The sequence below is a fragment of the Micromonospora sp. BRA006-A genome (assembly GCF_033433935.1).
Classification (GTDB): domain Bacteria; phylum Actinomycetota; class Actinomycetes; order Mycobacteriales; family Micromonosporaceae; genus Micromonospora; species Micromonospora aurantiaca.
Genome location: NZ_JANCLW010000001.1, coordinates 1324564 through 1380147 on the forward strand (window position 1 = coordinate 1324564; position 55584 = coordinate 1380147).

Genomic DNA, 55584 nt, shown 5'->3' on the forward strand with positions numbered 1-55584 from the left:
GTGCGGTGGGCGGGTGGCGACGCGCGGGCGCGGTGACGGCCATCATGAGGTTGTTGCCAGATATTGGCAACAGTGCCTTCCTGGAAATACGCTGAGCGCGTGGACACCCTGGCGATGCACATCTCCAACGGGATCATCAACGGTCCGGTCGCCGCGATCTTCGCGGCTCTCGCCCTCGCCGCGCTCGCGTTCTGCGTGCTGCGGGGCCGAGCCGACCTCGACGACCGGCTGGCCCCGATGGCCGGGCTGGTGGCGGCGTTCATCTTCGCCGTGCAGATGCTCAACTTCCCGATCTTCACCGCCGGGGTCAGCGGTCACCTGCTCGGCGGCGCGCTGGCCGCGCTGCTCGTCGGCCCGTGGGTCGGCGCGCTCTGCGTCGCCGTGGTGCTCATCGTGCAGGCGCTGGTCTTCGGTGACGGCGGGGTGGCGATGCTCGGCCTCAACATCACCAACATGGCGCTGCTCGGCACCGCCGCCGCGTACCTGCTGATCGCGCTCCTGCTGCGAGTGCTGCCGCGTACCCCGGCCGGGCTGGCGGTCGCCGCGTTCGTGTCCGCGCTGGTCAGCGTGGTGGTCGCGTCCCAGGGCTTCGTCCTGCAGTACTGGCTGGGCGGCACCACCGACCTCGGCGGCAACCTCACCGGCCTGGCCGGCACCATGGCCTTCGCCCACCTGCTCATCGGCATCGGCGAGGGCCTGATCACCGCGACCACTGTGGTCACCGTCGCCAAGGTCCGGCCCGACCTGGTGTACGCGCTGCGCGCCCTCAAGCCGGCCATGCCGGCTCCCGCCGTCCCGGTCGCCGGAGGTGCCCGATGAGCAAGCGTCACTGGCCGTTCCTGCTCGGCGGCCTGCTGGTGGCCCTGCTGCTGGCCGGCGTGGTCAGCAACTACGCCTCCTCGCACCCGGACGGGCTCGACTCGTCGCTGCTCAAGGGCTGCACCGTCAACGCCGACGACGAGATCACCGGCGGCAGCTGCCCGGCCCAGCAGGCCAAGGACCACGAGCTGGCGGACAGCCCGCTGGCCGACTACGGCGTCCGCGGCATCGGCAACGACTTCCTCTCCACCGGCCTGTCCGGCGTGCTCGGTGTGCTGCTCACCTTCGCGCTCGGCGGCGGCCTGTTCTGGCTGGCCCGCCGCCGGGGCCCCGTCACGCCCGTCACGTCCGCCACACCTGACACGACCACCGCGAGCGCCGACCCCTCGGACGACGCCGCGACCCCGTCCACCGGCACCCGCTGACCATGGGCGCCGGGCACGCGCACGTCCTCTACCGCGAGTCCGGCTCGCCGGTGCACCGCCTCCCGCCCGAGGTGAAGATCACCGCGATGGTGCTGTTCACCATCGCGGTGGTGGCGACGCCCCGGGAGGCGTACTGGGCCTTCGGCGGCTACGCGCTCCTGGTCGCCGTGGTGGCCGCGCTGGCCCGGGTCGGCCCGCGCTGGCTGCTCAGCCGGGCGCTGATCGAGCTGCCGTTCGTGCTGTTCGCGTTCGCGCTGCCGTTCCTCGGGGCGGGGGAGCGGGTCGAGGTGGCAGGGCTCGCGCTGTCCGTCGACGGGCTGCACGGCGCGTTCAACATCCTCGCCAAGGGCACGCTCGGCGTACTCGCGTCGCTTCTGCTGGCGGCGACCACGACGACGCGTGACCTGCTGCTCGGCCTGGACCGGCTGCGGTGCCCGCAGATCCTCACCCAGATCGCCACGTTCATGCTGCGCTACCTGGAGGTGCTCGTCGGCGAGGCCCGCCGGATGCGCGTGGCGCGGGTGTCGCGCGGCGACGACCCGCGGTTCCTGTGGCAGTTGCGCGGCTTCGCGGCCGGCGTCGGTGCGCTGTTCCTGCGCGCGTTCGAGCGCGGCGAGCGGGTCTATCTGGCGATGCTCTCGCGCGGCTACAGCGGCCGGATGCCGGCGGTGTGGCAGGGGGCAGGCGCGGCCACCGCCGGCCAGTGGGCGGCCGCCGCGACCGTGCCGGCGATCGCGGCCACCATCGCCGCCGTCGCGCTCGTCCTGCAATGATCGGGTACGTGCAGCAGGCGCCCTCCCTCGACGTCAACGGCGTCCGGTACGCGTACCCGGACGGTCACGTCGCCCTGCACGGGGTGGACCTGACCGTGCCGCGCGGTGAGCGGGTGGCGCTGCTCGGACCCAACGGCGCCGGCAAGACCACGCTCGTGCTGCACCTCAACGGCATCCTCACCCCGACCGAGGGCACGGTGAGCGTCGGCGGCCTGGCGGTCAGCCGGGACCGGGACACGCTGGCCGAGGTACGCCGCCGCGTCGGCATCGTCTTCCAGGATCCGGACGACCAGCTGTTCCTGCCCACAGTCGCCGAGGACGTGGCGTTCGGCCCGGCCAACCTGGGTCTGCGCGGCGCCGAGCTGGCCGCCCGGGTTGACGAGGCGCTCGCGGCGGTCGGGATGAGCGAGCACCGGGACCGCGCGCCGCACCATCTGTCGTTCGGGCAGCGGCGCCGGGTGGCGGTGGCGACGGTGCTGGCGATGCGCCCGGAGATCCTGGTGCTGGACGAGCCGTCGTCGAACCTCGACCCGGCCGCCCGCCGGGAGCTGGCGGAGATCCTGCGCGGCCTGCCGGTGACGCTGCTGATGGTCACGCACGACCTGCCGTACGCGGCCGAGCTGTGCCCCCGCTCGGTCATCCTGGACGGCGGCCGCATCGTCGCCGACGCCCTCACCGCCGACCTCCTGTCCGACGAGGCACTGCTGACCGCCCACCGCCTGGAGCTCCCCTACGGCTTCGCCCCCCGCCCCACCTGACCCGGCCCTCCCGCCCTCCTCCGCCGCGATCTTGCACTTTCCGTCCGCGCATTCCGGGGCAAAAGCCGCACGCGCGGGGCGGCAACTGCAAGATCACGCCGCCCAGGGGTGAGTGCAGTGGGAGTGGAACGTGATGGGTGTGCCGGGGGCGTTTTGACACCCGTGGTGTTCCACCCGGGCGTGCCAGGCGCTCGCAGCGCTCGGTGATCTTGCCGGAGCGGGCCCGGAGATGTCGTGAACGCCGTGGATGCCGGGGTGGAAGGTGCGAGATCGCGGTGTCTGGGGTGGGGTGGGCGGAAGTTCCTCGTTCGGCTGCTGTGGCGAGCGCCTCCCGTTACGCGAGATTGGCGTTCCGCGTGGTGGGAGCGGTGGAGATCTTGGTAGGAAAGGGCCCTTACGGGGGCTGTCATGTCCCGGTAGGTGTGTCAAGGGTGTGTCCCGGGACGTGTGTCAGTGGTGGGTGTGAGGCGCGTGTAGGTGCTGTTGGTGATGGTGGCGTGGCCGATGGGGTGGCCTTCGGTGGTGTAGACGGTGATGTGTTGGTGGTCGCGGATGGCGGTGAGGGTGTGTCCGCGCCAGGTGCAGCCGACACCGATGCGACGCGGAGGCCATCTGCGACCAGTTCGAGAACAACCCGAAGTTCATCGACCCCCACCTCGTGCCGGTGTCGTGGGTGGTGGCGTAGACCAGGTGCTGCCCGTTGTACGGCACCACAGTGAAGTCCTTCAGCGACACCCAGCCCGAGCGCGGCTGCGCCAACGCACCGGTCGACGACCACCGGTACGACGACGGCAGGTTGCACGTGTTGCCCGGCGGCGGCGTCGTGGGCGGCGCGGTGGTGGGCGGCGCCGTGGTGGGCGGCGTGGTGGTCGGTGTGCCGGTCGGTCCGCCGGTCGGCGTGGTGCCGCCGGTGCAGGTCACGCCGTTGAGCGCGAAGCTCGTCGGTGCGGGGTTGCTGCCGGTCCAGGAGCCGTTGAAGCCGAACGACGTGTTGCCGTTCGTCGGGATCGACCCGTTGTAGTCGACGTTGCGCGCGGTGACAGCGGACCCGCTCTGGGTCAGGCTCGTGTTCCACGACTGGGTCACCGTCTGCCCGGCGCCGAACGACCACGTCAGCGTCCAGCTCGACACCGGGTCGCCGAGGTTCGTGATGGTGACGTTGGCGCCGAAGCCACCCTGCCACTGGGACGAGATCGCGTAGTTGACCGAGCAGCCGGCGGCTGCCGCACCGGCGGGCAGCGCCACGGCGACCGACGCCGACGCCAGCAGCGCGACGCCGGCCGATGCCCATATGGCATTGACTGACCTGGATCTAGACATGAATTGACCTCCTGCGGGGGCGGCGGCTCGGGCATTGGCGGTGGCGATTGTGTTGTGAGCGTTAACAGCCGCGTCAGGAATGTTACGGGAGCGCTCCCATGCACTCAACAACTCATTTCCGCACCCACCGAACAGCGCCCACTCGCCCCAGGCTGGGTCGATCATGAAGTTGACCGGGTTCAATGCGGACAAATCCGCGGTCTAACCTCATGATCGACGCGCTTCAAGGGCGCGGGCGGGAGGGGGAGAGGGAGGGTCAGACGGGGGTGCAGGGGGTGTTGTCGGCGGTGCAGGCGGCGGGGGAGTCGTGCTGGGGGTCCGGGTCACGGACGTCGAAGCGGATGGTGGCGGACTCGCCGCCCGGCAGCGCCCCACCGGTGAACGTGACCACGGTGCCGTCCTGGGTGGCCTCGGCGCCGCTCACACTGCCCACTGTGGCGCCGTCGTGCAGTGTCACGGTGACCGTCCAGCCCGGACGCGGGGACGGGCCGGGATTGCGCAGCACCACCTGGCCCCGGTAGCCGAAGACCCGATCGGTGACCGTCTCGTAGGTGGCGCTCAGCGGCGCCGCGGCCACCGTCGAGGGCGTCGCGCTCGGCGTACGGCTGGGGGTGGGCGACGGTGTCGGCGAGGGCGACGCGCTGCGGCGGCTGGCGCTGGGAGTGGGCCGCGCGGTAGTGGGCCGGGCCGAGGGCGTGGCGCTGGACGGCATGACCAGCGACCCCGTCGGGGCCGGCGCGGCCGGTGCGGGCGGCTCGCCGGCGGTGGCCCACACGGTTGCCCCGGCCGCGGCGGCGATCAGCGTCACCGCGCCGACCGCCAGGAGCACCCGGCGCCGCCCGGACCGGCGCTGGTCGTCGCCGAGCAGCCGGACCACAGGCAGTTCGGCGGTCAGGCCGCCCTCGGCGCGGCGCAGGTCGACGTTCTGGAACGCGAGCCAGTCGAGGATCGCGGGCAGCCGTCCGGTGACCGCCTGCTCGTGCTGCTCGGCGCGGGCGTCGGCGTCCCAGTCGCCCTCCTCGAGCACCTCGCGGACCGACAGCCGGGTGCCGTGCGCGGTGGGGGTGAGGTCGCAGGCGAGCCGGGTGGCCCGGCCGGCCTCCCGGCAGCGGACCACCAGCCGGTGCGGGGCGCGCAACTCGACGGTCTCCACCTCGGTGTCGCCGTCGTAGCCGGGCAGCGCGGCGGTGGCGAGGATCCACCTGTCGGACCCGGGCGCGCTGTTGGCGAACCACTTGGCCAGCAGCGCGCGTTCCGTGAGCGCCCGCCAGGTCCGGGCGGGCGGGTGGAACAGGTCGACCTCGGTGACGATCTCGATCACGCGGAGACTCTAGGGCCTGTGTCAAGGTCGGTGCGGGGCACTGTCGCCGTCGTCGCGCCAGCGAGCCCGCCAGGCGGCCTCGCTCTCCTCGGCGCTGGCCTTCTCCTCGTGTATCAGCCGGCGCAACGCGACCCGGGAATCGGCGAAGATCACCAGCTCGACCGCCACCAGTGCCACGCAGATGGCGGTGAGCAGACCCAGCGCCCCGAGCGCCGGCAGGTGCCCGCCGACCGGCAGCGCCACGGCGAGCAGCACCACGGTGCCGACCCGGGACCAGGACAGCGTCCGCAGCACGCGCCACTGGAACGCCATGTTGGCGGCGAGGTAGAGGAGCACGCCACCGAAGAGCAGCGGCACGGCCGGCCCGTGGCCGCGCTCCGTCGGGCCGCCCGCCGGGTTGGTGACGATGCGGACCAGTTCCTCGGCGCCGATCGCGAACAGGATCACCCCGGCGATCATGGGCAGGTAGAGATAGGCGTACGCGTCGCGGGCCAGCGCCACCCGCGCGGGGCCGTGGGCGGCGTGCAGCGCGATCCGGGCGGCCGGGCCGATCATGTCGAAGTGCGCCCACCAGAGCGCCGCGGTGAACAGGATGCCGGAGATCGCCGCCGGGATCGCCGGCCAGGTCACGGGCTGGCCGAGCAGGTTGCCGCCGACGCCGACCGAGATGACCGACTCGCCGAGCGCGATGATCAGGATGAGGTCGTACCGCTCGGTCCAGTGCTCGGCCGAGGTGATCTTCCAGCCGTCGGTGCCGGCCAGCAGGCCACTGCTGTACTGGATGGCCACCACCGCGATCCACAGCCCGTCGCGCAGCCACGGGCCGACCTCCGGGGACACACGCGGCGGCAGCAGCGCCGCCACCAGCAGCAGGCCGGCCGAGATCACCGCCTCCGGCAGGAACAGCCGCAGCTTGCGCCGGGCCGGCGGGTCGTCGCGCGTGGCGTACCAGTACAGGGCGGTGTGCACGAACCGGATCACCACGTAGCTGATCGTGACCAGGATCGGGCCGGCGCTGCCCTTGTCCAGGTCGCCGAAGGTCTGCGGCAGCGCGAGCGCGAACGTGAACAGCGCGATCATGCCGACCACCATGAGGATCGGCACGAAGCCCTCGCCGAGGCGCAGCCGGGCGGCGACCGCGCTGTGCACCACCCAGCACCACCAGAGCACGGCGAGCACCAGCAGCGCGTGCAGCAGTTGCTGCGGGGTCACGTTCGCGGCGGTGGCGCGCGTGATGATGAAGAAGGACACCACGAAGACGAGGTCGAAGAAGATCTCGAACCGGTCGACCCGGGTGGCGGGCGCGACGCCGGTCGCGGGCCCGAGCCCTTTGCGCCACCGGTCGCCACCCACCGGGCGAGTGTGTCAGCCCAGGTCAGGCCGGGTGCCGCTTTCGCCGGCCATTCCACCGGTCCGACGGGCAAGCCGCGCGCTCAGCCCGCCGCCGGGGCGGCCAGGGCGAGCACGTCGCGCAGCACGTCGCGCAACGACCGCCCCGGGTGCTCCAGCCACTCGTGGGCGGCGATCCGCAGGGACGCGAGGAACGTCGCGGCGACGATCCGGGCCCGCAACGCCGCGTCCGGTCCGGTCAGCCGGCGGGCCAGCTCCGCGGCCATCTCCCGCTCCAGGGCCGCGTACGCGCCGACCTGGTGGGCGGCCAGGCTCGGGTGGCCGTGCAGCCGGCGACGCCGGTTGAGCCACGGCTCGGCCGGGTCGTCGTAGCCGTCCTCGGCCTGGACCAGGGCCGCCCGGGTCAGCGCGGCCCACGGCGACAGCTCCGCCGGTTGGTCCGCGACGAGCCTGAGGAGCCGTCGCAACCGCAGCGTGTCGCCGTGGAAGAGGGCCTCCTCCTTGCCGCCGAAGTAGTTGGAGAATGTCCGCCGGGAGACGTTCGCGGCGTCGGCGATCGCCTCGACGGTGATCCGGTCGGGGCCGTGCTCGACGGCGAGGGACAGCGCCGCCTCGTGCAGCGCCAGGCGGGTGGCCGCCTTCTTCCGCTCCCGCAGCCCGGTGCACTCCTCCATCGGCCAAGCGTAGGTGACCCATTTCTCAATGGGCAAACTTGCCTGCCGGGCAAGGTTTAGTGTTGATTGCTTGAGGCAACGAAGCGGCCACCCCGTATCGACACACCTGGAGGACGCGCGCATGAGCGCACCCACCACGACGGCTGCGGCCGCCCCGATGAGCAAGCGGAAGACGCTGGAGGCGCTCAGCGGTCTGCTGCTGGTGCTCTTCGTGGCCATGCTGAGCAGCACCGTGGTCTCGACCGCCCTACCGAAGATCATCGGCGCGCTCAACGGCTCGCAGACGCAGTACACCTGGGTGGTCACCGCCACCCTGCTCACCGCCACCGCGACCACCCCGATCTGGGGCAAGCTGGCCGACCTGTTCAACAAGAAGCTGCTGATCCAGATCGCCATCGTGGTGTTCCTGGTCGGGTCGGTCGCGGCCGGCTTCGCGCAGAGCGCCGGGCAGCTCATCGCCGCCCGCGCGTTCCAGGGCATCGGCGTCGGCGGCCTCCAGGCGCTCGTGCAGGTCGCCATCGCGGCCATGATCCCGCCGCGTGAGCGCGGCCGCTACAACGGCTACCTGGGCGGCGTCATGGCGCTGGCCACGGTCGGCGGTCCGCTGCTGGGCGGCCTGATCGTGGACACCTCCTGGCTCGGCTGGCGCTGGTGCTTCTTCGTCGGCGTACCGGTCGCGGCCGCCGCGCTGTTCCTGCTGCAGATCACCCTGAACCTGCCCACCGTGCGCCGGGACAACGTCAAGATCGACTACCTGGGCGCGACGCTCATCGCCGCCGGCGTCAGCGTGCTGCTGATCTGGATCTCGTTCGTCGACGACTCCTTCGCCTGGGTCTCCTGGCAGACCGGCGCCATGGTCGGCGGCTCGGTGCTGCTGCTCGCGCTCGCCGTCTGGGTGGAGGCGCGGGCTGCCGAGCCGGTGGTGCCGCTGCACATCGTCCGCGAGCGCACCACCGCCCTGGCGATTCTCGGCAGCCTCGCGGTCGGCATGGCCATGTTCGGCGGCGCGGTCTTCCTCGGCCAGTACTTCCAGATCGGCCGCGGCTACAGCCCGACCGAGGCCGGCCTGCTCACCATCCCGATGATGGCCGGTGTGCTGATCTCCTCGATCGTGGCCGGCCGGATGATCACCGCCACCGGGAAGATCAAGCCGTACATCGTGTTCGGGGCGGTCGTGCTGGTCATCGGGTTCGCCATGCTCGGCACCATCGACCACGAGACCTCGCTGGTCTTCGTCGGCCTCGCGATGTTCATCGTCGGCGTCGGTGTCGGCATGACCATGCAGAACCTGGTGCTCGCGGTGCAGAACACCGTCGCGCTCAAGGACATCGGCGCGGCCAGCGCCAGCGTCGCCTTCTTCCGCTCGCTCGGCGGCACCATCGGCGTGTCCGTGCTCGGCGCGGTGCTCGCCCGCCGGGTCACCGACCGGATCACACACGACCTCGCCGCGGCCGGCATCCCCGCTTCCGGCGGCGGCAGCACCCTCAACCTCGACGCGCTGCCCGAGCCGGTACGGCAGATCGTGCGGGCCGCGTACGGGGACGCAACGGGGCACATCTTCCTGATCTCGGCCGCCATCGCAGTGGTCGGTATCGTTGCGGCGCTGCTGCTGCGCCCGGTCACCCTGCGTTCCAGCCTCGATCTGCCGGACACCGGCCGATCGGTGGCGGTGGGAGCGGACGCCGTCGACGGCGCGCCCGCCTTCGACGAGGTGAGCGTGGACTCGGCAGGCCGGGAGGAACGCACCCGCCGCTGAGCCCGTACCCCCAGGGCCGTCGCCGACCCCGGCGGCGGCCCTGGCCCATGCGGTGACGAACCGAAGGAGGAGCCGTGGACGTCACGCGGACCGCGCCCACCCGCCTCGCCGCATGGCAGCGGGCCGCGCGGGAGCTGGCGCTGGTCGCCGTGCTCTTCCTGGCCTACAAGGCGGGCCGGCAGGTGGTGGCCGGGCACGCCGAGGTGGCCCTGGCCAACGGCGAGTGGGTCTGGCGGCTGGAGCGGCTGCTGCGCCTGCCCGACGAGATGCTCGTGCAGGGGCCGCTGCTGTCGCACGAGCTGCTGGTACGTGTCGCCAACTCCTACTACGCCTATGTGCACTTCCCGGCCACAGTGCTCTGCCTGGTCTGGCTCTGGCTGCGCCGCCCGGCGCACTACCTGCGGTTGCGGCGCGCTCTGGCGTCGCTCACGGCGGTGGCGCTGGTGCTGCACGTCTGCGTCCCGCTCGCGCCGCCGCGGCTGACCGAGATCACCGGGCTGGTCGACACCGGCACCCGGTTCGGCCCGAGCGTCTACGGACCTCCCGACACCGACCAGCTCAGCAACCAGTACGCGGCCATGCCGTCGCTGCACGTGGGCTGGGCGCTGGCGATCGCGCTGGCGCTGATGGCGGTCACCACTGGACGCCGCCGCTGGCTCTGGCTGCTCCACCCGCTGGCGACAGCGCTCGTGGTGGTGATCACCGGCAACCACTACTGGCTCGACGGCGTCGTCGCGGTGGTGCTGCTCGTGGCGATCCTGGCCGTCCTGCCGACGGCCGTGCCGGAACCGCCCACGCTCCCGTCCGGACCGGTGCGCCCGCACGTGGTGCCGGCGCCGCGCCGGGCCGGCCGCCGCCGGAACCCGAAGATCCCGGCGGCGGCCGACGTGCGGCTGCGGCCACCCGGCCGCGGCTGAGGACTCCTCAGCGCAGCGTGCAGACCGTGCCGTTGAGGCGGAACGCCCCCGGCGGCACGTTCGGCCCGCTGTACGCGCCGACGAAGCCCACTGTCGTGCTCCCGCCGTCGGCGGCGAGCCGCCGGTTGTCGGCGGTCGGCGTCACCCGGACGTCGCGGCCCTGCTGGTCCCAGGTGGCGCTCCACCCGCTGCTCACCTGCTGCCAGGCCGTGGGCCAGGTCCAGGTCAGCGTCCAGCCGTCGACGGCCTTCGCGCCCGTGTTGATGACCTCGACGTTCGCCACGTACCCGTTGCCCCAGTCGTTGTCGTCGTTGAACCGCACCGCGCAGGAGCTCTCGGCGGGGCTGCCGGTGGCGAACGTCAGCGGCGGCGACGACCACGAGACCCGCCCGGCGGTGTCCCGGGCCAGCACGTTGACCGTGTAGCGGGCGCCCGGTTCGAGGTTGCCCACGGTGAGCGACGTGCCGGCGGTCTCGCCGAGCTGCTCGCTCACCGCGCCGTACTGCCTGTGCACCTCGTACTTGGCGATCGGGGATCCGCCCGGCGTGGCCGCCGGCCAGGAGATGGTCGCCGCGCGGTCGGTCACCGCGCTCGCCGCCGGTCGGCCCGGTGCGCCGGGCCGCCCGGCCGAGCTGCCGGCCGGTCGCAGCACGAGCGTGGTCAGCGAGTACGGCGGCAGCGTCCGCGCGGTCGCGCTGCCCGAGCGGGCGGTGCTGATCGCGGTCGCGCCGTTGGTGAACGTGTGCACCGTCGGCGCCTCGTCGGCCGGGGTGAACCCGGCGTAGTCGAGCGCCACCGGGTAGGCGGTGTCCGGGTCCTTGTTGAGCAGCAGGACCGCGACATTGCCGTCCGGCCGGCGGACCGCGTGCGCGGCGACCAGCGGCTGATCGGTCCCGGCGCGGACGAGCTGGTCCCCGGGCCGGACGAACAGGTTCATCATGGACAACGCGTGGTACGGCGCGAACGGCGTGTTGAACGCCGGCTGGCACACCTCGCCGTCACTGGTGCAGTTGCCGCTGGACAGCAGCCCGAAGTCGCCGTAGTCGGTCTGCCCGGCCACCTCGGAGACGGTGCCGATGCCGTTGTGCACGTTCCACCACTGCACCGTGAACACGCCCTGCTCCAGCAGGCCGCTGTAGGCGTCGGCCAGGAACAGCGCGCCCGGCGCGGTGGTGCGGCCGGCGTCCACGTTCAGCTCGGTGAAGCTGATCCCGATCCGGTCCGCGCCGGGGCCGGCGTACCGGGCGATCTGCTGGCGCAGCAGCCAGGCCGCGTCGGGCAGGTGGTTGGTGCGGGCCAGCGAGTCGGCGGCGCTGCCGCCCGGGTACCAGTGCACGTCCACGAAGTCGATCTTCGGGCCGGCGATGGACAGCACGGTCTGGTTCCACGGCCCCGGATCCGATCCGGCGGTGATGCCGTCCGGCCAGTTGCCGGGCATGGTGAGCACCGCGCCGACCTTGATGCTCGGGTCGACCGCCTTCATCGCGTCGGCGTACTCGACCACCAGCCGCGCGTACTGGGTGGCGCTCTTGTCCGGGTGGTCGTCGGCCTCCCAGGCCGAGCCGTAGTGGCCGTTGCCGTAGTTCTCGTTGCCGACGGTCCACCACTTGGCGCCGTAGTCCTTTGTGACGTTGGCGTAGCGGACCCACGCCGCCGCCTCGGCGGGCGTGCCGGTGCCGTAGTTCGCGATGATCATCGGCCCGGCGCCGACGCGGCGGGCGCCGGCCATGAACGTGTCGAAGTCGGTGTTCGGCGCGACGTAGCCGCCGGGCGCGGTGTGCGTCTCCCAGTGGTAGATGTCGGCGTACGAGCCGCCGGGGTAGCGCAGCATCTTCACGCCCGCGGCCTTCAGCAGGTCGGACGTCTCGGCGCTGCCGAGCTGCGCGTCCCAGATGGCGTGGTTGACGCCGAGCGCGGTGGCCGGGACGGTGGCCAGCCCGGCGCGGGTGTTCACGGTGACGGTGACCGGGTCGGTGGGTTCGGCGGCGGCCGGTCCGCCGGCGGTGCCGAGCGCGGTGGCGAAGAGCAGCAGGCCGGCCGCGAACGCAGTGGGTCTTCTCATCCGGGGATGTCCTTCGGGGAAGTGGGACGACGGGGAGATGCCCGGTTCTGCGTCGTCCTCCCGGAGCCGTGACGGCGGCGGGTGCCCACGAACGACGATCGGCTCCGCGCGACGAGCCATCGATGAGGATCATACGCCCGGCGCGGGGGAGTGCAGGGCATAATTTATAGACAGGAGTCTTTACTGTTAACAATGTTTAATTTATGTTCGGGGCACCTTCCGTTCCCCCCGAAGGAGTTGCCACCATGCGCCGAAGAATCACCCTCCCGCTGCTCACCGCCGGTGCCGTCACCGGGACGCTGGCGCTCGCCGCGCCCGCCCAGGCCCACGGCTACGTCTCCTCGCCGCCGAGCCGGCAGGCGCTCTGCGCGCAGAACCGGGTGCCCGACTGCGGTCAGATCAAGTACGAGCCGCAGAGCGTCGAAGGCCCCAAGGGTCTGCGCAGCTGCCACGCCGGCATCGCCCAGTTCGCGGTCCTCAACGACGACAGCCGCAACTGGCCGGCCACAGCGGTCGGCAGCAGCGTCACGTTCACCTGGGTCAACACCGCCCGCCACGCCACCGCCAACTGGGAGTACTGGATCGGCGGCACCCGGGTCGCCGTGGTCGACGGCGGCGGCCGCCAGCCCGGCGCGACCGTGTCGCACACGGTCAACCTCGGCGGCTTCTCCGGCCGGCAGAAGCTGCTCGCCATCTGGAACATCTCCGACACCGCCAACGCGTTCTACTCCTGCGTCGACCTCCAGATCGGCGGCGGAGGCGGCAACCCGACCCCGTCACCCACCCCGACCGCTGCGCCCACCACGCCCGCGCCCTCGCCCACGCCCACCCGGACCAGCAGCCCGGTGCCGGGCGGCACGTGGACCGCCGGGCGGGCGTACCAGGTCGGTGACACGGTCACCTACGACGGCCGCAGCTACCGCTGCCGCCAGGCGCACACCGCCATCGCCGGCTGGGAACCGCCGAACGTACCGGCGCTGTGGCAGCAGATCTGAGCCCGCGTACCCGCGCGGCGGAGCCGGCCGGTCCCCGGCTCCGCCGCGCGTCCGCCCGCCCCGCCACGGCGCTGCTCGCGGTGATGCTGGCCCTGACCGGGTGCGGCGCCCCGACCGCCGATCCGTCCCCGCCGGTCCCGTCCGCCACGGCCCCGGTCCCGGCCGGCGCGGACACCACGATCAGTGGGCTCGACGCGCTGTTCCTGGCCATGATGGTGGCGCACACCGAGCAGACGCTGGAGATCGTCCGGCTCGGCCTCGACCGCGCCGGCGACCCGCGCGTCCGCACGCTCATCGCCGCCGTCCGGGCCACCGAGACCGACGAACTGGCCACCATGCGCGGCTGGCTGCGCGAGGCCGGCCCGTCGGCCGCAGCCGCGGCCGCCCGGCACGACCACTCCGGGCACAGCGACGCCACCGCCGGACTGGCCCGGCTGCGCGCCGCCGCACCCGCCGACGCCGACCGGGTGCTGCTCGACGTGCTCACCCGGCACCAGCGCACCGCGGCCGACCTCGCCCGCGCCCAGGTCGCCGCCGGGACCAGCGAGCGGGTACGCGACCTCGCCCGCCGCATCGACCGCTCGCGTACGGCCGAGGTCGACCTGATGTCCGGCCTGGGCTGATCGGCGGGCCGGCGGAAGCGCCGGAGCCGCCTGGACGCGGCATGACCTTCGTCACGGTCGTCGCCGCCGGTGGCCGCCTCGACAAGAGCGGCGAATCGGCGCGCACCAGCCCTTTCCGCGATCCGCCCGCGCGGGTCGGGGCCGGCGGCGCGGCCGGTTCGCGTGCCGCCGCGGTTCTCCCGTCGGCAAAACCGGCCGCGTCTCGTCCCAGGTCATGGCTACGCTGTCGCCCGGACGCCGCCCCGCCGCGCGTTCCGCCCGCGCTCCGCAGACGGCGCGCGGCGCCGCCGCCGACACCCAGTGCCGGACCGGATCCAGGAGACCGTCAGTGACCCAGCAACCCGTAGCGACGTCGACGAAACTCGACGCCGCCGTACTCAAGGTGGCCGGCGTCGTCGTGCTCGGTGCGATCATGTCGATCCTCGACGTGACAGTCGTCAGCGTGGCGCTGCCGACGTTCCAGAGCGAGTTCGACGCCACGTACGCCCGCGTCGCGTGGACCATGACCGGCTACACGCTCGCGCTCGCCACGGTGATCCCGCTGAGCGGCTGGGCCGCCGACCGGTTCGGCACGAAACGCCTCTACATGGTGGCGCTGGCGCTGTTCACCATCGGCTCCGGGCTGTGCGCCACGGCCGACTCGATCGGCGAGCTGATCGCCTGGCGGGTCGTCCAGGGCCTCGGCGGCGGCATGCTCATGCCGCTCGGCATGACGATCATGACGCGGGCCGCCGGCCCGCACCGCATCGGCCGCCTGATGGCCGTGCTCGGCATCCCGATGCTGCTCGGCCCGATCACCGGCCCGATCCTCGGCGGCTGGCTGATCGACGTCGCGAGCTGGCACTGGATCTTCCTGATCAACCTGCCGATCGGCGTGGTCGCCCTGGTCTACGCCCAGCTCGCCCTGCCCAGGGACAACGCCGAGCCGTCCGAGTCGTTCGACTTCCTCGGCATGCTCATGCTCTCGCCGGGTCTCGCGCTGTTCCTCTACGGCATCTCCACGCTGCCCGAGACCGGCACCGTCGCCGACACCAAGGTCTGGCTGCCGATGCTCGCCGGCGGCGCGCTCGTGATCGCCTTCGTGCTCTACTCGTTCCGGCCCCGGCACCCGCTGCTCGACCTGCGGCTGTTCCGCAACCGCAACCTGACCATCGCCACCGTCACCATGTTCGTGTTCATCATCGCCTTCATGGGCGCGGGCCTGCTGTTCCCCAGCTACTTCCTCCAGGTGCGCGGCGAGACGACGCTGACCGCGGGCCTGCTGATCGCGCCGCAGGGCATCGGCGCGATGCTGACCATGCCGATCGCCGGTATGCTCGCCGACCGCGTGCCGGTCGGCCGGACGGTGCCGTTCGCGCTGGTGCTCATCGCGGCCGGGTTCTTCACCTTCACCCAGCTCGGCACCGACACGTCGTACTGGCTGCTCTGCGGCTCGCTGTTCGTGATGGGCCTCGGCATGGGCGGCACGATGATGCCGATCATGACCTCGGCGCTGAAGACGCTCAGCGCGGCGGAGGTGGCGCGCGGGTCCACGCTCGTCAACATCCTCCAGCAGATCGGCGGCTCGGTCGGCGCCGCGGTCATGTCGGTCATCCTCACCAGTGAGCTGAACGGCTCGCGGCCGATCCCCGGCGTCACCGACCCGGCCACCGGCACCCCGCTGACCGAGGCCCAGCTCGCCATCGCCTCCCAGCAGCGGCCCGAGCTGATCCAGCAGTTCCCGGTGCCGCCGTCGCTGATCGAGCGCGGGCTCGACTACGCGGCGAACTCCTTCTCCACCACGTTCTGGGTCGCCTTCGGCCTGGTGTTGCTGACCTTCATCCCGGCCGCGTTCCTGCCCCGCCGCCGCGAGCCCTCGCACCTGCTCGACGGCGAGCCGGGCGAGGACAAGCGTCCGGTGCCGGTCCCGATCCACTGACCGCCGCCGTGATCCAGGGCCGGACGCACATGCGTCCGGCCCTGGGCCGTCTCCGGCGCCGCGATCCGCCACCCCGGCCACGGCCGGCGCCTAGGATCGGAGACGGAACCGGAGGAAGGCGGCCAGCGTGAGCGCAGACGACGCGCAGCGGTCGGCGCGACGGCGTAACCGGCTGCTGCTCGCGGGCCTGCTCGCCGTCGTCGGGCTGATCCTGCTGCTGCTCGGCCTCACGGTCGCCACCGGCACCGTCGCCGGCGTCGAGGTGGTGCTCGCGTTGTTGCTGCTGGTCGCCAGCTACGCGATCCAGCGGGTGGCCCGCCGCGAGACCGTCTACCGCGACGAGCGGCGCTGACCGGTCCGGCGGTCCGGCCGGGCTAGGCTGCCGGTGTGGATCACGAAGACCGGATTGCGCTGTTCCTCGACTACGAGAACCTGGCCCTCGGCGTACGGGACCATCACGGCGGCCGGCCGTTCGACTTCCGGCCGATCGCCGACGCGCTCGCCGAGCGGGGACGCGTGGTGGTGCGCCGCGCGTACGCCGACTGGTCGTACTTCGACGAGGACCGGCGCATGCTCACCCGCTCACACGTCGAGCTGATCGAGATCCCGCAGCGGATGGGCGCCTCGCGCAAGAACGCCGCAGACATCAAGATGGCGGTGGACGCGGTCGAGCTGGCGTTCGAGCGTGGCTACATCTCCACGTTCGTGATCTGCACCGGGGACAGCGACTTCACCCCGCTCGTGCACAAGCTGCGCGAACTCAACAAGCGGGTGATCGGCGTCGGGGTGGAGAAGTCCACCTCCGCGCTGCTGCCGCCGGCCTGCGACGAGTTCCTCTACTACGACCGCCTCGAAGGCGTCGACGTACCGCCACCGGCCGCCCGCCGGTCGCGTCCGGCCCGGCCCTCACCGGCGGAGCCGGCACCCGAGCCCGCCGTCGAGACCGCCCCGGCCGAGGAGGAGTCGGCGCGCGACGTCGACACGCTCGCCGTGCAGCTCGTGCAGACGGTGGCCGGCATGCAGGGCAGCTCCAGCGGCGATGTGACCGCCTCCGCGCTCAAGCGCGCGCTGCTGCGCAAGGATCCCACGTTCAGCGAGTCCGACTACGGCTTCCGGACCTTCGGTGAGCTCCTGCGCCACCTCGCGGCGCACAACGTGGTCGAGCTGGCCGCCGGGCCCGCGAAGGGCGACCCGGAGGTGTCCCTACCCGAGCAGGGCGACCGGGAGGTCGCATTCGGGCTGCTGCGCTCCGTGGTGGTGGACCTCGCCGCGGACGGCGGCGCGGTGGCGCTGTCCGGCCTCAAGGACCAGCTCCGGCGGGCGCGGCCCGACTTCAGCGAGAAGAAGCTCGGCTACCGCAGCTTCCTCCAGTTCTGCAAGGCCGCGGCGACGGGCGGCGTGGTGGCGTTGCGCTGGAGCCCGGACGACGGCGACTACCTCCTGACTCCCCAGACCCCCTGACGAGTCCTCCCGGCCCTTCGCCTCCGCGATCTTGCACTTGCTGACCTTCGAAAGCGGGATGAATCGCCTATTCCGAGGGCACTAAGTGCAAGATCGACGGGCGCGGGGCGCGGGGCGCGGGGCGCGGGGCGCGGGGCGCGGGGCGCGGGGCGCGGGGCGCGGGGCTTGAGGGCTCGAGGGGATGGGATCGGGCGGCGAGGGGATGCGGCGGTGGGACGTGGCTGCGGGAAGGGCTGCGCCGGTGGGCCACGGCGCTGACCGATCTTCCCCGCCTGGGACACCCAGCTTGATCCACGCCAGCTCGCCGAGGTGGCGGGGTCCGAGCCGGCCGGATGCCGCCACCTCGGCGTAATGGTGTCGATCAAGCGGCCACCACGGGTGTCGATCAAGCAGTCGCCACGGCAACCGCCCGGACACAGCCGATCAGCAGCCCGGGCGCGGCCACCTCGTTCGCCGTCCTCGACCGGTACGCCGAGGACGGCGGCACCTTCATCCCCGGCTGGCACTCGACTCCGCGGGGTCAGGAGAGGGCCGCGTCCACCTGGGCTGTCGCGCCGAGCCTTACCGCCAGGCCGAGCCGTCGGCCCACCGGGTCCAGCAGGGCCGGCTCGGACGAGACGCTCGGGCTCGGGTCGCCGGTGGGGCCGGGCTCTCCGGTCGGACTCGGGTCGCCCGTCGGGCTCGCGGTCGGCGCCGGAGTCACCTGGTCGGCGGGAGGGCTGGGCGGTTCGACGGGCGTCGACGGGCGGTCGCCGACGCGGGCCGGCGGCGACCCGGCGACGGGCGGTGCGGTGGTGAGGATCCGCGCCCCGGATTGGGCGGTCGCATTCGGGCGCTTCGGCGGCGGCGCGGGCCGGGTCGGCCGGACCGCCGGCGACGACGGGTCGACCGGGGTCGCCACGGGCGGCATCCCAGGTGCGGGCGGTGCGGCCGTGGTGGCGGGCGCGGTCGCCTGTCCGTGCGCCGGATCGGTCTGCCCGGCTGTCGCCGTCCAGGTGCCGGCGGAGGTGACGCCCAGCAGCACGGCCACCGCCGCGACGCCCGCCGCGGCCAGCCGCTGGGGGAGTGCCCGGTCGGCCGGGGCGTCCCACGGGCCGAGCGGCCGGGGTGGCCGGGGCCGGGCCGCCCGGTGGGCGGACCGCAGCGCCTCGACGTCCTCGACGCACGCCTCCCGCGTACCGGTGGCGTCGGCGTGGGCCAGCGTGAGGTAGAACCTGGCGTTCGCCGCGCCCGGGGCCGGCATCCGCAGGCCCGCCGGGGCGCCGCCGTCGGCGTCGTGCAGCAGGGTGACCGGTCGGTCCGGGTGGTGCCCGAGGCCGCGTACGTCCCGCAGGGGCCAGTCCCGCCGGGCGTCGGGCCCGGCGAAGGCCACCCGCCGGTCGGTCACCACGGCTGCGCCGCTGCCCACCACGCGCAGTCCCGCCGGCAGCGGGCCGTCGGCCGGGTCGAGACAACCGGCGAGCGCGCGGCCCGGCACCGGCAGCCCGGGCAGGTGCCGAGCCGTCGCCTCGACCAGGTCGACCGTGGGCAGGATGCGGTAGACGACCTCGCCGTCGTCCAGCGGCACCGGCAGCGCGGTACCGGGCAGCGGGCAGCCGCGGAAGCCCGCCGCCTCCATCGACAGCCGGTCGAGGTGGTCGGCGCGGCGGCGCCAGGTCCGGGCCGCCGTCTCGTACGCCTGGCGCCGGCGCTCGTTCTCGCGCCGCGCCCAGGCCAGTCGCCGCTGCGGATGAGCCCCGATCGCGTCGGGTCGCCTCGCCGTCACACCTGGTACAACGCCCTGCGGAGAACCCGGATACGTGAGCGCGGCTATCGTCCGGTTTGGCGGTGTTATGCCCGCGATTAGACTTCGGGGCATGCCGCGGATCGTCCAGTTGCTGGCCTCGCCCGTGCACCGGTACGTGGGCCGCCCGGCGGACGGACCCGCCCCCGCGCCACCTGGTGAACTGGTCGACCGGGTGGAGCTACGCGCCGGGCTCGGCATCGTCGGTGACCGCTACTTCGGCCGCCCCGCGCACCGGCAGGCGAGCGTCACGCTGATCGCGCGGGAGTCGCTGCCGCCCGGCGCGGACCTCACCCAGCTGCGGCGCAACGTGCTCACCGAGGGCATCCCGGTGGACGATCTGGTGGGCCGCGTGCTCACGCTCGACTCCGGCGACGGCCCGGTCCGGCTGCGCGTGCATCGGGCCGCGCCGCCCTGCGCCTGGCTCGACGTGGTGGTCGCCCCCGGCACGTGGAAGGCGATGCGCCGCCGCGGCGGCGTCCGGTGCGCCCCGCTCACCGACGGCGTGCTGCGGGTCGGACCGGTCACCGTGTCCGTCGACGACTGACAGCGAGGGAACTTTCCCCGCCCGCCGGCCGACCAACCGGAGGGCGAGCGGCACTGCGGCCCCGTCAGGAGGGACGCGGAATGAACCGAGCGGGGCGCGCATCCGTACCGTCCGGCATGAGCATGCCGGACCGGCGGGCCGGCCGCGGATGAGCCCGGACGCCGACGACGAGCAGGTGACCGGGTGGGCGCGCCGCGCCGCCCGGGGTGACCAGCTGGCCGCTGCCGCGTTCGTGCGGGCCCTCCAGACGCCGGTGTGGCGCTTCCTCGCCCACCTGGCCGGGCCGGCCGAGGCCGACGACCTGACCCAGGAGACGTTCCTGCGCGCGCTGCGCAGCCTGCCCGGCTTCGCGGGCCGGTCGTCGGCGCGTACCTGGATCTTCACCATCGCCCGCCGCGTCGCGGTGGATCATGTGCGGGCGGCGACCGCCCGGCCCCGGGTGGCCGCGCTGCCGGACTGGCAGGCCGCCGCCGAGGCGGCCGGCGCGGTGACCGGCGGCGGGGACGACGGCGTGGTGCTGCGCGGTCTCATCGCCACGCTGGCGCCGGAGCGGCGGGAGGCCTTCGTGGCGACCCAGGTGCTCGGCCTGTCCTACGCCGAGGCGGCCGAGGTGTGTGGGTGCCCGGTGGGCACCATCCGCTCCCGCGTGGCCCGCGCCCGGGAGGATCTGGTCGCCGCCTGGTCCGGCGACGTCCGCGACCGCCGGGCCCGCTGACACCACGACCACCGTGCCCCGCCGGACCGCGACCGGCCGGGGAGGCCGCGGCCCGGAGACCCGCGCGGCGGGCCGTCAGGCGGCGCGCCGGTCGCGGGCCTGTGCGGGGTACGGGCCGGGCGGCACCAGCCGCAGCGCCGGCGCGGCCGGTTCCTCGGCCGGCAGCGCCCACCGCGAGCCCTCCGACCGGCGCTGCCCGGGCGGGGTGTCGCCGGGGCGCCGGCCGAGGCGGGACAGCACCAGCATCACGGCCCAGCCGACCAGCAGGAAACCGTGGCTGACCAGCCGGGTCATCGCCACCTGCCCGGTGATGAGGTCGTTGACGGACAGCAGCACGAGCGTGGCGACGAACGCGCTGAGCATCGGCAGCAGGCCGGACGGGGCGGACCGGCGCGCGGCCACGTAGAGGAACCCGGCGCCGACGGCGACGTTCCAGGCCGCCGACTCGTGCCACAGGTGCTGGCCGGAGGCGTGCGCGTGCTCGACGACCGCCTCCCGGCCGATCTGGGCCAGGCCGAGCACGAGTTGCACCGCGCCGAGCAGGCCGAGCGCCCCGCGCAGGCCGAGCGTGATCCGGTGGCGGCGGCTGGGCCGGGGCGGGGGAGCGGCGGCCAGGACCGCGTCGACCAGGTCGGGCACCCGAGGGGCGAGCTGCGTACGGGCCCGCCGGGTCACCGACGCCGCCGAGTCGAACCAGCCGCGGCAGCCGGCGCAGCCGGTCAGGTGCGCCTCGGCCGCCTCGATCTCCGAGCCGGACGCCTCACCGTCCAGCTGTGCCGACAGGATCTCCCGCCACTGCTCACACACCATGTAGGGATAGTCGTCGCCAGAGCCGCGCTGGTTCCCGGCGGGGTGCGGGTCACGCCGCGTCACCCGGCGGCGACGGTCACGGCGCGTCGGACGTGCCGGCGACTACCCCCGGCGGGCACGGGTAAGCCCGCCCGGGAGGGACCGCTGTGACACGCGAATTCGTGAACTGGTCCGGCAGTCTCCGCTTCACGCCGGCGGACCGGGCCGAGCCGGCCGACGAGGCCGAGGTGTGCGCCCTGGTGCGCCGCGCCCGGGCTGCCGGCGCCACCGTCCGGCCGGTCGGCTCCGGGCACTCGTCCAGCCCGCTGGTGCGGACCGACGGGATCCTACTCAGCCTGGACCGGCTGTCCGGCGTGATCTGCGACGACGGGCGACTGGCGACCGCGTGGGCCGGCACCAAGCTCCGGGCGCTCGGCGAGGGGCTCTACGACGCCGGGCTGGCCATGGACAACCTGGGTGACGTCGACTACCAGTCGATCGCCGGGGCGACCGCCACCGGCACCCACGGCACCGGCATCGGATTCGGGAACCTGAGCACCCAGGTCACCGGCGTACGCCTGGTCACCGGCACCGGCGACGTGCTGGACGTGGACGCGCGCCGCAACCCGGACCTGCTGCCCGCCGTCCGTCTCTCCCTCGGTGCGCTGGGCGTGGTCACCCGGATCACGCTCGACGTGCAGCCGACCTACCAGCTGCACCGCCGTTCCTGGTGCGCGCACCTCGACTGGACCCTGGACCACCTCGCCGAACTCCAGCACACCAACCGCAACATGGACTTCTACTGGTACCCGCGCAGCGACCGGACGCAGATCCGGGTGATCAACCGCACCGACACGGACGCCGCGCCGGAACGGGCGCAGTCCCGGCTGCCGGACGGCGAGCCCCGGCAGAGCCAGGTCGGGCCGACCCACCGCACCATTCCCCGGGACCGGGAGCTGCGCTTCGAGGAGATCGAGTACATGCTGCCGTCGGAGGCGTTCCCGGCCTGCTTCGCCGAGGTACGCCGCCGGGTGCGCGACCGGCACCGCCGGGTGGCCGCCTGGCGGGTTCTCGTCCGCACCATCGCCGCCGACGACATCTGGCTCAGCAACGCCTACGGCCGGCCCACCACCACGATCGCCTGCCTGCAGAACACCTCACTGCCGTACGAGGAGTACTTCCGGGACGTGGAGGCGGTGTTCCGGCACTACGGCGGACGCCCGCACTGGGGCAAGAAGCACTGGCTCGGCGCGCGGGAACTGCGTCCCCTCTATCCCCGCTGGGACGACTTCCAGGCGGTGCGCCGCCGGCTCGACCCGGACGGGGTGTTCCTCACCCCGGACCTGGCCCGGCTGCTGGAGGAGTCGTGACCGCGCCGGTCGGCGCCCGGGTCTGGGTGGTGCCCGGCGGGCACGTGCCGTTCCCCGCGCACGGCCCGGAACCGGCGTTCACCGCCTTCGACCAGCTCTGCGTGCTCAACGCCGGTGACCGGGACGCCGCTGTGGAACTGGACTTCTACTACCAGGACACCGAGCCGGTGGGGCCGTACCGGCTGCTGGTCGGCGCGCGCCGCATCCGGCACGTACGGGTCAACGACCTGATCGATCCGGAGGCGGTGCGGCTGGACCGCCCGTACGGCTGCGTGCTGCGCTCCCCGGAGCCGGTGGTGGTGCAGTTCCTGCGCCAGGACACCCGGCTGCCCGGCGTGGTGGCGCTGACCGGCACGATGGCGTACCCCGGATGAGGTTCGAGCGGTTGGCCGCGGGTACCCCGGCGTATGCGGGCTGCCGTCGACCGGGTGCGTGACGCGGGCCGGATTGGCCACCGGAGGCTGCGCACGTACTTCCTCGTGGCGGTCCAGGCCGGTCTGGCGGCCGCACTGGCCTGGACGGTGGCCCGCGAGGTGCTCGGCAACCCCGACCCGACGTTCGCGCCGGCCGCGGCGGTGAGCGTCATCGCCGCCTCGCTCGGCAACCGCACCCGGCGGACGGTGGAGCTGGTGATCGGGGTGGTCCTCGGCATCGTCGTCGGCGACCTGCTGATCCGTCTCTTCGGCACCGGGCCGTGGCAGACCGGCGTGATCGTGTTCCTGGCCGTCTCCGCGGCGGTGCTCGTCCGCGGCACCGGCGCGCTCGTCACCCAGGCCGGCGGTACGGCGGTACTGGTCGCCACGCTGACCCCGGTGTCGCCCGACCTGGAGCTGCCCCGGACCGTCAACGCGCTCGTCGGCGGCGTCTCCGGCCTGCTCGTGGTGCTGGTGATCGCGCCGCTGAACCCGCTGCGCGCGGTCCGCCGCGTCGCGGACCCGGCGCTCGACACGTTCGCGTGCCAGATGACCGCGTCGGCGGAGGCGCTGGCGCGGGCCGACGTGCGCGCGGCCGACGAGGTGCTGGCCCGGATGCGCGCCGCCGAGACGGAGCTGGACCAGATCGACGAGATGGTCACCGCCGCCGACGAGGTGGTCCGGTTCTCCCCGGTGCGCTGGCGGCGACGACGGGCCCTGGCCGCGTACCGGCACGGCGCCGAGCACCTGGACCGGGCGTTCCGCAACAGCCGCGGCATGGTCCGCCGGATCGGCACCACATTGCGGGACCGGGAGCCGGTGCCGCCGCAGCTACCAGCCGCGCTCGAGCACTTCAGCGAGGCGATCCGGCTGCTGCACCGGGAGTTCCTGGCCGCCGAGGAGCCGGTCGCCGCCCGGGAGCGGGTGCTGTGCGCGGTCCGTGACGCGGGTGAGGCGTGCCGGCAGGACATCGGCTTCTCCGGCACCATCGTGGTGTCGCAGTTGCGGACCGTCGCCAACGACCTGCTGCGCGCCACTGGTGTGCCGCCGGACGAGGCCCGCCGGCTCGTCCGCCGCGCGGCTGCGGCCCGCTGAGAGGGCCGGTCACGCCTCGGTCAGGCGGGACTTCTGCACCTTGCCCATCGCGTTGCGGGGCAGCGCGCCGACCAGCCGTACCTGGCGGGGGCGCTTGTGCGCGGACAGGTGCCGCGCCACGAAGTCGATCAGCTCGGTCTCGGCCACGCCGTCGCCGACCACGTACGCGGTCACCTGCTGCCCCAGGTCGGGGTGGGGCGTGCCGACCACCGCCGCCTCCCGGACGCCCGGGTGTGCCAGGAGGGCGTCCTCCACCTCACCGGCCCCGATCCGGTAGCCGCCGCTCTTGATCAGGTCGCTGGCGGCCCGGCCGACGATCCGGTGCACGCCGTCCGGGTCGACCCTGGCGATGTCGCCGGTGCGGAACCAGCCGTCGGCGGTGCGGGTGGCCATGTCGGCGTCCGGCCGGTTCAGGTAGCCGTCGAACAGTGTGCCGCCGCGTACCTGCAGCTCACCCATGGCGGTGCCGTCGGCGGGCAGCGGGCCGCCGTGCTCGTCCACCACCCGCGTGTGCACGCCGGGCAGCGGCACGCCGACCGTGCCCGGCCGCCGGGGAGCGTCGGCGCGGGCGCTCACCGTGACGAGCGTCTCGGTCATCCCGTACCGCTCCAGCGCCCGGTGCCCGGTCAGCCCGGCCAGTGCCGCGAAGACCGGCTCGGGCAGCGCCGCGCTGCCGGACACGAGCAGCCGGGCGCCGCGCAGCGCCCGCGCCGCCGCGGGTTGCGCCGCGATCCGCGACCAGATCGTGGGTACGCCGAAGTACAGCGAGCCGCCGGCTGCCGCGTACCGCTCGGGGTGGGACCGGCCGACGTGGTGCAGCCGGCTGCCGACGCGCAGCGGGCCGAGCACGCCGAGCACCAGCCCGTGTACATGGAACAGCGGCAGACCGTGTGCCAGCACGTCGTCCGGGGTCCAGGACCACGCGTCGGCGAGCCCGTCCAGGCAGGCGGCGACCGCGCGGCGGGACAGCACCGCGCCCTTCGGCGCGCCGGTGGTGCCGGAGGTGTAGAGGATCAGCGCGGTGGCCGCCGGGTCCGGTTCGGGGTGTGTGGTGTCCGCGCGCCGGGCCAGGTCCAGCGGCACGACCGGCGGCGCGCCGGCGTCCGGCGTGCCCGGCGCGGCCAGCAGCAGTTCCGCGCCGGAGTCGCGCAGGATGTGGTCGCGTTCCATCGGGCCCGCGTCGGGCGGCACGGGCACCACCGCCGCGCCGGCGAGCAGCCCGCCGACCACGCCGACCACCGTCTCCAGGGTCGCGGTGGCGGGCACCGCCACCCGGGTGGCGCCGCGCAGGTCGTCGGCGACGGCGGCGGCCGCCCGGCGTAGTTCCACCCAGGACAGCGACCGGTCGCCCACCCGGACCGCGCCCGGACGGTCGTCGGTGGCCTCGGCGAGCCGGCTGAGCAGCAACACGGGCACCCCTTCCCGGTACGTCCCTGACGTGACCGTAGCCGGACGGGCAACCCCTGCCCGGCCCGTCGTCAGGAATGTGTCATCGTGGTCGGCGGCGAGGGAGGGGTGGCATGTCGGGTCCGTTGCGCGGGGTGCTCGTCGCCGACTTCTCCCGGATCCTCGCCGGCCCGTACGCGACGATGCTCCTGGCCGACCTCGGCGCGGACGTGGTCAAGGTGGAGGCGCCCGGTGGCGACGACACCCGCGGCTGGCGGCCCCCGGAGCGCGACGACGTCTCCACCTACTACCTGGCGGTCAACCGCAACAAGCGCTCGCTGGTGCTCGACCTGACCGATCCCGGCGACCTGACGCTGGCCCACCGGCTCGCCGATCGGGCGGACGTGCTGATCCAGAACTTCCGTCCGGGCGCGCTGCGCCGCTTCGGCCTCGACCACGACGCGGTCACCGCCCGCAACGCCCGCCTCGTGTACGCCTCGATCAGCGGCTTCGGCGACGCTGGGGGTGCCGACCTGCCCGGGTACGACCTGATGGTGCAGGCCGCGGCCGGGCTGATGAGCCTCACCGGGGACGCGGACGGCCCGCCCTACAAGGCCGGGGTGGCGGTGTTCGACGTGATCGCCGGGCTGCACGCGGCGGTCGGGATCCTGGCCGCGCTGCGGCATCGGGAGGAGACCGGGCGCGGGCAGCACGTCACAGTGGACCTGCTCTCCTCGGCGCTGTCCGGGCTGGTCAACCACTCCAGCGCGTACGTCGCCGGTGCGGCGGCACCGCACCGGATGGGCAATGCGCACCCGAGCATCGTGCCGTACGAGCCGCTGCCCACCGCCGACGGCGAACTGGTGGTGATCGCCGGGAACGACGGCCAGTTCCGTACCCTCTGCCGGGTGCTCGGCGTGCCGGAGCTGGCCGGCGACGCGCGGTTCGGCCGCAACGCCGACCGGGTCGCGCACCGCGACGAGCTGCGGCGGCTGCTGGTGGCGGCGCTGTCCCGGCGCGGCAGCGCGGAGTGGTTCGCCGACCTGCGCGCCGCCGGTGTGCCGTGCAGCCCGATCAACTCGGTGGCCGAGGGGGTGGCGCTGGCCGAAGGGCTCGGCCTGGAACCGGTGGTGACGACCGGCGGGGTGCCGGGGATCCGGAACCCGATCGGCCTGTCCGGGGCGCCGCCCCGCTACGACCTGCCGCCCCCGGAGCTGGACGAGCACGGCGCCGAACTGCGCGCCTGGCTCGAAGCGGAGTGACCAGCCCTGGCCGCCGTCAGAGCGTTGCGACCAGCCGGAAGCGTTCCAGCACGGCCGGAGTGTCGTCGTCCACTGTGAATCCGGGGTCGCCGAGCCAGCCGCGGTAGTCCTCGCCGTGCCAGAACCGCTCATGACCGGCCCGCCAGGCGGCGACCGTCTCGAACCCCTCGCCCTCGTCCCGGGCGTGGTCGAGGTCGACGTCGCCGAGGCGGGCGACGCGGACCTCGACCAGCTCGATCACCGCTACCGGCCGGCCGGCGGAGTCGATCACCGCGAAGCGGGTGCCGACGGCGGGCAGCGGCTCACCGTCGATCTCGTAGTCCTGGAGCAGGCCGGTGGTGGTGGTCTTGCTCCCGTCGAGCACGGCGGCGACGAGCTGGTCGCGCAGCGGGCCGGGGAACGCGAACTCGAACGTGGGCAGGTCGGCGTCCATGCCGGGCAGGGTAGCCGTCAGCGGCGGCGCAGCGCGGGGTCGAGCAGCGCGGGCGGGGTGTCGTTCTTCTCCTGCGGGGCCAGGTCGACGCCGGGGGCGACGATCGCGTCGATCGCGTCCAGGACGTCGGCGGTGAGCACGGTGTCGGCGGCGGCGAGCTGGCTGTGCAGGTGTTCCGGCGTACGCGGCCCGATGATCGCGCTGGTCACGCCGGGGTGCGCGGTGACGAAGCCGAGCGCGAGCTGGATCAGCGTGAGACCCGCGTCATCGGCGACGGCGGCCAGCCGTTCGACCGCGTCGAGCCGGGCCCGGTTGGCCGGGACCGTGGGGTCGAAGCGCTGCGGCATGAACGTGGACCGGTGGGTGGTGATCTCGCGGCCGGCCCGGATCGCCCCGGACAGCCAGCCCGACGCCAGCGGGCTCCACACCAGGACGCCGAGCCCGTACCGCTGCGTGACCGGCAGGACGTGCGCCTCGACGCCGCGTTGCAGGATCGAGTAGCTGGGCTGCTCGGTGACGTACCGGCCGAGGTGGTGCTCGCGGGCCGCCCACTGCGCCTCGACGAGGCGGTACGCCGGGTAGGTGGAGGTGCCGAAGTAGCGGATCTTGCCGGCCTGCCGCAGGTCGGTCAGCGCCGACAGCGTCTCCTCGTCGCTGGTGGCCGGATCCCAGCGGTGGATCTGGTAGAGGTCCACGTGGTCGACGCCGAGCCGGCGCAGGCTGTCCTCCAGCGCCGTGACCAGCCAGCGCCGGGAGCCGCCGCGGCGGTTGCGGTCCTCACCCATCGGCAGGGCGGCCTTCGTCGCCAGCACCACGTCGTCGCGCCGGCCGGCGATCGCCCGGCCGACCATCTCCTCGGAGATCCCGGTGCCGTAGGCGTCGGCGGTGTCGATGAGGTTGATCCCGGCGTCGAGGGCGGCGCCGACGAGCGCGGTGGCCTCGTCCTGGGTGGTGCGGCCGATCGGGCCGAGGTTCATGGCGCCCAGCGCGAGCGTGCTGACCTGTACGCCGGTGCGGCCCAGGGTGCGGTACTGCATGGGGTGTCCCTCCGGTGGCCGCGCGACGGCGCGGCCTGACTCGGTGATCTCTCGTCCCGCCTGGCATGATGGCTATGCGGAACATTGCTCCGCTAACGATACGGAACCTTGTTCCGGTTGACAACCGCAGTCCAGGAGAGGACGCCGAACGTGACCGACACCACCGGGCCGGACCGCCGCCGGGCCGACGCGCGGCGCAACCAGCGCTCGCTGCTCGACGCCGCCGCCGCGGTCTTCGTCGCCTCCGGCGTCGAGGCCCCGGTCCGCGACATCGCCGCCGCCGCCGGTGTCGGCGTGGGTACGGTCTACCGTCACTTCCCGACCCGGGCCGACCTCGTGGTGGCGGTGTACCGGCACCAGGTCGAGGCGTGCGCCGAAGCCGGCCCGGTCTGCCTGGCGCAGGCGCCCACCCCGTACGCGGCGCTCACCCGCTGGATCGACCAGTTCGTCGACCTGCTGGTCACCAAGCACGGGCTGGCCGCCGCGCTGCGCGCCGACAGCGGGCAGTTCGACGCGCTGCACGGCTACTTCGTCGACCGGCTGGTACCGGTCTGTGCCGAGCTGCTGGGCGCCGCGGCCGAGGCGGGCGAGATCCGCCGGGAGGTCGACGCGTACCAGCTGCTGCGCGGCGTCGGGAACCTCTGCATCGGCGCGGACAGCGATCCCCGCTACGACGCGCGCCGGCTGGTCGGCCTGCTGCTCGCCGGGCTGCGGTCCCGGGACTGACGGCCGGGGTCAGCCGTCACCCGGCAGCCGCCGGCCGAGCCAGTCCAGCAGCTCCCGCTCGTACTGCGGGCTGACGCTGTCCAGGTCCTCGCCCTCGCCGAGCGTGGGGGCGTGGTCGCAGCCGGCCAGCCGGGCCACCGTCAGCTCGGCGTCGCGTGCCGCCCGCCGCCACACCGCGAGGCTGTCCTCGATCGGGATCCACGCGTCCGTCTCGCCGTGGCAGAGCAGCACCGGGCAGGTCAGCCGCGCCAGCACCGGCGCCGGGTCGTAGTCCATGTCGGTCCAGGTGCCGGGCGTGGCGGGCAGCTGCTCGGGCAGGAAGGCCAGCGGGAACCACGGCCGCCGCGCCGCCGCGTCGATCGCCGCCTGCGCCACCGGGCGCGGCACCTCGCCGCGCTGGTACCCCTCGGCGACGCGGCGCAGATCGGCCAGCTCGGCCAGGTCGGCCTGCCCGTAGCCGTTGCGGCGGAGCTGCACGGCGGTGCCGTGGCGCATCTGGACCGCGGGGCTCACCGCGCTGCACCCGACGAGGACGAGGAAGTCGACCGGGTGCCGGACGGCGGTCAGCGCCGCCGCCCACGCGCCCTGGCTGAAACCCCAGAGCCCGACCGGCGCCGTCCCGACGTGCCGGCGCAGCTCGGTGAGCGCGGCGGACGCGTCCTCGGCCTGGTCGGCCAGCGGCACGTCGTGCCCGTCGACCCGGGGGCGGCGGTCGTAGCGCAGCACCGCGACCCCGGCCGGAGGCAACAGACGGGCCAGGTGTTCGTAGAGGAAGTAGGACCGCTGCTCGGCGTGCGAGCCGTGCAGCACCACCAGGCCGCCGCGTACCGGCCCGGCCGGCAGGTCGAGAACCGCGGGCAGCCCTGCCGCGCCGACCGTCGTCTCCATGCCGGGCAGTGAACCACGAACCGTCCCGCCCGGTGGTCCCGGCCGCCGTCCGGGACACCCGCGTGCGTACGCTGACCAGGTACGTCGCCGCGACCGTGGAGAACCGCCATGACCAGCCCCGCATCCCGTACCGTCCGGGTCGCCCGCCCCGAGGACGTGGCAGCCCTCGTCGACCTGATCGAGTCGGCGTACCGGGGTGAGCGCAGCCGGCAGGGCTGGACCCACGAGGCGGACCTGCTGGCCGGGCAGCGCACCGACCCGGAGATGGTGACCGCCGCCGTCACCGGCCCGGACGGCGTGGTGCTGATCGCCGAGCAGGGCGGCGACCTGGTGGCCTGCTGCCAGCTGGAACGCCGCGACGACCACGTCTACTTCGGCATGTTCGCCGTCGCGCCCGGCCGGCAGGGCGGCGGCATGGGCCGGGAACTGCTGGCCGAGGCCGAGCGCTACGCGGCCGAGCAGTGGCACGCCGGTGAGATGCGGATGACCGTGATCGTCCAGCGCGACGACCTGATCGCCTGGTACGAGCGGCGCGGCTACGTCCGTACCGGCGAGCTGAGCCCGTTCCCGTACGGCGACGAGCGGTTCGGTGTGCCGCTGCGGCCGGACCTGGCGTTCGAGACGCTGCGCAAGAAGCTCGGCTGACTCATCCCGCCAGGTCCCGGCGGTCGTAGGCCCAGCCGCCGACAGATGCCAGGGCGGCCGCCGCCGCGAGCAGCACGCCCTGAGCCGTCCAGTTCGGTGCCGCGTCGGGCACGGCGGCGAGATGCGTGTACGGCGACAGCGCGCCGATCCAGGCGGGCGCGCGCACGCTCTCGGCCACCACGGTCAGCAGGAAACCGCCGGCTGTGGGAAGCATCCCCAGCACGGCGACCAGCCGGGGCGCCGCCCCGACGGCGAGGGTGGCCGCCCCGGCGCCCAGCAACGCGAGCGGCAGCACGTTGAGCGTGCCCGCGAGGGCGGCGGCGAGGGGCAGGACGGCACCGACCAGGGCGGTGCCGAGCCACGTCGCGAGACCGGCGGCGAGCGCCAGCGCCACCGTTGCGGCGGACGCGCTGCCCACCTCGGCGGCGAGCAGCCGGGCCCGGCTGACCGGACCGGCCCGCAGCAGCGTGAGCCGGCCGGCGGCCTCCGCCCCGACGAAGGCGTTCAACCGCGCGGTGGCGAACGCGCCGATCGGCACCGCCAGCAGTGCGAACAGCGTGGCCACGTACCCCCGCACGTGGTCGAGCCCGCCGAAGCCCGCCTGCGCGGAAAGGTCGGCGAAGGCTGGGTTTTCTTCCAGGAAGCCGGTCAGCGACGTGGCGAGCACGCCGATCAGCAGGAAGTAGGCGGCGACGCCGGTGGTCCAGCCGGCGAGCGGGCGCAGGGTGCGTCGTACCGCGAAGGCCGGCACCGAGCCGAGCAGGCCGCGTCGCGGCGCCCGGCCGGCCGGCGGGCGCAGCAGTCCCGCTCCCACGTCGCGCCGGCGGCACAGGGCCAGCGCCGCCCCGGTCAGCAGGACGACGGCGGTCAGCGACACGAGCAGCGGCAGCCACCGGTTGTCGTGGTAGGGGCGGGTGAGCGCGAGCGGGCCGTACGGCGGCAGCCATCGCAGCCACGCCGACGCCGGCCCGGCGTCGCCGATCATGCGCGCCAGCAGGCCGGCCCCGAGCACGGCCAGGCCGGTGCCCGTCGCCCCCGCCCGGGTCGGCTGGACCTGCACGACGACGGCGCCCACCGCGGCCGCGAACGCGCCGGCCGAGGCGAGACCGGCGCCGTGCAGCAGCGCACCCTGCCACGGTGTGCCGGCGATCGTCAGCGTGGCCGCGAGCAGCGTTCCCGCCAGTGCCGACGTCGCCATCAACGGCGCCAGGTGACGCCGCAGCACCGCAGCGGGCGTCAGCCGGCCGGCGAGCAGCAGCCCCCACCGGCCGGCCTCCTCCTCGCCCCGGGTCGTCCGGACGGTCGCCAGCAGGCTCCACACGGTGAGCAGCACGGCCAGCACCAGGCCGGTTCGCCACACGGTGAATCCGCCGGCGGTGTCCAGAGCGACCGGCTCGCCGAACAACGTACGGATCGCGGGGTTGCGCGCCAGCGCCTCCAGAGCGGAGGCGTCCATGCCCTCGCCGACGGTGTGCGCGTAGGTGCCCACCACCAGTGCGGACATGCCGACTGTCACGCCGGTCACGACGAGGGCCGGCCGCCAGATCCCGCGGGCGGCGAGCAGACTGACCGCTGTGCCGGCCGGGCGCGTCACGCCTGCTCCCCGTAATAGTCGAGGAAGATCTCCTCCAGGCTGGGCTCGCGCACGGTCAGGGTGCTGATCTCCGCGCCGGATAGGGCTCGCAGCGCGGCGGCGGGTGGGCCGGCGAGGGTGAAGCGCAGCAGCCCTTCACCCTCCTCGACCGTTTCGACGCCGGGCACGCCGGCCAGATCCGGGGCCGAGCCGGTGAACCGTACCGTCACCTCGTTGCGGTGCAGTCGCCGCAGCTGCGGCACCGGGGCGATGTCCACGAGCCGGCCGGCCCGCAGGATCGCCACCCGGTCACAGACCGCCTCCACCTCGGCGAGCTGGTGCGAACAGAGCAGCACGCTCTGCCCGTTGTCGCGCGCCTCGCCCACCGCCCGGCGGAACTGCAGCTCCATCAGTGGATCCAGGCCGCTCGTCGGCTCGTCGAGCACGAGCAGCGGCGCCCGGGTGGCGAACGCGGCGACCAGGGCGACCTTCTGCCGGTTCCCGGTCGAGTAGGCACCGGCCGGGCGGGACGGGTCGAGGGCGAACCGCTCGACGAGTTCGGCCCGGTAGCCGGCGTCGACGCCGGGACCGGTCGCGGCGAGCAGGTCGAGGATCTCCGCGCCGGTGAGCTGCGGCCACAGCGCCACGTCAGCCGGCACGTACGCCAGCAGCCGGTGCGCCGCCCGCACATCCGCCGCGTCCACCTCGAAGATCCGGGCGAGACCCCGGGTCGGACGGGCGAGGCCGAGCAGCAGCCGGATGGTGGTGGACTTGCCGGCGCCGTTCGGGCCGAGGAGGCCGACCACCTCACCGGCGGCGACGGTCAGATCCAGGCCGTCGAGGGCCACCAGGCGGCCGTAGTGTTTGGTCAGGTCACGGGTGTGTACGGCGGGGTGGGCTCGCATCGCGTGGCTCCAGGGTCCGGCGGGGCAACGACCGCCGACCAGGCTTCCCGGCACACCACGCCCACCGTACTGCCGACGCAGCGGCCCTGGGAAGCCCCGGCCGGCGCCGTCACCGGCCCGGCGGCCCGTCGACGAGCACGACCAGCTTCTTCGGGGCCAGCACGCAGTAGCTCTCGGTGAGCAGCTCGGCGACCTCGGTCCAGTCCGTGTCCGCGTCCAGCCGCAGGCCCACCACGTCGGCGGCCCAGTCCGGCTTGAAGAAGTGCGGCCCGGCCGCGAGCAGCCCGGCGATCTCGTCGCCGGGGGAGCGGAACGTCATCACGCAGACCGGCTCGTCGGTCGCCGCAGCCCGCGCGTACGCCGCCTGGTGGCCCGGGTCGACGGTGAGCACGTGCGCGAACGTGCGGCCGCGGATCCGCCACCGCACGCCCACCCAGGCCGCTTCCTCGTAGGTCTCCGGCAGGCCGAGACAGATCGGCCGCAGGCGGTCGAGGTGCTCGGGTGGGACGTCTCCGGGGCCGGTCATGCGCGCAGGCTAGCCGCAGCCCCCGACATTCCGGCCGTACCGGCGTGGCGACCCCGCCACAGGCCGTCCGACCAGGAAATGTCGTAGCCGGGGAGTACGACAGCGATGAGTTTCGGCGAGCCGCACGGTCATTGCCGGGAGAACCCCCTCGGACGAGAGGACGAGACATGAGCGGCATACGAGTACTTGTCGGCACGCGCAAGGGCGCGTTCATCCTGACCTCGGACGGCAAGCGCGACGACTGGACCGTCGACGGTCCGCACTTCGGCGGCTGGGAGATCTACCACCTGACAGGTTCACCCGTCGAACCGGACCGGCTGTACGCGTCCCAGTCCGGCGGCTGGTTCGGGCAGCTGATCCAGCGCTCGGACGACGGCGGCCGGACGTGGACGACAGCCGGCAACGACTTCGCCTACAGCGGCGAGGTGGGGCAACACCTCTGGTACGACGGCACCCCACGGCCGTGGGAGTTCAAGCGGATCTGGCACCTGGAGCCGTCCCGCCACGACCCCGACACGGTGTACGCGGGCGGCGAGGACGCCGCCCTCTACCTGACCACCGACGGCGGCCAGAAGTGGTCCGAGCTGACCGCCCTGCGGCAGCACCCGACCGGCCCGTCCTGGCAGCCCGGCGCGGGCGGGATGTGCCTGCACACGATCCTGCTCGACCCGGCCGACCGGGACCGGATCTACGTGGCGATCTCGGCGGCGGGCGCGTTCCGCAGCGACGACGGCGGCGCGAGCTGGTTGCCGATCAACAAGGGGCTGCGCTCGGGCGAGATCCCGGACACCGACTCCGAGGTCGGGCACTGCGTGCACCGTCTCGCGCAGCACCCGTCCCGGCCGGACACGCTGTTCATGCAGAAGCACTGGGACGTCATGCGCACCGACGACGCGGGCGCGAACTGGCGGGAGGTCAGTGGCGACCTGCCGACGGACTTCGGCTTCCCGATCGCGGTGCACGCGCACGAACCGGAGACGGTCTACGTGGTGCCGATCACCAGCGACTCGCTGCACTACCCGCCGGAGGGCAAGCTGCGCGTCTACCGCAGCCGTACCGGCGGCGAGCACTGGGAGCCGCTGACCGAGGGGCTGCCGCAGTCGCACTGCTACGTCAACGTGCTGCGCGACGCGATGGCCGTGGACACACTCGACCCGTGCGGCGTCTACTTCGGCACCACCGGCGGTCAGGTCTACCACTCGGCCGACGGCGGCGACACCTGGGCGCCGATCGTGCGCGACCTGCCGGCCGTGCTCTCGGTCGAGGTCCAGGTGCTGCCGTGATCCGGGTGGTGCTGCCGGCGCACCTGAAGAACCTGGCGCACGTCGCCGGCGAGGTACGCGTCGAGGTGGCCGGGCCGCCCACCCAGCGGGAGGTGCTCGACGCGCTGGAGACCGCGTACCCGATGCTGCTCGGCACGATCCGCGACCGGCACAGCGGGAAGCGCCGGCCGTTCGTCCGCTTCTACGCCTGCGAACTGGACCTGTCCAACGAGTCCCCGGACGCGCCGCTGCCGGCGGAGGTGGTCGCCGGCAAGGAGCCGTTCATCGTGCTCGGCGCGATGGCCGGCGGCTGAGCGGCACGGCCGGCGGTCGCGCCGCGCGATCGGGGTTGCGCGGCACGGCCGGCGGTTGCGCGGCACGGCCGGGAACCGCGCCCGTCACCGCCACGTCTGACCGGCATGACAGGTCACGGACCCCGGACGCTTGGATGGACGATGGCCGCCGCGCTGGCCCTCGCCGGCTGCACCGCGTCACCCCCGGCCGCCGGCCCGCCGGCGGCCGGCCCGCCGGCGGCCGGCCCGCCGCCCGCCGGGCAGGTCGTTCCGGCCGGCGGGCTGCGGCTCGTGGCGTTCGACGGCTGCGACGAGGCGCTGCGGCAAGTCCGTACGGCCGCGAAGGCGGCGGTCGGCCCGTGGGGTCTCGGGCCGGCCGGCTACGTGCGGCAGCTCGACGCGAAACGGGCGGCGGTCGGTGGCGCCGCCGAAGGCGCGACGCAGGCGTCCGCGCCTGATTTCTCCGGCACCAACGTGCACGAGGCCGGTGTGGACGAACCGGACCTGGTCAAGACCGACGGGCGGCGGATCGTCACGGTGACCCGGGGCGTGCTGTCGGTGGTCGACGCGGCGAGCCGCCGCGTGACCGGCCGGCTCGCCCTCGATCCCGGCGCCGAGCGGTTCGGCGGCGACGAGGGGAGCCTGCTGCTGCACGGTGACCGGGCGCTCGTGCTGTTGCACGCGGGACGGACCGTCAAGGGCCCGGTGCCGGGCGGGCAGACCCGCCCGGGCCGGACCCCGCAGGCCCGGCTGGTCCTGCTGGACCTCGCCGGACCGCCCCGCGTGGTCGGGGAGTACCGGATCGACGGCCTCCTGGTCGACGCCCGGCAGTCCGGTACGACCGCCCGTGTGGTGATCCGGTCCGCGCCCCGGCTCGACTTCCCCTACCTGCCCGGCCGCCGCACCGACGCCCAGCGGATCGCCGCGAACCGCGCGGTCATCGACAAGGCCACGCTCGACGACTGGCTGCCCCGCTACGAGATCCGCGACGACGTGCGGACCGTCGGCACCGGACGGGTGGGCTGCGACCGGGTCAACCGGCCGGTCGGCTTCTCCGGCGCGTCGATGGTCACGGTGCTCAGCTTCGATCTGGGTGCGTCCGCGCTCGGCGCCGGTGACCCGGTCACCGTGTTCGCCGACGGCGACACCGTCTACAGCAACGGCGCACGCCTCTACGTCGCCAACGACGACCGCTGGCGGACGTGGCGTGGCGGACCGTCCGGGACACGTGACACCGGCACCGAGATCTACCAGTTCGACACCGAGGCGGGCACGCCACGCTTCGTCGCCGCCGGGTCCGTGCCCGGCTGGCTGATCAACCAGTACGCGCTGTCCGAGTGGGACGGTCACCTGCGGGTCGCCACCACCACCGGCGACACGTGGGTGCGGCAGAGGTCCTCCCAGTCCGGCGTCTACGTGCTGCGCGCCGACGGGGCCACGCTGAAGCGGGTCGGTGCGGTCACCGGCCTCGGCAAGGGCGAGCAGATCTTCGCGGTGCGGTTCGTCGGCGGCACCGGATACGTGGTCACGTTCCGGCAGACCGATCCGCTGTACGGCGTGGACCTGCGCGACCCGGCCGCACCCCGGGTCACCGGCGAGCTGAAGATCAACGGGTACTCGGCGTACCTGCACCCGGCCGGCGACGGCCGCCTGATCGGGGTCGGCCAGGACGCGACCGACAGGGGACGGGTGACCGGCACCCAGGTGTCGCTGTTCGACGTCGCCGACCCGGCCCGGCCGGCCCGGATCGCCCAGCACCACGTCCCCGGCGGCTGGTCCGAGGCGGAGCACGACCCGCACGCGTTCCTGTACTGGGAGCCCGAGCGCTTGGTGGTGCTCCCGGTGCGGCAGCCGGGCGTGGTCACCGACCGCGCCGACGGCACCGGACGCGCGCCGTCGGGCGGTGTGCTGGCGCTGCGCGTCGGCGACAGGGGCTTCACCGTGGCCGGCGCCGTCGACCACCCGGGCGCGCTGGCCGACGGCGGCGAGTGGGCGCCGATCCGCCGCTCACTGATGATCGACGGTGTGCTGTGGACGGTCTCCGACGCCGGTCTCAAGGCGACCGCCCTGGCCGGCATGACCACCCTGGCCTGGGTGCCGCTGACCTGACGCCGGCCGGACCTCGCCGCGCGGTGGGCGCGCGACGAGGGTCCGGCACGTCACTGTTCCAGCGCCGCCTCGGCCGCCGCGACCTGCGGTCCCACCCGCAGCGCGTACGCGACGACGCCGCCGAGGAGGAACGTCGTGGCGGTGACGGCGGCGATCCGGTTGCCCGGCTCCTGCGCCATCCACAGCGCCACCTGCCGCCACTCCGGCCCGCCCGGGGCGGCCAGGAACGCGCCCAGCGCGGCCCACGCGGTCGGCACCTGCCAGGCGGCCCGGGCACCGGCCAGCGCGGCGCCGAGTCCGACCAGCCCGGTCAGCCCGGCCGTGTCGCGGGCCAGCACGGACAGCGGCCCGAAGTCGGCGCCGAGCAGGCCGGCGGCGGCCAGCAGCCCGACCACCACCGCGCCGTACCCGAGCAGGTGCCCGGCCCGGCGCGGCGCCCACTGCCACGCGGCGGTCTTCTCCAGCGCCGGGTCGGTGCCGGCGAGCGTCGGCCCGAGCGGCGCCACCGCCAGCGCGGTGGTGAGCACGGCGAGCCCGGCCGGCACCTCGGGGCGGTCGGTGAAGGCGGACCAGGCGACGGCCATCACGGCGACCGCGACCGCTGATCCGGCCAGGGCGGCGGGTAGCCGGCGGGACCGCACGTACAGCGGCAGCCAGCGGATCACGGCGCGGCCCGTCCGGTGAGCGCCGGCATCAGGTCCGGCTCGCACCGGGCGGCCGCGTCCCGCAGCGCGGTGACCCGCCGCAACTGCTCCGGTTCGGGAAGCGCGCGCAGCTGCCGCACCCCGGCCCGGATCTCCTCCTGCTTCGTGTCGGCGTACCGGTAGCCGCTCCAGGAGTCCCACAGCCGTACCGTCTCGGTGTCCAGCAGCCAGGCCGCGGCGATCGCCGGGGCGATGTCGTCGCCGCTGCGCCCGCAGCCGTACCACGTGGTGCCGCCGCCCAGGGCGATGCGCTCGGCCACGTCCGCGGCCCGGCCGGTGTCCGGGTCGACCTCCAGGAGGAACTGCACGGTGCCCGGTGCCGGCTCGGGCCGGTGCCACTGCTCGCTGTCGTTGCTGCCGATGGTGTCCAGCCGCACTTCCACCACACGAGTCGGCGCGTCCGGCAGCTTCGCCAGCGCGCGCAGCCCTCGGCGGGCCTCGGGAGTGATCTGCGGCAGCAGGTGCGCGTTGACGGCGGTGACGCACACCTGCGGCAGGCCGTCGGCGCAGACGTAGCGGCGTGCTTCCGGATCGAGCTGCCAGATGCCGGCGGGGCCCGGCACGCCGATCAGGAGGAGGCCCGCGACGCCACCGGCGAGGCTCGCCGCCGCGCCGGCCCGGACCGGCCACGACCTGCCCGCCGCCAGCAGCAGGCCGGCGAGGACCAGGCCGGCCCCCAGGACGAGGCGGCTGAGCAGCAGCCGGTCGGACAGGGTCTCCCACGGGGTGTCCGGCGGCCAGGAGATCATCAGGGACGCGTTCGCCAGCCGGCTGTCCGACCCGCCGAGCATGGCGGTGCCCTCCTGCGCGACCAGTCCGGCGGCGGCCAGCAGCGGCGGCAGCAGCGGTGAGGACCACAGCCGGCCTACCGCCACGCCGACCCAGGCCGCGCCCACCAGCACCAGCACGTCGATCAGGGGCCCGGCGAGTCCGCGTACGCCGAGGTAGGCGCCGCCGGAGGCGACCACCGCCGCGCTGGCGGCGACCACGAGCAGGTGCGCGGCCGCGACGGCGACGCCGAGCGCCGTCATCGCGGGCAGCGCGCGCTGCCAGCGGGGGCGGCCGGTGCTGTTCATCAGCTCGTCGGCGCGGGTACGCCGGTCCCGGCGGCCCAGCACCGCGCCACCGGCGAGCGCGAGCGGCATCAGGAGGAACACGTCGGAGGCGTGCACGTAGCCCAGCCGCAGCCACTGTCCCTGCCAGAAGCGGTACATGCTGGCCGTGCCGAGGACGCCGACGGCGAGCAGCAGAACGGTCACGACCGGCGCGTTGGAGCGGCGCAGTTCGACGCGTACCTGTCGGATCATCACGCGCCCCGGTGCTGCTTGAGGAGGTACGAGTAGCCGCGCTCGGCGGCGCTGTCGCCGACGCCGCCGGTCTCGCCGTGGCGGACCAGATCGGCGGGCAGGCCCTGGAACACGCGGGTGCCCTGGTCCATCAGGATGACGTCGGAGCAGGCCGCCACCACGTCCTCCACCAGGTGGGTGGAGACCAGCACGCAGGCGTCCGCGCCGAGTTCCCGGATCAGCTCACGGAACTCGACCCGCTGTTCCGGGTCCAGGCCGACTGTCGGTTCGTCGAGCAGCAGCAGGTCCGGTTCGTTCACGATCGCCTGGGCGATGCCGGCCCGGCGCAGCATGCCGCCGGACAGCGACTTGAGCTTGGCGTCGGCCCGGTCGGTGAGGCGTACCCGGTCGATGGCCCGCTGGGCCGCGCCCGGCACCGCCGAGGCGGGCATCTCCCGCAGCCAGGCCACGTACTCGACGTACTCCCGGACGGTGAACCGGGGGTAGTAGCCGAACTGCTGCGGCAGGTAGCCGAGCCGGCGGCGCACCGGCCGCAGCTCACGGGACGAGGTGGCGTCCGCGCCGAGCAGCCGCAGCACACCGGCGTGCGGCTTGACCACAGTGGCGAGCGCACGCATCAGGGTGCTCTTGCCGGCGCCGTTCGGGCCGAGCAGCCCGTGCACGCCGGCGCCGAGTGTCAGGCCCAGGTTGTCGACTGCGAGGTGCCGTCCGGCCTTCACCGACAGTCCCACCGCCTCGATCCGCCAGGCGTGCCGGGTCGGCGCCACCTCGTCGGCGCTCACTGCGCGTACCAATGTCGTCTCCTTCTCGGGGCAGGGTGGTCCGCGGCGCCGGCGGGGCGCCGTGGCGTGGTTCCGGGGGGCCGGCGTCAGCCGGCGGGCCGCCGCAGGTGTTCGGCGCGGAGCGCGGTCAGCAGAGTGAGCACGACGGCGGCCGCCGCCCAGGCGGGCATGGTGGCGGGCCGGAGCAGGGCCTCGGTCGCGGCGGCGGCGCGGGCCGCGTCGGCGGTGCCGGTGTACGACACGGCCGCGACCGCGGTGAGCCAGCCGCCGCCGAGGACGGCGGCGGCCACCGGCACGCCGACGCGGCTGCCGAGCAGCAGCGTCGCCGCGGTGAACGTCAGGCAGGGCAGCAGCCACAGCGCGGGGTTGCGGCCGACTGCCAGCCCGGCCGCCGCGAGCACCGGCGCGACCAGGAGCAGAACCGCGAGGGTACGGCGAAGCAGCAGGTCCATCCCGGCGCGGGCGGTGCCGGCGACCACCTCCCAGTTCGGGTTCGCGCGACGGGACCAGGCCACCGCGAGCCCGGCGAGCGGCGCCACCGGCGCGAGCAGCAGCACCGCCGAGGGCTGCTCCGGGTAGTTGCGGTCCAGTAGTACCGCGGCGAGGATCGCCGTGCAGGTCATGGCCGCCCAGGCCAGGAGCGACCAGTCGGTCCAGCGCAGCCACCACCGTCGCAGCGGGCGCCGGCGCACCGGCTGCGGCCCGGTGCGGGCCTGTTCCAGGATCGTCTCCCGGGCGTCGCCGAGCAGCGCCCGCAGTGGCGGGGCGGCCAGCTCGCCGAGCCGGTCGCGGCACTCGGCGCAGCCCTCCAGGTGCACCTCGATCGTCCAGGTGGTGGCGTCGTCGGGGCCGCCCGCCGCGTACGCGGCCAGGGCCGGCGGGGGAACGTGAGCGGTCATGCCAGTGCCTCCCGTAGCGCGTTGCGGGCACGCCGCGCCCGGCTCTTCACGGTGCCCTCGGGCACCCCCAGCAGGACGGAGGTCTCCCGGACGGTCAGTCCGTCCAGGACCATCGCGGCGAGCACCGCCCGTAGTTCCGGTGCCAGCGCGTCCAGCGCGGCGCCCACCTCCGAGCCGAACGACCCGGCGAGCGCCTCGTCCTCGGCGGCCGGCGTGCTGCGGACCGGAAGGACGTCGGTCGGCACCTCCTGCACCCGGGCGCGGCGGCGCAGCGCGTCGACCAGGCGCCGGGCCGCGATGGTCCAGATCCAGCCGGCGGCCGAGCCACCCGGCGCGCCCGCGCCGTCGGAGCGCCGCAGCCCGCTGAACGAGCCGGCGGCCCGCCACACCGTGAGGTACGTGTCCTGGAGGACCTCGGCCACGATGCCGTCGTCGGCGCACCGCCGCCGCAGCCGGATCGCGAGCCACGGCGACGTACGCCGGTACAGCTCGTCGAACGCGTCCAGGTCGGCGCGCGCGACCCGCCGCAGCAGCCGCTCCTCGTCCTGTTGGCTTCCTCCCACGCCTAGATGGTCGTGCACGGCACCTCGGACGGATCACGGCACGGCGTGACCTGGGTCACACCGCGCCGTGGGCGGATGTCCGTCACTCCGCCGCGGCGAACGGTCCCTTCGGGCCGAACGCCAGCGCGGCGAACCGCTCGCCGATGCGCCGGTCGGCGGCCGGGCCGGGGTGCAGCTCGTCGGGCAGCGGAAGTTCGGTGTAGTCGGCCTCGCCGTACAGCTCCAGCCCGTCGAGGTAGCGCAGGTTCGGGTCCGCCCCGGCCCGGGACGCCACGATCCGGGCCAGCTCGGCGCGGATGACGCGCAGCGTGAGCCGGCCGGTGGCCCGCTCGGCGGGGTCGCCGGTGGCCCGGAACCGCACCCGGCCGTCGACGAGGTCGACCGCGCCGGGGCCGGGCGTGTCCTCCTGCACCGGGCACAGGATCGACGACACGACCAGCAGCGGGGTCTGCGGGTGCCCCTCGCGGATGGTGTCGAGGAAGCCGTGCACGGCGGGGCCGAACGCGCGCAGCCGCATCAGGTCGCTGTTCACCACGTTGATGCCGATCTTGACGCTGATCAGGTCGGCCGGGGTGTCGCGCATCGCGCGGGCGGTGAACGGGTCGAGCAGGGCGCTGCCGCTGAACCCGAGGTTGACCAGCTCCACGCCGGCGAGCGTGGCGGCCACCGCAGGCCAGGTGCCGGTGGGGCTCTCCGCGTCCGAGCCGTGGCTGATCGAGCTGCCGTGGTGCAGCCACACCCGCCGGCCACCCGTGTCGGCCGGCTCGACCGGCGCGTCGGTGCGCAGCGCCACCAGCTCGGTGATCTCCCGCTGCGGCAGCCAGATCACCACCTCCTTGTCGGTGGCGGGCAGGCCGGCGAAGCGCACCGTGGCGACCGGACCCGGCTCGACGCCGGCCGCGCCGGTGGCCAGGTCGACGGTGAGCACCCTGCCGCCGTCGGCGGTGGCCTGACCGGCGAGGTGTCCGTCGACGACCAGGTCGTAGCGGCCGTCGGGACGCGGCCCGGTGCCGCGGTAGACCATCTTCGTCGGCAGGACGTCCAGCTCGACTGTGGTGGCGCGGGTCCGGAACACCAGCCGTACGCCGGACGGCATCGCCTCGGCCATCGTCAGCTGCGGGTCGGTGTTCTGCGCCCGGGCCCACGCGGGCAGCCGGTGCGGCAGCACCCCGTCCGCTGTCTGTTCCAGGTCGAGCGCGCCGCGCAGCAGGTCGGTGGTGATCGGGGTGGTGAGGTGCGGGGATGCCATGATCCCGATCCTGCCCCCGGATCCGGGGGAGCGGCCACCCGATTCATCCGACAGGCCGGATTCGTGACGCTGGGGTCAGTCGGTGAGCACGCGCTCCGCGTACCGGGCGATCATGGTGGTGAGGACCAGGTCCGGTTCGGTGGCCCATACCTCGGCGTTGAAGATCTCCACCTCGACGTCGCCGGTGTATCCGGCGGCCTCCACCGCGCGGCGCAGCGGCGGGAAGTCGATGTGCCCGTCGCCCATCATGCCGCGCCCGAGCAGCACGTCGGCCGGCAGCGGGGTGAGGAAGTCGCAGACCTGGAAGCTCGCGATCCGTGCCCCGGCGCGGGCGATCTGCCGCCACACGTCCGGATCCCACCAGACGTGGAACGTGTCCACCACGACGCCGACCTGCTCGGCCGGGAACGCCTCGGCCAGGTCGAGCGCCTGCCCGAGCGTGGACAGCACCGCCCGGTCGGCGCAGTACATCGGGTGCAGCGGCTCCAGCGCGAGGCGTACCCCGCGCGCAGCGGCGTACGGCGCCAGCTCGGCCAGCGCGTCGGCGACCCGCTGCCGGGCACCCGCCAGGTCGCGGGAGCCGGGCGGCAGACCGCCGACGACCAGCACCAGACAGGCGGCACGCAGCTCGGCCGCCTCGTCGATCGCGCGCCGGTTGTCCGCGAGCGCCGCGGCCCGTCCGGCCTCGTCGGCGGCGGTGAGGAACCCACCCCGGCACAGCGACGACACCCGCAGCCCGGCGTCGGCGACGAGCCGCGCGGCGGCCGGTACGCCGATCTCGGCCACCGGCTCGCGCCACAGCCCGATCGCCGGGATGCCGGCGCGCACGCAGCCGTCGACCGCCTCGGCCACCGACCAGCGCTGCGTGGTGCGCTGGTTGAGCGACAGCCGCGCCAGCCGGTCATCGGCGGTCATCCGGGCACGCCCGCGACGTCCAGGTACGCGCGCATCCGCCGCGCCGCCAACTCCGGGTCACCGAGCAGCCCGGCGGCGTCGGCCAGCCGGAACGCCTCGACCAGGTGCGGGACGCCGCGCCCGCCGTGCAGGCCGCCGACCATGGTGAAGCCCGGTTGCCGTCCGTTGAGCCAGGACAGGAACGCGATGCCGGCTTTGTAGTACGGCGTGGGCGGGGCGAACAGGTGGCGGGACAGCGGCACCGTCGGGTCGAGGATCGCCCGGAACCCGGCCCGGTCGTCCGCGTCGAGCCGTCCCAGCGCGGCCGACGCGGCCGGGGCGATTGCCGCGAACGCGCCGAGCAGCGCGTGGCTGAACCGCTTCCCGTCGCCCTCGATCAGCTCCGGGTAGTGGTAGTCGTCGCCGGTGTAGACCCGCACGGCCGGCGGGAGCAGTTCCCGCAGCCGCACCTCCCGGCCGGCGTCCAGCAGCGACACCTTCACGCCGTCGACCAGGTCGGCGTGGGCGTGCACCAGCGCGGCGAACGTCGCGGTGGCCTCGTCCAGGTCGGTCGAGCCCCAGTAGCCGGACAGCGCCGGGTCGAACATGTCGCCGAGCCAGTGCAGCACCACCGGCGCGCCGGCCTCCCGCAGCACCCGCTCGTAGACGCGCAGGTAGTCGTCCGGGCCGGTGGCGAGCGCGGCGAGGTGCCGGCTGGCCATCAGCACCGGCGTGGCACCGCACTCCTGGACGACGGCGACCTGCTCGGCGTACGCGGCGACCACCTCGTCGAGCGTGCCGGGCACACCGGTGAGCTGGTCGGTGCCGGCCCCGGCGACGATGCGCCCGCCGCAGGCGGCGGCCTCGGCGGCGCTGCGCCGGATCAGCTCACGCGTGGCCGCCCAGTCCAGCCCCATCCCGCGCTGCGCGGTGTCCATCGCCTCGGCCACACCGAGGCCCCACGACCACAGGTCACGCCGCACCGCGAGCGTCGCGTCCCAGTCCAGCCGCGCCGGGCGGCCGGGGGAGTTGTCGGCGTACGGGTCGGCGACGACGTGCGCGGCCGCGTACGCGATCCGGCGCGCCGGCGGCGCGGAGGGCCGGTGCCAGGCGGGCGGTTCGCGCAGCGTCAGCTTCTCGGTACCGCCGCCCGGCGTCGGCAGCGTGATGCGTGTGCTCACCGGGGGATCTCCTCGATCGTCACCCGCCGCCCCTCGCGGGCCGAGCGCAGCCCGGCCTCGGCCAGTTGCACGCCGCGCGCGCCGGCGAGGAAGTCCCACGGGAACGGCTCGTCGTCGACGACATGCCGCAGGAACGCCTCCCACTGAACCTTGAACGCGTTGTCGTGCTCGCCGTTGTCCGGCACGGTCTGCCACTGCGCGCGGAACGGCTCGGTGACCGGCAGGTCGGGGTTCCACACCGGCATCGGGGTGGCGCCCCGGTGCTGGATGCGGCAGTCGCGCAACCCGGCCACCGCGCTGCCGTGCGTGCCGTCGACCTGGAACTCGACCAGTTCGTCGCGGTGCACCCGGACCGCCCAGGACGAGTTGACCTGCGCGACGATGCCGCCGGCCAGCTCGAAGATGCCGTACGCGGCGTCGTCGGCGGTGGCCCGGTAACGGGCGCCGGTCTCGTCGACGCGTTCGGGGATGTGCGTGGCGGTGACGGCGGTGACGGCGGTGACCGGGGCGATGATCTGCTCCAGCACGTAGTGCCAGTGCGGGAACATGTCCAGCGTGATGCCGCCGCCGTCCTCGGCGCGGTAGTTCCAGCTCGGACGCTGCGCGGCCTGCCAGTCGCCCTCAAACACCCAGTAGCCGAACTCGCCGCGCACGGACAGGATCCGGCCGAAGAAGCCGCCGTCCACGAGCCGCTTGAGTTTGCGCAGGCCGGGCAGGAACAGCTTGTCCTGCACGACGCCGTTGCGGACGCCCTTGGCGGCGGCGAGCCGGGCCAGCTCCAGCGAGGCGAGGAACCCCTCGGCGAGCGGCTTCTCGGTGTAGACGTGCTTGCCGGCCTCGATCGCGGCCCGGATCGCCTTCTCCCGCGCGGTGGTCACCTGCGCGTCGAAGTAGATCCGGTGGGCGTCGTCGGCGAGCGCCGCGTCCAGGTCCGTCGTGTACGACGACAGCCCGTGCCGGGCGGCGATGGCGGCGAGCCGGTTCTCGTCGCGGCCGACGAGGGTCAGCTCGGGCCAGATGCGGCTGCCGTCGCGGGCCGGCACGCCGCCCTGGTCCCGGATGGCGAGCAGGGACCGGACGAGGTGCTGCCGGTAGCCCATCCGGCCGGTGACGCCGTTGAGGATGATGCCGACGGACGTGCGTTCCACTGGGCCTCCCCGCAGGTGAATGCGCTTTCAGTAAGCGCTTTCAGGGTGCTACCGTAGCCACGCCGGAACACCGGGTCAAGACGTTCCGCAGGGAGACGCATCGATGTCGCACGTGACGCTGGAAGACGTGGCCAGAGCGGCCGACGTCTCCCTGGCCACCGCCTCCCGGGCGCTCAACGGCAGGCGCGTCACCCCGCACCTGCACGACCGCGTCCTGGCCGCCGCCGCGCGGCTCGCGTACACCCCGAACGCCCACGCCCGCGCGCTGGCCGGCGCGTCCCGCCGCAGCGTCGGCGTGGTCTGCCACGACGTCACCGACCCCTACTTCGCCGCCGTCGCCGGTGGCGTCATGCGCGTCGCCGCCGACAACGACCTGCTGGTCATGCTCGCCAGCACCTTCCGCGACCCGGAACGCGAGATCGCGTACGTGTCGATGCTGCGCGCCGAACGGGCCCCGGCGATCCTGCTCATCGGCTCCGGCTTCGAGGATCCCCGCTGGGAGCGGGCGATGGCCGCGGAGCTGGCGCCCTACCTCGACGGCGGCGGCCGGGTCGCCGTGGTCAGCCGGCACCGCACCCTGAAGGTCGACAGCGTGCTGCCGGAGAACCGGGCCGGCGCCGTCGAGCTGGCCCGCGCGCTGCTCGGCCTGGGGCACCGCCGCTTCGCGGTGCTGTCCGGTCCGCCCGAGCTGACCACTGTCGCCGACCGGCTCGGCGGGTTCCGCGACGAGCTGGCCGCCGCCGGTGTGGCGCTCGACCCGGGCGCGGTGGCCGAGGCGGCGTTCACCCGCGACGGCGGCTACCGCGCGATGACCGAGCTGCTCGATCGCGGGCTCGACGCCACCTGCGTGTTCGCGTGCACCGACGTGATGGCCGTCGGCGCGTACGCGGCGCTGCGCGACCGCGGGTTGTCGGTCCCCGGCGACGTCTCGGTCGCCGGCTTCGACGACATCCCGGTCGTGCGCGACCTCACCCCGCCGCTGACCACAGTGGCGCTGCCGCTGCACCGGCTCGGCGAGGAGGCGATGAAGCTGGCGCTGACCGAGAACACCGGTCGCCGCCGCCGGATCGTGCGGCTGCCCGGCGAGGTGGTGCTGCGGGCCAGCACGGCACCGGTGGCCTGAACTCTGCCGGTAGGGTGCCGTCATGATCGAGGACGCGCCGTGCCGTTGACGAACCCCTGGCTGACCGGACCGGCGCCGACGAGGAAGCTGGACCGGGACCGCCTGGAGGAACGCATCCTCAACCTGCTGTCGTCGCAGAACATGTGCGTGCTGGCGACGGCCGGGCCGGACGGGCCGCTGGCCACGCCGGTGCGCTACTACCCGCTCGACTTCACGCTGATGTTCACCGCCGCGCCGCGCTCACCGAAGATGCGCAACATCGCCGCCGACCCGCGGGTGTCGGTCGGCGTCTTCGCGCCGCTGGTCGGCCTGGCCAGCAGCCGCGGTGCGCAGGTCTTCGGCACCGCCCGGGTGCTCGGCCCGGAGCACCCCGACCGGGCCCGTCACTGGGCCGCGTTCCGCTGGGAGAACGAGCACGCCGAGCGGGGCCGGTCGCTGTCCGAGCCGCCCGAGGACCCCCTTGTGGTGATCGAGGCCGACCGGATCGTCTACACCGAACACTGGCTGCGCCGCGAGGGCTACGCCCCACGCCAGCACTGGCGTCGCTGACGCCGCTCGCCGCCCGTGCGGTGGTGGCGCGGCCGGCGCGCTACGGACCGGCGGGGGAGCGGGTGGCGTGCAGCAGGTTGCCGGCCAGGCGCAGGTCCGCGCCGCCGACCCGGGCGAGCACGTCGATCGACTCGACAGTTACCTGCGTCCACGGCGGCTCGGGGAAGGCCGCGCGCAGCGTGCCCGCGTCCAGGCCCCAGCCCTCGCCCGCGTCCGGTGACACCGCCAGGACGAACACCGCGCCGCCCGGCGCGGTCAGGCGCGGCAGCAGTGCCAGGTAGTCGCGTACGGCAGCGCCGCGCCGGTCCAGCGAGTGCAGCAGCCCGGAGTCGAACACCGAGTCGTACGGCACCCGCGGCACCGGGATCGCCGTCGCGTCGCACACCTCGAAGCGCGCCGGCAGGCCCGCCGCGGCGGCCTTGGCCCGGGCCTGATCGATCGCCACCGGTGAGATGTCGACGCCCGTCACGTCGTGTCCGCGGCGGGCCAGCGCGAGCGCCAGCTCACCGGTGCCGCAGCCGACGTCGAGCACGCGCGGGCCGCGTACCCCGGTGTCCAGGACCTCGGCGAGCGCCGGCTGCGGGCCGCCGATCTCCCAGGGCGGGCGCTCGGCGTCGCGATAGAGGCGGTCGTAGTGGACGTCGTCCGGCTCGTCGGTCATCGCGTACCCCCCTCGGTCGGCGTGGCCACCCCCGAGCGTGTCACGTCCGGCGGCGGTCCGCGCCCCCGCCGGGGGGTCAGAACCGCAGGTGGCGCAGGTAGCGGTAGCCGACGGCGGCGGTCTGCTGCGGCGTCACATCAGGGGTGTCGTTCTCCACGATGTACTCCATCACCTGGTGCCCCCGGAAGATCCGCGCGAAGTCGATCATCCCGGTGCCCAGGTCGGCCATGTCGCCGGTGGCCGGGTCGCGGTCCTTGACGTGGTACTGCAACACGCGCTGCGGCGCCGAGCGGATCACGTCGAGCGTGAAGCCCTCCGGGTCGTCGACGCCCTCGCCGGAGGTGATGCCGCCGGTGACGGCCCAGTAGATGTCGATCTCCAGGTGCACCAGGCGCGGGTCGAGTTCCTCGGTCAGCACGTCCCACGGCCGCCGGCCGTTGCCGAAGTCGATGGTGAACTCGTGCGCGTGGTTGTGGTAGCCGTACCGCAGGCCCGCCCTGCGCGCGGCGGCGGCCTCGACGTTCATCTGCTCCGCCCAGCGCTTCCAGTCGTCCTCGCGGTCGGAGTTCAGGTACGGCACCACCATGAACCGCTGGCCCAGCGTCCGGGCGTTCGCGATCTTCTCCTCCAGCGCGGCGGCGTCGGCGGCGATGCCGTCGTGGCTGGAGCTGGCCTTGATGCCGATGCCGTCCAGGAAGCGGCGCAGCTCCTGCGCGGTACGGCCGAAGTAGCCCAGCGCCAGCTCGACCCGGGGGTAGCCGATGCGGGCCAGGTGCGCCAGCGTCGCGTCGTAGCCGGGCGAGCCGTTGAGCGCGTCGCGGACCGTCCAGAGCTGGAGGCTGATCAGTTCCTTCGGCACCGGACGCCGGCCGTGGTGATGCGCCCCACCCGCCTGGGCGGCAGTCGCGCCGAGTCCGGTGGCGAGCCCGATCCCGGCGAGCGCCGCCAGGGAGCCGCGCAGCAGGCCACGCCGGTCAAGTGACTGTTGCAGCGCGGCGTGTCCGTCATGTCCGTAGCACATGGTCGCACTCCTTCGTCGGCTGCGACCGACGCTACAAAAGACATGTCGATGTGTCTATGGCTTTCGATGCTATGAGTAGAACTTTCGATCGGCGCGGCGGAAAGTCGGGACTGCGCGCCGCCGGTGCCGCGTGGCAGGCTCAGGCTGTGGCCGCATATGACGTCGCCCTCGTCCTGCTCGTCGACCCGACCGGCGCGATCCTCATGCAGCACCGCGACGGCAACACCTCGGTGTCGCCGTACCAGTGGAGCCTGCCCGGCGGCAGCATCGAGCCCGGCGAGACACCGGAGCAGGCCGCCCGGCGCGAGCTACGCGAGGAGACCGGGCTGACCGCCGGTGACCTGCATCTGCTGTGGAGCGGCCCCCGCCCGCACGAGGAGGGCTTTCCGCACACCGTCACCGTGTACGTCTTCCGCGGCGCCACCGACGCCCGGCAGGAGGACGTGGTGCTCGGCGAGGGACAGGCGATGGTCTTCGTGCCACGCGACCAGGTGCTCGACCGCGAGCTGGCGGTGAGCGCCGCGAAGGTGCTGCCGCTGCACCTCGCGGAAACCGCCTAGCGCCCGGTCAGCGCCCCGGCCAGCACCCCGGCGAACCGGGGGAGCAGCTCGTCGTCCGGCAGATGATCCGGGTTGATCTCGGTGACCGACAACCCGGCGAACCGCGGGCTCGCCACCAGCTCCGCCAGCGTCGCCGCCGCCTCGCCGAGGCCGAGCCCGAACGGCTCCGGCACGTCCGCCAGCGGCGCGTCCACGAAACTCAGCACGTCCACGTCGAAGTGCACCACGAACCGGCCGGCCGCGCCCTCGGCCACCGACCGGGCCCGGCGCGCCGCCGCCCGCGCGTCGGCGTGCACCTCGTCGGCCGGCACGTACGCAAGTCCCAGATCCGCCACCAGCTCGCGTTCGTGGTCACCGCGGGGCAGCGAGTCCCCGTACACCACCACGCGTTCCGGTGACAGCAGCGGCACATCCGGCCCGACACCCGCCACCTCGGGCAGCGTCCCCGGCAGGCCGAGCATGTGCGCCAGCCCCATCGCATCAAGGTTGCCGTTCGCGCGGGTCTCCGGCGTGTAGAGATCCGGACCGCCGTCCACGTACACCAGCGCGGGCGACAGCCCAGCCCGCGCGCAACCCGCGACCAGGCCGACAGTCACCGTGCAGTCGCCGCCGAGCACCAGCGGCGCACGCCCCCGGCGCACCGCCGCCGCGACCCGGTCGGCCACCGCCGAGGCGACGGCGGCCACCGCGCCCGCGTTCTGACCCCTCGGGTACGCCGGATCCGGCCGCCACCGGAAGCCCGGCACATCACCGGCGTCCTCGACGTCGGCGCCCAGCAGATCGAGCAGGCCGGCGGCACGCAGGGCGGCGGGTGCGCGCTCGATGCCGGGGGTGTGGGCACCGGCGCTCGACGGCGCTCCGACGACCGTCCACCGACGATGATCCATCGCCCCACCCTAATCGCGTGTTTCAGCGCAGCACGAGCAGATCGAGGGCGTCGACGACCGGGCCGTCGACCGTCCTTGCTGCCCCCCCGCAGTCGCTCGACGCCCGCGGCGTACTCCGCGTCGGTGATGAGCTGAAGCGGCGTGTGCGCCTCCCGGCGCAGGCCGGCCGCCGCCTCCCGCAGCGACGGTGCGGTGACCTGCGGAACCTGCTCGACCGCCGCGGTGGCGAAGCCGGCGGCGGCGAAGGCGGCCTCGACGTCGGCGATGCCGGGGTACGTGTCCAGCACGCGAACGGCCTCGGGGAAGTAGTCGAACAGCGTGATCGCCTCGTGGCGTCCGGCGAACGCGGACCGGATGAGTACCGGGGCTCCGGGCCGCAGCACCCGGCGCAGCTCGCGCGCCGCCGCGGGCAGGTCGGGCACGTGATGGATGACCGTGGACAGCCACGCGCCGTCGACGCTGCCGTCGGCCAGCGGGAGGTGCCCGGCGTCGCCCGCGACCAGCGGCGTGAACGGGCACCGGGCGCGCATTGCCGCCGACGGTTCGACGGCCATGACCTCGACGCCGGGGAACCAGTCGGTGAACGCGCGCGCCCAGGCGCCGGTCCCGGCGCCCAGGTCGAGCAGTCGCATCCCCGGACGCGGGGTGAGGTGGCGGGTGACGGCGGCTCGCCAGGCCGTGAGACCGTCGTCGGTGAGGTGCCGGGTCGCGGCGAACGCCTCGGCGTCGGTGTCGTGGTACGCGATGCGGGCCATACCCGACAGCCAACTCCCCGGCGGACCGCCGAGGCAAGCACTGTGACCCGTTACCTGCTGGGCCTCGGAGAGGGGTAGAGAGTGCGGTATCGGATCCACGTCGACGCCGAGCTGCCGGCGGACGCCCTGCGCGCGTTCCTGCTGACGGAGTACGGCGTCGCGCCGGAGACGGCCGCAGCTCGCCGTCGTACCGCCGCCGGACTGGGCCCGTGACTGGTGACCCGGCCGAGCGGGGTGAGGGGGCGGTGCCATCGTCAGGGCGTCGGGGTGACAGCGGTCAGGAAACTGCCGAAGAACACCATGAGGGTGAACAGGATCATCGGGCCGACGAAGACGTAACCCAGGACGAGACCGGCGACCGCCATGCCGTGCCCGGACCGCGTGCCGTCGCGGGTATCGCGCAGAGCCAGGTGACCGAGGATGACGGCGAGAACGCAGGGCAGGCCGAACAGGCACCAGCCGCCGAGCACGCCGAGGATCCCGAGCACCAGCGACGCCGTTGCCATGCCCGAGGTCAGGACGGGCCGTGCCAGCGGCAGCTGCAGGCTCCGTGGGTCCGGATAAGGCGTGGCCGGCACCGGACCGTAGGCACCGGCAGGCCCGGACACCGGCGGGTAGGGCCGGGGGACGGCGGACACCGGCGGGTACGGGCCGGTGACCGCAGGGAGCGGCGGCTGCGGGCGGGTGGGGTCGGGGCCGGGCTGAGGGTAGGTCATCGATGGGGTTCCGTTCTTCCGTCGAGGTGGGTGAGCAGGGCGCTCACCTCGGTGTGCAGGCGACGCAACTCGGCGGCCGTCGGTGCCAGCTCGTAGCAGTGGTGGTGAGCGGCGGCGGACAGGGCCGCCCAGGCGAAGGCGACCCGTCGGGCCACGGCAGGGCCGGGCCCGAAGCGGCTGCGCAGCATCAGCTGCTTCGCCCGGCCCTGCCGGCAGGCGGCCACCACCGGACGGGTCCGCCGCCAGTAGGCGTCGATTCCGCCTTCGAGGGCGAGCCGGATCAGGCAGGCGCACGCCCGCGGCCACCAGCCGGCGGCCACCGCGGCCACGCCGAGCGGGCCGGACCCGCGCAGCATCTGGTCGGCCGCCGCCAGGCAGCGCCGGGACGCCGGCGCGGTCATGACCGGACCTCCGCACCGTCGCGGGGCGTGGGCACGGCAGGGGCGTGTGTCCGCAGCGCGTCCGCCAGGTGCCGGACGTCGGAGACCAGCTCGGGCAGGCCGGACAGGTACGCCCCGTGCACGCCCTCCTTGCACGCCTTGTATGCGTTCACCGCCCGCGACCCGTGCCGGCGACCCAGGTACCCGAGGACGTCACCGCCCCGGCCAGCGTCGTCGAACAGCGCCAGCGCCACGGTGGTGGTGAGCCGCCGGGACGCGGCCACGACGGCCGCCTCGATGTCGTCGTGCGGCACACCCCGGGCCACCCGCCGCCGCCACACAATCCGGTGGCACGCCGCCTCGATCGCCGAGCGGCACAGCTCCGCCACCACCGGCCCGCGCACCTCGGACGCGATCTCCTCGGCGCGCGCGAGGGCGTGCGCGTCGTCCAGGTAGCGGGTCACCGGGTCGGAGCCGGGTCGCAGGGTCACCACCGACCGCTCCGCGCGCGTCACCTCGATGATGCGGGACCGGCCGAGGTCGAGGCGGGCGAGGGCGTCGGGCAGCCGGGTGTCGTGGGTGAAGACCACCACCTGCCGCTGTTCGGCCAGTTCGGCGAGCACCCGGGCCAGCCCGTCCACCTTGGCCGGGTCCATGCTCTGCACCGGGTCGTCGACGACGACGAACCGGAACGGGCTCTCCGGCGCGCAGCCGCGCGGCAGGAACGTCGCCAGCCCGAGGGCGTGCATCTCGCCCTGGCTCATCACCCCGAGGGCGGTGCCGTTGTCCGTACCGTCCACGCTGACCGGGATGACCACCCGCCGCCGGGTGTTCGCCCCGGCCAGGGTCATCGCGCCCAGTTCGACGTTGCTCTCCTGCCGCAGCCGCTCCCAGATCCGCTGCGAGTGCTCGGCGAACGGCGCCACCCGCTGGTTGCGCAGCTGCGCCCCGGTCGTCTTCAGCCACGCCCGCGCGGCCTTCACCCGGGCAAGGGCGCGTTCCCGCTCCGGCAGCGTCCCGGCCGACGCGATCCACGCCCGCAGCTCCGCGGCCACCGTCTGCCAGCCGGTGTCGCGTCGGCGGAGCAGCTCCTTCGCGTACGCCCGCGCGGTCTCCGCCGCGGCGAACACCGCCGGGTACCGGGCGGTCAGGTGGTCGGCCAGCTCCTCCGGCCCGCCCGGCGCCAGCCGCAGCGCCGTCACCGCCGCGTGCAGGTCGTCGACCGGCACCCCGTCGGCGTCGCCGGTGGGCACGTCCAGGTCGTCGATCAGGTAGTGCGCCCGCTGCAGCAGCGCGGTCAGCCGGGACGCGGCGGCCTGGGCGGCGAGGGTACGGTCCCGCAGCTCCGCCAGGGACGCCGCCGCGCGGCTCCGCCAGTCGCCGTCGAGGCGGCCCGTCGCGCAGACCGGGCACGACCCGTCACCCCGGTCGTCGTGGTACTCGACGGCCAACCGGAGCAGCTCCGCGCTGCGCAGCGACGCCCGCGATCGGCCGCCGTGGTGCCGGCGCGCTTCCGCGGCGGCATCCCGCAGCTGCCCGGCGAGGCGGGTCACCTCGTCGGCGTCGGGCACCTGCATGTCCGCCAGCCGCCGGCACAGCAGCACCGCCTCGTCGGCGGTGGGTTCCTCCGGCTCGTCAAGGATCCCGGTCAGCGCGGACAGGTCCGGACGGTTCACCGCGAGCAGTGCCGCGGCCCGCTGGGCCCGGTCGTCCGGAACCTCGGCGAGCGTGGCGGTCAGGGTGCCGCGCTGTTCGCGTACCTCCTTGATGGCGGTGTCGACAGGGCGTGCGGCGGCCATCAGGCGGCGGTCGGCGTCGGTGATTCCCTCCAGGCCGAGGATTGCGGAGATGGCGTCGAAGAGCTGGCTCTGTGTGCCGGCGGTGAGCCGGCCCAGCTCGGCGGCGGTGAGGAACGGCCGGTACAGCTCCAGCGGCCGGGCCAGCCCCAGCTCGGCGAGATCCCGGTACGTGCCGCCCGCACTGGTGACCGCCACCTCGGCGTCGCCCAGCTCGGCCTCCGACGGCCAGGAACGGACCACCTGGGTGGGCGTGGCCACCCCGTCGACCCGCAGCTCGACGGCGATCCGGCACGGGTCGCCGGCGTGCAGGTTGCGCCATCCGGTACGCCACACGCTGTTGCGGTCCGCCCAGCGCGCGCTGTCCCCGGTCAGGGCCAGTTCAACCGCCTCGGCGAAGCTGGACTTGCCGGAGCCGTTGCGTCCGACCACCACGGTCAGCCCGGAGCCGGGCTCGATGGCGAGGGTGCGCTCCGGGCCGACGCCGCGGAAGCCGGTGACGGTGACCGAGGAGAGCCAGATCCGCTCCCGCGGCTCGTCCGCCGCGGTGCGCTGCGGCTCCAGGGCGGTCGGCGCGCCGGCGAGCGCGGCGGCCAGGTCGGCCTCGCCGGTCAGCGCGGCGAGGACCACCTCGGCGGTGTCATCGGGTACGCGGTCGGCGGCGAGCCGGTCGAAGATCAGCTCGACCAGGGGTTCGGTGTGGTTCATCAGGCGACCTCCTGGGAGGGGCGGGGAAGTGGGCTCGTCACGGCTCGGGCCGGTACGCGGCGGTGGTGGTGCGAGGACCAGGGATGTCAGCGGGCCGGGCGCCACTCGCCGCAGTTCTCCGAGTGAAAGGCGTAGTCGGAGGAACGGATGGTGACCTGTACACGGCGGGCGCCGTTGGTGAAGTAGTTGTCGATCGTGTTGCCCGAGCGGTCCTGCCGCTCCCAGTAGCAGCCGTCGACGTAGGTGGTGACATACGTGCCCGGCTTGATCTCCTTGCCGACGCGGTAGGTGCCGTCTGGGAACAGCCGCCCCTGCGCCGCCAGCTCCGCGTCCGCCTGGCCCTTCCGCACCGCCGCACGCCACTTCTTCGCGTACGGGTGGGCGGGGCACAGCGTCAACGCCGCGTTGATTTCCGGGATCTGCTCGCTGCTCGCGGCGAAGCCCGCCTCGGCGTACGCGTCCTCGGCGTCAACCTCCGCGCACATCTGATACAACACCGCGATGTCGCTGTCGTCGTAGCCGGACGTCTTGTACGCCGCTACCTCGACCGGGCTGACCGGACGGATCTCCTGGTCGGCGTCGCAGGACACGGGCTTCGCGGCCCAGGCTTCGCTGAAGTCGGGACGGCCGTCCTTCCCGGTGATGATGGTGAACGTCCGGTGCTCGTCGAAGCCGTCGGTGAGGTAACAGGTGAGAACGAAGGGTTCCTGCTGCGGGATGTTCTTCGGGTCGTGCGGGTAGGTGTCGCTGCTGTCCGGGATGCCGTCGCCGT

The 55584-nt window shown here is 74.2% G+C and carries 55 protein-coding genes and 2 pseudogenes (1 of these 57 only partly in view); 26 read left to right on the top strand and 31 right to left on the bottom strand.

The window, feature by feature from the left end:
• Nucleotides 1-99 precede the first annotated feature (99 nt).
• Genes NMK34_RS06545 through NMK34_RS06560 form a run of 4 tightly spaced genes read left to right on the top strand, consistent with a single transcriptional unit; the run spans nt 100 to nt 2775 of the window.
• The gene (locus tag NMK34_RS06545) at nt 100-819 is read left to right on the top strand and encodes an energy-coupling factor ABC transporter permease (RefSeq protein ID WP_318332635.1); all 720 of its coding nucleotides are present in this window, start codon (nt 100-102) and stop codon (nt 817-819) included.
• Entirely contained in the window at nt 816-1244 is a 429-nt protein-coding gene (locus tag NMK34_RS06550) for a PDGLE domain-containing protein (protein ID WP_318332636.1), read from the top strand. The genes NMK34_RS06545 and NMK34_RS06550 overlap by 4 nt, the downstream gene beginning before the upstream one ends.
• 2 nt (nt 1245-1246) lie before the next feature.
• Nucleotides 1247-2017: a cobalt ECF transporter T component CbiQ gene (gene cbiQ / locus NMK34_RS06555; RefSeq protein WP_318332637.1), complete on the top strand. Its 771-nt coding sequence runs from the start codon at nt 1247-1249 to the stop codon at nt 2015-2017.
• Complete coding sequence (locus tag NMK34_RS06560) at nt 2014-2775, top strand: ABC transporter ATP-binding protein (protein ID WP_318332638.1); 762 nt, start codon at nt 2014-2016, stop codon at nt 2773-2775. Before cbiQ ends, NMK34_RS06560 begins: the two co-directional genes overlap by 4 nt.
• 597 nt (nt 2776-3372) lie before the next feature.
• Here NMK34_RS06560 and NMK34_RS06565 read toward each other — a convergent pair.
• The 4 genes and pseudogenes from NMK34_RS06565 to NMK34_RS06580 all read right to left on the bottom strand — a co-directional run.
• Nucleotides 3373-4095: pseudogene (locus NMK34_RS06565) on the bottom strand (non-reducing end alpha-L-arabinofuranosidase family hydrolase); the annotation flags it as partial.
• A 256-nt stretch (nt 4096-4351) separates the two neighbouring features.
• Entirely contained in the window at nt 4352-5416 is a 1065-nt protein-coding gene (locus tag NMK34_RS06570) for an SRPBCC domain-containing protein (protein ID WP_318332639.1), read from the bottom strand.
• A 21-nt stretch (nt 5417-5437) separates the two neighbouring features.
• Nucleotides 5438-6769 carry a low temperature requirement protein A gene (locus NMK34_RS06575; RefSeq protein ID WP_318332640.1) on the bottom strand — a complete coding sequence of 444 codons (1332 nt, stop codon included), beginning with the start codon at nt 6767-6769 and terminating at the stop codon, nt 5438-5440.
• A gap of 80 nt (nt 6770-6849) precedes the next feature.
• The gene (locus NMK34_RS06580; RefSeq protein ID WP_013286162.1) at nt 6850-7440 is read right to left on the bottom strand and encodes a TetR/AcrR family transcriptional regulator; all 591 of its coding nucleotides are present in this window, start codon (nt 7438-7440) and stop codon (nt 6850-6852) included.
• A gap of 121 nt (nt 7441-7561) precedes the next feature.
• Between NMK34_RS06580 and NMK34_RS06585 the strand changes: the two genes are divergently transcribed.
• A complete protein-coding gene (locus NMK34_RS06585) occupies nt 7562-9196 on the top strand; it encodes an MDR family MFS transporter (RefSeq protein ID WP_318332641.1) in 1635 nt (544 codons plus the stop codon).
• A 74-nt stretch (nt 9197-9270) separates the two neighbouring features.
• Nucleotides 9271-10113, top strand: a complete 843-nt coding sequence (locus NMK34_RS06590) for a phosphatase PAP2 family protein (protein ID WP_318332642.1) — start codon at nt 9271-9273, stop codon at nt 10111-10113.
• Nucleotides 10114-10120: 7 nt separating this feature from the next.
• Here NMK34_RS06590 and NMK34_RS06595 read toward each other — a convergent pair whose 3' ends face one another.
• The gene (locus tag NMK34_RS06595; RefSeq protein ID WP_318332643.1) at nt 10121-12175 is read right to left on the bottom strand and encodes a cellulose binding domain-containing protein; all 2055 of its coding nucleotides are present in this window, start codon (nt 12173-12175) and stop codon (nt 10121-10123) included.
• Nucleotides 12176-12420: 245 nt separating this feature from the next.
• On the opposite strand from NMK34_RS06595, the gene NMK34_RS06600 reads away from it, so the two are divergent.
• The 5 genes from NMK34_RS06600 (at nt 12421) to NMK34_RS06620 (ending at nt 17172) form a co-directional block, all read left to right on the top strand.
• The gene (locus tag NMK34_RS06600) at nt 12421-13170 is read left to right on the top strand and encodes a lytic polysaccharide monooxygenase (RefSeq protein WP_318332644.1); all 750 of its coding nucleotides are present in this window, start codon (nt 12421-12423) and stop codon (nt 13168-13170) included.
• Complete coding sequence (locus NMK34_RS06605; protein ID WP_318332645.1) at nt 13155-13793, top strand: DUF305 domain-containing protein; 639 nt, start codon at nt 13155-13157, stop codon at nt 13791-13793. Before NMK34_RS06600 ends, NMK34_RS06605 begins: the two co-directional genes overlap by 16 nt.
• Nucleotides 13794-14121: 328 nt before the next feature.
• Nucleotides 14122-15711 carry a DHA2 family efflux MFS transporter permease subunit gene (locus tag NMK34_RS06610; protein ID WP_318332646.1) on the top strand — a complete coding sequence of 530 codons (1590 nt, stop codon included), beginning with the start codon at nt 14122-14124 and terminating at the stop codon, nt 15709-15711.
• Nucleotides 15712-15838: 127 nt separating this feature from the next.
• Nucleotides 15839-16063 carry a hypothetical protein gene (locus NMK34_RS06615; RefSeq protein ID WP_120570029.1) on the top strand — a complete coding sequence of 75 codons (225 nt, stop codon included), beginning with the start codon at nt 15839-15841 and terminating at the stop codon, nt 16061-16063.
• A 35-nt stretch (nt 16064-16098) separates the two neighbouring features.
• Nucleotides 16099-17172: an NYN domain-containing protein gene (locus tag NMK34_RS06620; protein ID WP_318332647.1), complete on the top strand. Its 1074-nt coding sequence runs from the start codon at nt 16099-16101 to the stop codon at nt 17170-17172.
• Nucleotides 17173-17692: 520 nt separating this feature from the next.
• On the opposite strand, the gene NMK34_RS06625 is transcribed toward NMK34_RS06620, so the two are convergent.
• Complete coding sequence (locus NMK34_RS06625; RefSeq protein ID WP_318332648.1) at nt 17693-18937, bottom strand: hypothetical protein; 1245 nt, start codon at nt 18935-18937, stop codon at nt 17693-17695.
• Between the two features lie 91 nt (nt 18938-19028).
• Here NMK34_RS06625 and NMK34_RS06630 point away from each other — a divergent pair, with 91 nt between their 5' ends.
• A complete protein-coding gene (locus NMK34_RS06630) occupies nt 19029-19502 on the top strand; it encodes a molybdenum cofactor biosysynthesis protein (protein ID WP_194802414.1) in 474 nt (157 codons plus the stop codon).
• 148 nt (nt 19503-19650) lie between these two features.
• A complete protein-coding gene (locus NMK34_RS06635; RefSeq protein ID WP_318332649.1) occupies nt 19651-20217 on the top strand; it encodes a sigma-70 family RNA polymerase sigma factor in 567 nt (188 codons plus the stop codon).
• Nucleotides 20218-20292: 75 nt separating this feature from the next.
• On the opposite strand, the gene NMK34_RS06640 is transcribed toward NMK34_RS06635, so the two are convergent.
• A complete protein-coding gene (locus NMK34_RS06640; RefSeq protein ID WP_318332650.1) occupies nt 20293-21027 on the bottom strand; it encodes a zf-HC2 domain-containing protein in 735 nt (244 codons plus the stop codon).
• Between the two features lie 146 nt (nt 21028-21173).
• On the opposite strand from NMK34_RS06640, the gene NMK34_RS06645 reads away from it, so the two are divergent.
• The 3 genes from NMK34_RS06645 to NMK34_RS06655 are packed head-to-tail and all read left to right on the top strand — an operon-like array spanning nt 21174 to nt 23884.
• Entirely contained in the window at nt 21174-22376 is a 1203-nt protein-coding gene (locus tag NMK34_RS06645; RefSeq protein ID WP_318332651.1) for a D-arabinono-1,4-lactone oxidase, read from the top strand.
• Nucleotides 22373-22750: a sensory rhodopsin transducer gene (locus tag NMK34_RS06650; RefSeq protein WP_318332652.1), complete on the top strand. Its 378-nt coding sequence runs from the start codon at nt 22373-22375 to the stop codon at nt 22748-22750. Before NMK34_RS06645 ends, NMK34_RS06650 begins: the two co-directional genes overlap by 4 nt.
• Before the next feature lie 54 nt (nt 22751-22804).
• On the top strand, nt 22805-23884 hold the full coding sequence (locus tag NMK34_RS06655) for an FUSC family protein (protein WP_318332653.1): 1080 nt from the start codon (nt 22805-22807) through the stop codon (nt 23882-23884).
• A gap of 9 nt (nt 23885-23893) precedes the next feature.
• On the opposite strand, the gene NMK34_RS06660 is transcribed toward NMK34_RS06655, so the two are convergent.
• Nucleotides 23894-25294 (bottom strand): acyl-CoA synthetase, encoded by a 1401-nt coding sequence (locus NMK34_RS06660; protein ID WP_318332654.1) that lies wholly within the window; start codon nt 25292-25294, stop codon nt 23894-23896.
• Nucleotides 25295-25404: 110 nt separating this feature from the next.
• On the opposite strand from NMK34_RS06660, the gene NMK34_RS06665 reads away from it, so the two are divergent.
• Nucleotides 25405-26532: a CoA transferase gene (locus NMK34_RS06665; RefSeq protein WP_318332655.1), complete on the top strand. Its 1128-nt coding sequence runs from the start codon at nt 25405-25407 to the stop codon at nt 26530-26532.
• 16 nt (nt 26533-26548) lie between these two features.
• On the opposite strand, the gene NMK34_RS06670 is transcribed toward NMK34_RS06665, so the two are convergent.
• Together NMK34_RS06670 and NMK34_RS06675 are read right to left on the bottom strand one after the other, a co-directional pair.
• The gene (locus NMK34_RS06670) at nt 26549-26965 is read right to left on the bottom strand and encodes an ASCH domain-containing protein (protein WP_318332656.1); all 417 of its coding nucleotides are present in this window, start codon (nt 26963-26965) and stop codon (nt 26549-26551) included.
• 17 nt (nt 26966-26982) lie between these two features.
• Complete coding sequence (locus NMK34_RS06675; RefSeq protein ID WP_318332657.1) at nt 26983-28002, bottom strand: aldo/keto reductase; 1020 nt, start codon at nt 28000-28002, stop codon at nt 26983-26985.
• Between the two features lie 150 nt (nt 28003-28152).
• Here NMK34_RS06675 and NMK34_RS06680 point away from each other — a divergent pair, with 150 nt between their 5' ends.
• Nucleotides 28153-28728: a helix-turn-helix domain-containing protein gene (locus NMK34_RS06680; RefSeq protein ID WP_318332658.1), complete on the top strand. Its 576-nt coding sequence runs from the start codon at nt 28153-28155 to the stop codon at nt 28726-28728.
• A 9-nt stretch (nt 28729-28737) separates the two neighbouring features.
• Here NMK34_RS06680 and NMK34_RS06685 read toward each other — a convergent pair whose 3' ends face one another.
• A complete protein-coding gene (locus NMK34_RS06685) occupies nt 28738-29616 on the bottom strand; it encodes an alpha/beta hydrolase (RefSeq protein ID WP_318332659.1) in 879 nt (292 codons plus the stop codon).
• Nucleotides 29617-29724: 108 nt separating this feature from the next.
• Between NMK34_RS06685 and NMK34_RS06690 the strand changes: the two genes are divergently transcribed.
• Nucleotides 29725-30261 carry a GNAT family N-acetyltransferase gene (locus NMK34_RS06690; RefSeq protein WP_318332660.1) on the top strand — a complete coding sequence of 179 codons (537 nt, stop codon included), beginning with the start codon at nt 29725-29727 and terminating at the stop codon, nt 30259-30261.
• Between the two features lies 1 nt (nt 30262).
• Here NMK34_RS06690 and NMK34_RS06695 read toward each other — a convergent pair whose 3' ends face one another.
• From NMK34_RS06695 to NMK34_RS06705, 3 genes are all read right to left on the bottom strand, one after another.
• The gene (locus tag NMK34_RS06695; RefSeq protein ID WP_318332661.1) at nt 30263-31855 is read right to left on the bottom strand and encodes a hypothetical protein; all 1593 of its coding nucleotides are present in this window, start codon (nt 31853-31855) and stop codon (nt 30263-30265) included.
• Nucleotides 31852-32739, bottom strand: a complete 888-nt coding sequence (locus NMK34_RS06700) for an ABC transporter ATP-binding protein (protein WP_318332662.1) — start codon at nt 32737-32739, stop codon at nt 31852-31854. The genes NMK34_RS06695 and NMK34_RS06700 overlap by 4 nt, the downstream gene beginning before the upstream one ends.
• 109 nt (nt 32740-32848) lie before the next feature.
• A complete protein-coding gene (locus tag NMK34_RS06705; protein WP_318332663.1) occupies nt 32849-33265 on the bottom strand; it encodes an MmcQ/YjbR family DNA-binding protein in 417 nt (138 codons plus the stop codon).
• Between the two features lie 167 nt (nt 33266-33432).
• Here NMK34_RS06705 and NMK34_RS06710 point away from each other — a divergent pair, with 167 nt between their 5' ends.
• From NMK34_RS06710 to NMK34_RS06720, 3 genes are all read left to right on the top strand, one after another.
• On the top strand, nt 33433-34548 hold the full coding sequence (locus NMK34_RS06710) for an exo-alpha-sialidase (RefSeq protein ID WP_318332664.1): 1116 nt from the start codon (nt 33433-33435) through the stop codon (nt 34546-34548).
• A complete protein-coding gene (locus NMK34_RS06715; RefSeq protein ID WP_318332665.1) occupies nt 34545-34841 on the top strand; it encodes a MoaD/ThiS family protein in 297 nt (98 codons plus the stop codon). Before NMK34_RS06710 ends, NMK34_RS06715 begins: the two co-directional genes overlap by 4 nt.
• 141 nt (nt 34842-34982) lie before the next feature.
• Entirely contained in the window at nt 34983-36929 is a 1947-nt protein-coding gene (locus NMK34_RS06720) for a beta-propeller domain-containing protein (RefSeq protein WP_318332666.1), read from the top strand.
• A gap of 50 nt (nt 36930-36979) precedes the next feature.
• Here the strand turns inward: NMK34_RS06720 and NMK34_RS06725 are convergent, their stop codons facing one another.
• The 9 genes from NMK34_RS06725 to NMK34_RS06765 all read right to left on the bottom strand — a co-directional run bounded on the left by NMK34_RS06725 (nt 36980) and on the right by NMK34_RS06765 (nt 45656).
• A complete protein-coding gene (locus NMK34_RS06725) occupies nt 36980-37594 on the bottom strand; it encodes a hypothetical protein (RefSeq protein WP_318332667.1) in 615 nt (204 codons plus the stop codon).
• Nucleotides 37591-38940: a hypothetical protein gene (locus NMK34_RS06730; protein WP_318336284.1), complete on the bottom strand. Its 1350-nt coding sequence runs from the start codon at nt 38938-38940 to the stop codon at nt 37591-37593. The genes NMK34_RS06725 and NMK34_RS06730 overlap by 4 nt, the downstream gene beginning before the upstream one ends.
• On the bottom strand, nt 38940-39734 hold the full coding sequence (locus NMK34_RS06735; RefSeq protein WP_318332668.1) for an ABC transporter ATP-binding protein: 795 nt from the start codon (nt 39732-39734) through the stop codon (nt 38940-38942). The genes NMK34_RS06730 and NMK34_RS06735 overlap by 1 nt, the downstream gene beginning before the upstream one ends.
• Nucleotides 39735-39808: 74 nt before the next feature.
• Entirely contained in the window at nt 39809-40621 is an 813-nt protein-coding gene (locus NMK34_RS06740; RefSeq protein ID WP_318332669.1) for a zf-HC2 domain-containing protein, read from the bottom strand.
• Nucleotides 40618-41202, bottom strand: coding sequence for an RNA polymerase sigma factor (locus NMK34_RS06745; protein ID WP_318332670.1), 585 nt, complete (start codon nt 41200-41202; stop codon nt 40618-40620). The genes NMK34_RS06740 and NMK34_RS06745 overlap by 4 nt, the downstream gene beginning before the upstream one ends.
• 64 nt (nt 41203-41266) lie before the next feature.
• Nucleotides 41267-42433, bottom strand: coding sequence for an SGNH/GDSL hydrolase family protein (locus NMK34_RS06750; protein WP_318332671.1), 1167 nt, complete (start codon nt 42431-42433; stop codon nt 41267-41269).
• A gap of 75 nt (nt 42434-42508) precedes the next feature.
• Complete coding sequence (locus NMK34_RS06755) at nt 42509-43348, bottom strand: sugar phosphate isomerase/epimerase family protein (protein ID WP_318332672.1); 840 nt, start codon at nt 43346-43348, stop codon at nt 42509-42511.
• On the bottom strand, nt 43345-44508 hold the full coding sequence (locus NMK34_RS06760; RefSeq protein WP_318332673.1) for a dihydrodipicolinate synthase family protein: 1164 nt from the start codon (nt 44506-44508) through the stop codon (nt 43345-43347). The genes NMK34_RS06755 and NMK34_RS06760 overlap by 4 nt, the downstream gene beginning before the upstream one ends.
• Entirely contained in the window at nt 44505-45656 is a 1152-nt protein-coding gene (locus NMK34_RS06765; RefSeq protein ID WP_135240036.1) for a Gfo/Idh/MocA family protein, read from the bottom strand. Before NMK34_RS06765 ends, NMK34_RS06760 begins: the two co-directional genes overlap by 4 nt.
• A gap of 103 nt (nt 45657-45759) precedes the next feature.
• On the opposite strand from NMK34_RS06765, the gene NMK34_RS06770 reads away from it, so the two are divergent.
• Together NMK34_RS06770 and NMK34_RS06775 are read left to right on the top strand one after the other, a co-directional pair.
• The gene (locus NMK34_RS06770) at nt 45760-46779 is read left to right on the top strand and encodes a LacI family DNA-binding transcriptional regulator (RefSeq protein ID WP_318332674.1); all 1020 of its coding nucleotides are present in this window, start codon (nt 45760-45762) and stop codon (nt 46777-46779) included.
• 39 nt (nt 46780-46818) lie between these two features.
• Nucleotides 46819-47328 carry a pyridoxamine 5'-phosphate oxidase family protein gene (locus NMK34_RS06775; protein ID WP_318332675.1) on the top strand — a complete coding sequence of 170 codons (510 nt, stop codon included), beginning with the start codon at nt 46819-46821 and terminating at the stop codon, nt 47326-47328.
• A gap of 40 nt (nt 47329-47368) precedes the next feature.
• On the opposite strand, the gene NMK34_RS06780 is transcribed toward NMK34_RS06775, so the two are convergent.
• Both NMK34_RS06780 and NMK34_RS06785 read right to left on the bottom strand, forming a co-directional pair.
• Nucleotides 47369-47989 carry a class I SAM-dependent methyltransferase gene (locus NMK34_RS06780; protein ID WP_318332676.1) on the bottom strand — a complete coding sequence of 207 codons (621 nt, stop codon included), beginning with the start codon at nt 47987-47989 and terminating at the stop codon, nt 47369-47371.
• 76 nt (nt 47990-48065) lie between these two features.
• A complete protein-coding gene (locus NMK34_RS06785; protein ID WP_318332677.1) occupies nt 48066-49010 on the bottom strand; it encodes a sugar phosphate isomerase/epimerase in 945 nt (314 codons plus the stop codon).
• 146 nt (nt 49011-49156) lie between these two features.
• Here NMK34_RS06785 and NMK34_RS06790 point away from each other — a divergent pair, with 146 nt between their 5' ends.
• The gene (locus NMK34_RS06790; protein WP_318332678.1) at nt 49157-49570 is read left to right on the top strand and encodes an NUDIX hydrolase; all 414 of its coding nucleotides are present in this window, start codon (nt 49157-49159) and stop codon (nt 49568-49570) included.
• On the opposite strand, the gene NMK34_RS06795 is transcribed toward NMK34_RS06790, so the two are convergent.
• Complete coding sequence (locus NMK34_RS06795; protein ID WP_318332679.1) at nt 49567-50457, bottom strand: arginase family protein; 891 nt, start codon at nt 50455-50457, stop codon at nt 49567-49569. The two genes, NMK34_RS06790 and NMK34_RS06795, sit on opposite strands and share 4 nt — an antisense overlap.
• 22 nt (nt 50458-50479) lie before the next feature.
• Nucleotides 50480-51212: pseudogene (locus tag NMK34_RS06800) on the bottom strand (class I SAM-dependent methyltransferase).
• A gap of 81 nt (nt 51213-51293) precedes the next feature.
• Here NMK34_RS06800 and NMK34_RS06805 point away from each other — a divergent pair.
• Nucleotides 51294-51425 (top strand): hypothetical protein, encoded by a 132-nt coding sequence (locus NMK34_RS06805; RefSeq protein ID WP_318332680.1) that lies wholly within the window; start codon nt 51294-51296, stop codon nt 51423-51425.
• Between the two features lie 41 nt (nt 51426-51466).
• Here NMK34_RS06805 and NMK34_RS06810 read toward each other — a convergent pair whose 3' ends face one another.
• The 4 genes from NMK34_RS06810 to NMK34_RS06825 all read right to left on the bottom strand — a co-directional run.
• Nucleotides 51467-51718 carry a DUF4190 domain-containing protein gene (locus tag NMK34_RS06810; protein ID WP_318332681.1) on the bottom strand — a complete coding sequence of 84 codons (252 nt, stop codon included), beginning with the start codon at nt 51716-51718 and terminating at the stop codon, nt 51467-51469.
• Nucleotides 51719-51924: 206 nt separating this feature from the next.
• A complete protein-coding gene (locus NMK34_RS06815) occupies nt 51925-52329 on the bottom strand; it encodes a hypothetical protein (RefSeq protein ID WP_318332682.1) in 405 nt (134 codons plus the stop codon).
• A complete protein-coding gene (locus NMK34_RS06820) occupies nt 52326-54812 on the bottom strand; it encodes an AAA family ATPase (protein WP_318332683.1) in 2487 nt (828 codons plus the stop codon). Before NMK34_RS06820 ends, NMK34_RS06815 begins: the two co-directional genes overlap by 4 nt.
• Nucleotides 54813-54898: 86 nt before the next feature.
• Nucleotides 54899-55584 carry the 3' portion of a hypothetical protein gene (locus NMK34_RS06825; protein WP_318332684.1) on the bottom strand. The gene runs 223 nt beyond the window's last position, so 686 of the gene's 909 nt are visible here — the last part of the coding sequence; its start codon lies off the right edge, out of view; the stop codon is at nt 54899-54901.

Bases quoted from the DNA above. Each gene is read 5' to 3' on its own strand.
- NMK34_RS06690 (WP_318332660.1), top strand. From the start codon at position 29,725: ATGACCAGCCCCGCATCCCGTACCGTCCGGGTCGCCCGCCCCGAGGAC.
- NMK34_RS06630 (WP_194802414.1), top strand. From the start codon at position 19,029: ATGCCGCGGATCGTCCAGTTGCTGGCCTCGCCCGTGCACCGGTACGTG.
- NMK34_RS06815 (WP_318332682.1), bottom strand. From the start codon at position 52,329: ATGACCGCGCCGGCGTCCCGGCGCTGCCTGGCGGCGGCCGACCAGATG.
- NMK34_RS06750 (WP_318332671.1), bottom strand. From the start codon at position 42,433: ATGGCATCCCCGCACCTCACCACCCCGATCACCACCGACCTGCTGCGC.
- NMK34_RS06755 (WP_318332672.1), bottom strand. From the start codon at position 43,348: ATGACCGCCGATGACCGGCTGGCGCGGCTGTCGCTCAACCAGCGCACC.
- NMK34_RS06580 (WP_013286162.1), bottom strand. From the start codon at position 7,440: ATGGAGGAGTGCACCGGGCTGCGGGAGCGGAAGAAGGCGGCCACCCGC.
- NMK34_RS06685 (WP_318332659.1), bottom strand. From the start codon at position 29,616: ATGGAGACGACGGTCGGCGCGGCAGGGCTGCCCGCGGTTCTCGACCTG.
- NMK34_RS06675 (WP_318332657.1), bottom strand. From the start codon at position 28,002: ATGCAGTACCGCACCCTGGGCCGCACCGGCGTACAGGTCAGCACGCTC.
- NMK34_RS06665 (WP_318332655.1), top strand. From the start codon at position 25,405: ATGTCGGGTCCGTTGCGCGGGGTGCTCGTCGCCGACTTCTCCCGGATC.
- NMK34_RS06560 (WP_318332638.1), top strand. From the start codon at position 2,014: ATGATCGGGTACGTGCAGCAGGCGCCCTCCCTCGACGTCAACGGCGTC.
- NMK34_RS06720 (WP_318332666.1), top strand. From the start codon at position 34,983: ATGGCCGCCGCGCTGGCCCTCGCCGGCTGCACCGCGTCACCCCCGGCC.
- NMK34_RS06635 (WP_318332649.1), top strand. From the start codon at position 19,651: ATGAGCCCGGACGCCGACGACGAGCAGGTGACCGGGTGGGCGCGCCGC.
- NMK34_RS06785 (WP_318332677.1), bottom strand. From the start codon at position 49,010: ATGTGCTACGGACATGACGGACACGCCGCGCTGCAACAGTCACTTGAC.
- NMK34_RS06705 (WP_318332663.1), bottom strand. From the start codon at position 33,265: ATGACCGGCCCCGGAGACGTCCCACCCGAGCACCTCGACCGCCTGCGG.
- NMK34_RS06600 (WP_318332644.1), top strand. From the start codon at position 12,421: ATGCGCCGAAGAATCACCCTCCCGCTGCTCACCGCCGGTGCCGTCACC.
- NMK34_RS06700 (WP_318332662.1), bottom strand. From the start codon at position 32,739: ATGCGAGCCCACCCCGCCGTACACACCCGTGACCTGACCAAACACTAC.
- NMK34_RS06710 (WP_318332664.1), top strand. From the start codon at position 33,433: ATGAGCGGCATACGAGTACTTGTCGGCACGCGCAAGGGCGCGTTCATC.
- NMK34_RS06795 (WP_318332679.1), bottom strand. From the start codon at position 50,457: ATGGATCATCGTCGGTGGACGGTCGTCGGAGCGCCGTCGAGCGCCGGT.
- NMK34_RS06550 (WP_318332636.1), top strand. From the start codon at position 816: ATGAGCAAGCGTCACTGGCCGTTCCTGCTCGGCGGCCTGCTGGTGGCC.
- NMK34_RS06640 (WP_318332650.1), bottom strand. From the start codon at position 21,027: ATGGTGTGTGAGCAGTGGCGGGAGATCCTGTCGGCACAGCTGGACGGT.
- NMK34_RS06730 (WP_318336284.1), bottom strand. From the start codon at position 38,940: ATGATCCGACAGGTACGCGTCGAACTGCGCCGCTCCAACGCGCCGGTC.
- NMK34_RS06780 (WP_318332676.1), bottom strand. From the start codon at position 47,989: ATGACCGACGAGCCGGACGACGTCCACTACGACCGCCTCTATCGCGAC.
- NMK34_RS06670 (WP_318332656.1), bottom strand. From the start codon at position 26,965: ATGGACGCCGACCTGCCCACGTTCGAGTTCGCGTTCCCCGGCCCGCTG.
- cbiQ (WP_318332637.1), top strand. From the start codon at position 1,247: ATGGGCGCCGGGCACGCGCACGTCCTCTACCGCGAGTCCGGCTCGCCG.
- NMK34_RS06770 (WP_318332674.1), top strand. From the start codon at position 45,760: ATGTCGCACGTGACGCTGGAAGACGTGGCCAGAGCGGCCGACGTCTCC.
- NMK34_RS06740 (WP_318332669.1), bottom strand. From the start codon at position 40,621: ATGACCGCTCACGTTCCCCCGCCGGCCCTGGCCGCGTACGCGGCGGGC.
- NMK34_RS06810 (WP_318332681.1), bottom strand. From the start codon at position 51,718: ATGGCAACGGCGTCGCTGGTGCTCGGGATCCTCGGCGTGCTCGGCGGC.
- NMK34_RS06820 (WP_318332683.1), bottom strand. From the start codon at position 54,812: ATGAACCACACCGAACCCCTGGTCGAGCTGATCTTCGACCGGCTCGCC.
- NMK34_RS06585 (WP_318332641.1), top strand. From the start codon at position 7,562: ATGAGCGCACCCACCACGACGGCTGCGGCCGCCCCGATGAGCAAGCGG.
- NMK34_RS06595 (WP_318332643.1), bottom strand. From the start codon at position 12,175: ATGAGAAGACCCACTGCGTTCGCGGCCGGCCTGCTGCTCTTCGCCACC.